This is a genomic window from Aurantimonas endophytica (assembly GCF_014196845.1).
GTDB lineage: Bacteria > Pseudomonadota > Alphaproteobacteria > Rhizobiales > Rhizobiaceae > Aurantimonas > Aurantimonas endophytica.
In genome coordinates, this window is sequence record NZ_JACIEM010000003.1 from 395,331 (window position 1) to 451,469 (window position 56,139).

General features: G+C 67.6%; 52 protein-coding genes and 1 pseudogene (2 of these 53 running past the window's edge). 26 read left to right on the forward strand and 27 right to left on the reverse strand.

Features of this window, described 5'->3' with window-relative positions; genetic code table 11:
* Window positions 1-550, forward strand: partial view of a GntR family transcriptional regulator gene (locus GGR03_RS12970; RefSeq protein ID WP_183208667.1) — the 3' portion only. The gene continues 176 nt to the left of window position 1, outside the view; the window shows 550 of its 726 coding nt (coding positions 177-726); the start codon falls outside the window, past its left edge; it ends in the stop codon at window positions 548-550.
* 3 nt (window positions 551-553) lie between these two features.
* Here the strand turns inward: GGR03_RS12970 and GGR03_RS12975 are convergent, their stop codons facing one another.
* The gene (locus tag GGR03_RS12975; RefSeq protein ID WP_183208669.1) at window positions 554-955 is read right to left on the reverse strand and encodes a globin domain-containing protein; all 402 of its coding nucleotides are present in this window, start codon (window positions 953-955) and stop codon (window positions 554-556) included.
* Between the two features lie 89 nt (window positions 956-1,044).
* Between GGR03_RS12975 and GGR03_RS24985 the strand changes: the two are divergent.
* A pseudogene (locus GGR03_RS24985) lies at window positions 1,045-1,428 on the forward strand (Rrf2 family transcriptional regulator); the annotation flags it as partial.
* A gap of 129 nt (window positions 1,429-1,557) precedes the next feature.
* Window positions 1,558-1,833, forward strand: a complete 276-nt coding sequence (locus GGR03_RS24990) for a DUF6522 family protein (RefSeq protein WP_252920264.1) — start codon at window positions 1,558-1,560, stop codon at window positions 1,831-1,833.
* Between the two features lie 236 nt (window positions 1,834-2,069).
* Here GGR03_RS24990 and rirA read toward each other — a convergent pair whose 3' ends face one another.
* Entirely contained in the window at window positions 2,070-2,534 is a 465-nt protein-coding gene (rirA, locus tag GGR03_RS12985; protein ID WP_183208671.1) for an iron-responsive transcriptional regulator RirA, read from the reverse strand.
* A gap of 161 nt (window positions 2,535-2,695) precedes the next feature.
* A complete protein-coding gene (locus GGR03_RS12990) occupies window positions 2,696-4,861 on the reverse strand; it encodes a TonB-dependent siderophore receptor (protein WP_183208672.1) in 2,166 nt (721 codons plus the stop codon).
* A gap of 449 nt (window positions 4,862-5,310) precedes the next feature.
* Here GGR03_RS12990 and exbB point away from each other — a divergent pair, with 449 nt between their 5' ends.
* The 3 genes from exbB to GGR03_RS13005 are packed head-to-tail and all read left to right on the forward strand — an operon-like array spanning window position 5,311 to window position 7,863.
* Complete coding sequence (gene exbB / locus GGR03_RS12995) at window positions 5,311-6,444, forward strand: tonB-system energizer ExbB (protein ID WP_183208673.1); 1,134 nt, start codon at window positions 5,311-5,313, stop codon at window positions 6,442-6,444.
* Window positions 6,445-6,448: 4 nt separating this feature from the next.
* Window positions 6,449-6,889, forward strand: a complete 441-nt coding sequence (exbD, locus tag GGR03_RS13000; protein ID WP_183208674.1) for a TonB system transport protein ExbD — start codon at window positions 6,449-6,451, stop codon at window positions 6,887-6,889.
* Window positions 6,890-6,891: 2 nt separating this feature from the next.
* Window positions 6,892-7,863 carry an energy transducer TonB gene (locus GGR03_RS13005; RefSeq protein ID WP_183208675.1) on the forward strand — a complete coding sequence of 324 codons (972 nt, stop codon included), beginning with the start codon at window positions 6,892-6,894 and terminating at the stop codon, window positions 7,861-7,863.
* 59 nt (window positions 7,864-7,922) lie between these two features.
* On the opposite strand, the gene GGR03_RS13010 is transcribed toward GGR03_RS13005, so the two are convergent.
* Entirely contained in the window at window positions 7,923-9,044 is a 1,122-nt protein-coding gene (locus tag GGR03_RS13010; RefSeq protein WP_183208676.1) for a siderophore-interacting protein, read from the reverse strand.
* A gap of 284 nt (window positions 9,045-9,328) precedes the next feature.
* On the opposite strand from GGR03_RS13010, the gene GGR03_RS13015 reads away from it, so the two are divergent.
* The 3 genes from GGR03_RS13015 to GGR03_RS13025 all read left to right on the forward strand — a co-directional run bounded on the left by GGR03_RS13015 (window position 9,329) and on the right by GGR03_RS13025 (window position 13,836).
* Window positions 9,329-9,652, forward strand: a complete 324-nt coding sequence (locus tag GGR03_RS13015) for a c-type cytochrome (protein WP_183208678.1) — start codon at window positions 9,329-9,331, stop codon at window positions 9,650-9,652.
* Window positions 9,653-9,784: 132 nt separating this feature from the next.
* Window positions 9,785-11,500 carry an ABC transporter transmembrane domain-containing protein gene (locus GGR03_RS13020; protein WP_183208679.1) on the forward strand — a complete coding sequence of 572 codons (1,716 nt, stop codon included), beginning with the start codon at window positions 9,785-9,787 and terminating at the stop codon, window positions 11,498-11,500.
* 146 nt (window positions 11,501-11,646) lie between these two features.
* Window positions 11,647-13,836 carry a TonB-dependent siderophore receptor gene (locus GGR03_RS13025; protein WP_183208681.1) on the forward strand — a complete coding sequence of 730 codons (2,190 nt, stop codon included), beginning with the start codon at window positions 11,647-11,649 and terminating at the stop codon, window positions 13,834-13,836.
* Window positions 13,837-13,974: 138 nt separating this feature from the next.
* Here the strand turns inward: GGR03_RS13025 and GGR03_RS13030 are convergent, their stop codons facing one another.
* From GGR03_RS13030 to GGR03_RS13055, 6 genes are all read right to left on the reverse strand, one after another.
* Window positions 13,975-14,304 carry a hypothetical protein gene (locus GGR03_RS13030; protein ID WP_183208683.1) on the reverse strand — a complete coding sequence of 110 codons (330 nt, stop codon included), beginning with the start codon at window positions 14,302-14,304 and terminating at the stop codon, window positions 13,975-13,977.
* A gap of 192 nt (window positions 14,305-14,496) precedes the next feature.
* Window positions 14,497-15,516, reverse strand: a complete 1,020-nt coding sequence (locus GGR03_RS13035; protein ID WP_183208685.1) for an ABC transporter substrate-binding protein — start codon at window positions 15,514-15,516, stop codon at window positions 14,497-14,499.
* A gap of 54 nt (window positions 15,517-15,570) precedes the next feature.
* A complete protein-coding gene (locus GGR03_RS13040; RefSeq protein ID WP_183208688.1) occupies window positions 15,571-16,311 on the reverse strand; it encodes a GntR family transcriptional regulator in 741 nt (246 codons plus the stop codon).
* A 25-nt stretch (window positions 16,312-16,336) separates the two neighbouring features.
* Window positions 16,337-17,194 carry an ABC transporter permease gene (locus GGR03_RS13045; protein WP_183208690.1) on the reverse strand — a complete coding sequence of 286 codons (858 nt, stop codon included), beginning with the start codon at window positions 17,192-17,194 and terminating at the stop codon, window positions 16,337-16,339.
* On the reverse strand, window positions 17,191-18,006 hold the full coding sequence (locus GGR03_RS13050) for an ABC transporter ATP-binding protein (protein ID WP_183208691.1): 816 nt from the start codon (window positions 18,004-18,006) through the stop codon (window positions 17,191-17,193). The genes GGR03_RS13045 and GGR03_RS13050 overlap by 4 nt, the downstream gene beginning before the upstream one ends.
* Window positions 18,003-19,031 (reverse strand): ABC transporter substrate-binding protein, encoded by a 1,029-nt coding sequence (locus tag GGR03_RS13055; RefSeq protein ID WP_183208694.1) that lies wholly within the window; start codon window positions 19,029-19,031, stop codon window positions 18,003-18,005. Before GGR03_RS13055 ends, GGR03_RS13050 begins: the two co-directional genes overlap by 4 nt.
* A gap of 295 nt (window positions 19,032-19,326) precedes the next feature.
* On the opposite strand from GGR03_RS13055, the gene GGR03_RS13060 reads away from it, so the two are divergent.
* A complete protein-coding gene (locus GGR03_RS13060) occupies window positions 19,327-20,016 on the forward strand; it encodes a fumarylacetoacetate hydrolase family protein (RefSeq protein WP_183208696.1) in 690 nt (229 codons plus the stop codon).
* 83 nt (window positions 20,017-20,099) lie between these two features.
* Window positions 20,100-20,774 carry an RraA family protein gene (locus GGR03_RS13065; RefSeq protein WP_183208698.1) on the forward strand — a complete coding sequence of 225 codons (675 nt, stop codon included), beginning with the start codon at window positions 20,100-20,102 and terminating at the stop codon, window positions 20,772-20,774.
* 79 nt (window positions 20,775-20,853) lie between these two features.
* On the opposite strand, the gene GGR03_RS13070 is transcribed toward GGR03_RS13065, so the two are convergent.
* Window positions 20,854-21,333, reverse strand: coding sequence for a hypothetical protein (locus GGR03_RS13070; protein WP_183208700.1), 480 nt, complete (start codon window positions 21,331-21,333; stop codon window positions 20,854-20,856).
* A 426-nt stretch (window positions 21,334-21,759) separates the two neighbouring features.
* Between GGR03_RS13070 and GGR03_RS13075 the strand changes: the two genes are divergently transcribed.
* The 3 genes from GGR03_RS13075 to GGR03_RS13085 all read left to right on the forward strand — a co-directional run bounded on the left by GGR03_RS13075 (window position 21,760) and on the right by GGR03_RS13085 (window position 24,177).
* Window positions 21,760-22,488 (forward strand): pentapeptide repeat-containing protein, encoded by a 729-nt coding sequence (locus GGR03_RS13075; protein WP_183208702.1) that lies wholly within the window; start codon window positions 21,760-21,762, stop codon window positions 22,486-22,488.
* Window positions 22,489-22,670: 182 nt separating this feature from the next.
* On the forward strand, window positions 22,671-23,897 hold the full coding sequence (locus GGR03_RS13080) for an MFS transporter (RefSeq protein WP_183208704.1): 1,227 nt from the start codon (window positions 22,671-22,673) through the stop codon (window positions 23,895-23,897).
* 124 nt (window positions 23,898-24,021) lie between these two features.
* Window positions 24,022-24,177, forward strand: a complete 156-nt coding sequence (locus GGR03_RS13085; RefSeq protein ID WP_163044369.1) for a hypothetical protein — start codon at window positions 24,022-24,024, stop codon at window positions 24,175-24,177.
* 109 nt (window positions 24,178-24,286) lie between these two features.
* On the opposite strand, the gene GGR03_RS13090 is transcribed toward GGR03_RS13085, so the two are convergent.
* The 5 genes from GGR03_RS13090 to GGR03_RS13110 all read right to left on the reverse strand — a co-directional run bounded on the left by GGR03_RS13090 (window position 24,287) and on the right by GGR03_RS13110 (window position 31,419).
* Window positions 24,287-25,333, reverse strand: a complete 1,047-nt coding sequence (locus tag GGR03_RS13090; RefSeq protein ID WP_183208706.1) for a siderophore-interacting protein — start codon at window positions 25,331-25,333, stop codon at window positions 24,287-24,289.
* A 30-nt stretch (window positions 25,334-25,363) separates the two neighbouring features.
* Entirely contained in the window at window positions 25,364-26,176 is an 813-nt protein-coding gene (locus tag GGR03_RS13095; protein WP_183208708.1) for an ABC transporter ATP-binding protein, read from the reverse strand.
* Window positions 26,173-28,179 carry a Fe(3+)-hydroxamate ABC transporter permease FhuB gene (gene fhuB, locus GGR03_RS13100; RefSeq protein WP_252920240.1) on the reverse strand — a complete coding sequence of 669 codons (2,007 nt, stop codon included), beginning with the start codon at window positions 28,177-28,179 and terminating at the stop codon, window positions 26,173-26,175. The genes GGR03_RS13095 and fhuB overlap by 4 nt, the downstream gene beginning before the upstream one ends.
* A complete protein-coding gene (locus GGR03_RS13105; RefSeq protein WP_183208710.1) occupies window positions 28,176-29,048 on the reverse strand; it encodes an ABC transporter substrate-binding protein in 873 nt (290 codons plus the stop codon). Before GGR03_RS13105 ends, fhuB begins: the two co-directional genes overlap by 4 nt.
* 157 nt (window positions 29,049-29,205) lie before the next feature.
* A complete protein-coding gene (locus tag GGR03_RS13110) occupies window positions 29,206-31,419 on the reverse strand; it encodes a TonB-dependent siderophore receptor (RefSeq protein WP_246367937.1) in 2,214 nt (737 codons plus the stop codon).
* 352 nt (window positions 31,420-31,771) lie between these two features.
* Here GGR03_RS13110 and GGR03_RS13115 point away from each other — a divergent pair, with 352 nt between their 5' ends.
* From GGR03_RS13115 to GGR03_RS13155, 9 genes are all read left to right on the forward strand, one after another.
* The gene (locus GGR03_RS13115; RefSeq protein WP_183208712.1) at window positions 31,772-32,692 is read left to right on the forward strand and encodes a calcium/sodium antiporter; all 921 of its coding nucleotides are present in this window, start codon (window positions 31,772-31,774) and stop codon (window positions 32,690-32,692) included.
* Window positions 32,693-32,807: 115 nt separating this feature from the next.
* The gene (locus tag GGR03_RS13120; protein ID WP_183208713.1) at window positions 32,808-33,761 is read left to right on the forward strand and encodes a sugar-binding transcriptional regulator; all 954 of its coding nucleotides are present in this window, start codon (window positions 32,808-32,810) and stop codon (window positions 33,759-33,761) included.
* 157 nt (window positions 33,762-33,918) lie between these two features.
* Window positions 33,919-35,235, forward strand: a complete 1,317-nt coding sequence (locus GGR03_RS13125) for an ABC transporter substrate-binding protein (RefSeq protein ID WP_246367939.1) — start codon at window positions 33,919-33,921, stop codon at window positions 35,233-35,235.
* A 174-nt stretch (window positions 35,236-35,409) separates the two neighbouring features.
* Window positions 35,410-36,282 carry a carbohydrate ABC transporter permease gene (locus tag GGR03_RS13130; RefSeq protein WP_183208715.1) on the forward strand — a complete coding sequence of 291 codons (873 nt, stop codon included), beginning with the start codon at window positions 35,410-35,412 and terminating at the stop codon, window positions 36,280-36,282.
* 13 nt (window positions 36,283-36,295) lie between these two features.
* Window positions 36,296-37,126, forward strand: a complete 831-nt coding sequence (locus GGR03_RS13135) for a carbohydrate ABC transporter permease (protein ID WP_183208716.1) — start codon at window positions 36,296-36,298, stop codon at window positions 37,124-37,126.
* A 10-nt stretch (window positions 37,127-37,136) separates the two neighbouring features.
* Window positions 37,137-38,138 carry an ABC transporter ATP-binding protein gene (locus GGR03_RS13140; RefSeq protein ID WP_183208717.1) on the forward strand — a complete coding sequence of 334 codons (1,002 nt, stop codon included), beginning with the start codon at window positions 37,137-37,139 and terminating at the stop codon, window positions 38,136-38,138.
* Between the two features lie 72 nt (window positions 38,139-38,210).
* Complete coding sequence (locus GGR03_RS13145; RefSeq protein WP_183208718.1) at window positions 38,211-38,987, forward strand: SDR family NAD(P)-dependent oxidoreductase; 777 nt, start codon at window positions 38,211-38,213, stop codon at window positions 38,985-38,987.
* A gap of 95 nt (window positions 38,988-39,082) precedes the next feature.
* Window positions 39,083-40,762 (forward strand): FGGY-family carbohydrate kinase, encoded by a 1,680-nt coding sequence (locus GGR03_RS13150; RefSeq protein ID WP_183208719.1) that lies wholly within the window; start codon window positions 39,083-39,085, stop codon window positions 40,760-40,762.
* 389 nt (window positions 40,763-41,151) lie between these two features.
* Entirely contained in the window at window positions 41,152-41,658 is a 507-nt protein-coding gene (locus GGR03_RS13155) for a hypothetical protein (RefSeq protein WP_183208720.1), read from the forward strand.
* A 220-nt stretch (window positions 41,659-41,878) separates the two neighbouring features.
* Here the strand turns inward: GGR03_RS13155 and GGR03_RS13160 are convergent, their stop codons facing one another.
* Window positions 41,879-42,127 carry a DUF6894 family protein gene (locus GGR03_RS13160; RefSeq protein ID WP_183208722.1) on the reverse strand — a complete coding sequence of 83 codons (249 nt, stop codon included), beginning with the start codon at window positions 42,125-42,127 and terminating at the stop codon, window positions 41,879-41,881.
* Between the two features lie 203 nt (window positions 42,128-42,330).
* On the reverse strand, window positions 42,331-42,705 hold the full coding sequence (locus GGR03_RS13165; protein WP_281379013.1) for a DUF427 domain-containing protein: 375 nt from the start codon (window positions 42,703-42,705) through the stop codon (window positions 42,331-42,333).
* A gap of 274 nt (window positions 42,706-42,979) precedes the next feature.
* Between GGR03_RS13165 and GGR03_RS13170 the strand changes: the two genes are divergently transcribed.
* Window positions 42,980-43,426, forward strand: coding sequence for a DUF2383 domain-containing protein (locus tag GGR03_RS13170; protein WP_183208726.1), 447 nt, complete (start codon window positions 42,980-42,982; stop codon window positions 43,424-43,426).
* A 62-nt stretch (window positions 43,427-43,488) separates the two neighbouring features.
* Here the strand turns inward: GGR03_RS13170 and GGR03_RS13175 are convergent, their stop codons facing one another.
* Complete coding sequence (locus tag GGR03_RS13175) at window positions 43,489-43,668, reverse strand: hypothetical protein (protein ID WP_183208728.1); 180 nt, start codon at window positions 43,666-43,668, stop codon at window positions 43,489-43,491.
* Window positions 43,669-44,046: 378 nt separating this feature from the next.
* Here GGR03_RS13175 and GGR03_RS13180 point away from each other — a divergent pair, with 378 nt between their 5' ends.
* Window positions 44,047-45,057, forward strand: a complete 1,011-nt coding sequence (locus tag GGR03_RS13180; RefSeq protein ID WP_183208730.1) for a YeiH family protein — start codon at window positions 44,047-44,049, stop codon at window positions 45,055-45,057.
* Window positions 45,058-45,203: 146 nt separating this feature from the next.
* Here GGR03_RS13180 and GGR03_RS13185 read toward each other — a convergent pair whose 3' ends face one another.
* The 8 genes from GGR03_RS13185 to GGR03_RS13220 all read right to left on the reverse strand — a co-directional run bounded on the left by GGR03_RS13185 (window position 45,204) and on the right by GGR03_RS13220 (window position 55,006).
* Window positions 45,204-46,463: a benzoate/H(+) symporter BenE family transporter gene (locus GGR03_RS13185; RefSeq protein ID WP_183208732.1), complete on the reverse strand. Its 1,260-nt coding sequence runs from the start codon at window positions 46,461-46,463 to the stop codon at window positions 45,204-45,206.
* A gap of 25 nt (window positions 46,464-46,488) precedes the next feature.
* A complete protein-coding gene (locus GGR03_RS13190) occupies window positions 46,489-47,295 on the reverse strand; it encodes an enoyl-CoA hydratase/isomerase family protein (RefSeq protein ID WP_183208734.1) in 807 nt (268 codons plus the stop codon).
* 49 nt (window positions 47,296-47,344) lie between these two features.
* A complete protein-coding gene (locus GGR03_RS13195) occupies window positions 47,345-48,868 on the reverse strand; it encodes an AMP-binding protein (protein WP_183208736.1) in 1,524 nt (507 codons plus the stop codon).
* A complete protein-coding gene (locus GGR03_RS13200; protein ID WP_183208738.1) occupies window positions 48,861-49,370 on the reverse strand; it encodes a (2Fe-2S)-binding protein in 510 nt (169 codons plus the stop codon). Before GGR03_RS13200 ends, GGR03_RS13195 begins: the two co-directional genes overlap by 8 nt.
* On the reverse strand, window positions 49,358-50,188 hold the full coding sequence (locus tag GGR03_RS13205; RefSeq protein WP_183208740.1) for an FAD binding domain-containing protein: 831 nt from the start codon (window positions 50,186-50,188) through the stop codon (window positions 49,358-49,360). Before GGR03_RS13205 ends, GGR03_RS13200 begins: the two co-directional genes overlap by 13 nt.
* A complete protein-coding gene (locus GGR03_RS13210; RefSeq protein WP_183208742.1) occupies window positions 50,185-53,151 on the reverse strand; it encodes a xanthine dehydrogenase family protein molybdopterin-binding subunit in 2,967 nt (988 codons plus the stop codon). The genes GGR03_RS13205 and GGR03_RS13210 overlap by 4 nt, the downstream gene beginning before the upstream one ends.
* An 85-nt stretch (window positions 53,152-53,236) precedes the next feature.
* Window positions 53,237-54,103 carry a helix-turn-helix transcriptional regulator gene (locus GGR03_RS13215; RefSeq protein WP_183208743.1) on the reverse strand — a complete coding sequence of 289 codons (867 nt, stop codon included), beginning with the start codon at window positions 54,101-54,103 and terminating at the stop codon, window positions 53,237-53,239.
* A gap of 141 nt (window positions 54,104-54,244) precedes the next feature.
* Entirely contained in the window at window positions 54,245-55,006 is a 762-nt protein-coding gene (locus GGR03_RS13220; protein ID WP_183208745.1) for an FCD domain-containing protein, read from the reverse strand.
* A gap of 315 nt (window positions 55,007-55,321) precedes the next feature.
* Between GGR03_RS13220 and GGR03_RS13225 the strand changes: the two genes are divergently transcribed.
* On the forward strand, window positions 55,322-56,139 hold the 5' portion of the coding sequence (locus GGR03_RS13225) for a branched-chain amino acid ABC transporter substrate-binding protein (RefSeq protein WP_183208747.1). It continues 415 nt past the right edge of the window; only the first 818 of its 1,233 coding nucleotides appear in the window; it begins with the start codon at window positions 55,322-55,324; its stop codon lies beyond the right edge, outside the window.

Consider the following 56,139-nt stretch of genomic DNA (forward strand, 5'->3'; position numbering starts at 1 on the left):
CATGGCGGCGGAGCACCTTCTGGTGCGCCGGCAAGGGCGCGGCACCTTCGTGGCGCTGCCCGAGGAGGGCCGGATCCTGTTCCAGTTCTTCCGGCTCGCCGCCGATGACGGGACCCGGCTGTTTCCGGAAAGCCAGGTGATCGAGCGGCGCCGGGAAGCCGCCGGGGCCGCGGCGGAGATGCTGCAGATCGAGGCGTCGGCCGAAGTCTGGCGGATCGGACGCATCCGGCGCCTGGGCGGCCGTCCGGTGATCGCCGAGGAGATCATGCTGCCGCTCGCGCGCTTTGCCAGCCTCGCCGAATTTCCCGACCTGCCGAACAATGTCTACGCGCTCTATTCCGAACACTTCTCCATCACCATCGGGCGGGCGGTGGAGCGGCTGAAGGCGACCGCCGCGGACGAGCAGACCGCGGCGCAGCTTGGCTGTCCGGTCGGTCATCCGATCCTGTCGATCGAGCGCGTCGCCTTCGCGCTCGATGGCACCCCCGTCGAATGGCGCGTGTCCCGCTGCCTCACCGACGGCTTCCACTACCAGGCCGACCTGCGCTGAGCTTCAGCCGCGAAGCGCACCCGCCGCTCCGCAGGCAAGTGCCGGGCGGAAGAACAGCCCGGCCTTCAGGCTCTCGGCGATCCGGTCGGCCTTGAGCTGGAAGATCGCGGCGATCTCGGCCGGAAACCGGTCACGGGTCGTCTCCCGCCATATCCCCAGCCAGCGGTCGAAGAGCTCGGGATGAAGCTCCTCGGCGTGACGCTGGTGGGCGGCGAACGGGTTGCCCTTGTAGCGGCCGGAGCCGAGCATGACCGACGACCAGAATGCCGTCAGCCGGTCGAGATGCAGCGGCCAGTCTCCGATCGCCCCTTCGAAGATCGGGGCCAACTCGCTGTCACGGCGGACGCGGCCGTAGAAATCCTCCACAAGACCCCGCAGATCGACTTCGCTGACAACCGCTTGCACGTTCCGCTCCTCGTCCTTCCGATCCGACTCTCCTAGCAGCTTGCCAAAAACATGCAAACCAAATACCTCTTTTGCAGAGAGGATCGCGCATGCGACTGACCCGCTATTCCGACTACGCCCTTCGCGTCCTGATCTATCTGTCGTCGCGCCCGGAGCGGCTTTGCTCGATCGCCGAGATCTCGCGCGCCTACGACATCTCGAACAACCACCTGATGAAGGTGGTGCAGGAACTCGGGCGGGCCGGTTACGTGACCACGCTGCGGGGACGCTGCGGCGGGATCCGGCTGGCGCGGCCGGCGAGCGAGATCATCGTCGGCCATGTCATCCGCACCACCGAGGAGGGCTTCGACCTCGCCGACTGCCGCAACTGCGGCCTTGCGCCGGCCTGCGGCATGACCAGTGTGCTCGGCGAGGCGGTCGAGGCGTTCCTGGCGGTGCTCGATCGCTACAGCTTCGCCGACCTGCCGAAACGGGAGATCGACGTGCTGGCGCTGTTCCCGCTCGCCTCCCCGACCAGGGCCACTGCGATCGCCGCGTTGGCGGGCCAGGACCCCGACGAGGTCGAGGCGACGGCGCGATGCGGGAGGCGGGAGGCGGTGACCGTGGCCTGTGAACAACCGCCGCTGCAGGAGGATTTCGAGATCGATGCGGAACGAATCGCCGCCGCCCTCGACCTGCCGGCCGCGCATTTCCTCGTCGAGATGCGTCGCGGCAACGTCCACGGCACGGTCGAGCGCGGTGTCGGGGCGGATGCCGGCCGCAGCCGGCTGACCATCCGCCACCGCGGGCGACGCCTCGTCATGGTTCTCGACGAGGACGGCAGGCTACTCGAACAGCAAGTCGAAGCCGCTCCCGCCTACCGCCGCGCCCCGGCCTGAGCGGACCTCGGCCGCAGGCTTTCAGCCGATGATCAGGTTGGGGACCAGCAGGACGAGGGACGGCTCGACACGGACCGAACCCGCGTCGCCGGCGCTCAGGCACCATCGCGGCGTATCGGTCGCGCGGGCCATCGCCCGCGTCGACCTGATCAGACGCGAATTCAACGCCGATGACCTGCCCTATCTGGAGCGGCGGGCAGCAGACCGAGTATGAGAATTGCAGGGCGCCGGCGCGATCAGCTGGCGGCGGCCATCGGCTCGTCGAAATCGGCAAGGCCCAGGCGGCGGCGCATGAAACCGTTGTCGCCGATGAGGTCGCCGATCGTGTACTCGTCGAGCACCGACAAGAATGCCTCCAGCGCCTTCCGCAGGGCGGAATTGAGCCGGCAATTGTCGATCAGCGGGCAGTCGACCGAGCCGCTTTCGAAGCATTCCGCCAAGATGAAATTGTCTTCCGTCAGCTCGACCACACGCCGCAGGCTGATCGCCGCGGCCGGCTGGCCGAGGCGGATGCCGCCATTGCGCCCGCGCACGGTCTCGATCATGCCCGCCTCGACCAGCGGCTGCAGGATCTTGAACATGAACAGTTCCGACGCCTGGTTGGCGGCGGCGATGTCCTTGATCCGGCTGAGGCGACCGCGATTGGTGGCGCAGTACATCAAGATCCGGATGGCGTAGTTGGTCTGGCGTGTCAGCCGCATGGTGTCAGGTCCTTCTCCGCGCCAGGAAGCGGAAGATGGAACCTTTTTAGAAGAATTCCAAGTCTTTTTGAAGGTCACCCGGCGAGCCGGCGTCAAACCCCCCGGAAACGCGCGGCCAGAGCCCGCGGCACAGGGGCCGTGGGCGTTGGGCAAGGCCCAAATCAGAACCGGTAGCGGACGCTGCCGATGACGTTTCGGCCCGGCTCGCGGTAGCAGAAGCCGGACGAACAGATCTGCGAATCCTCGTCGAAGAGGTTGGTGGCGTTGACCTGCAGCCGCGCGCCTTCGAGCTGCGGAATATCGTAATGAAGCGCCGCGTCGATGAAGAACCGCTCGGAATTCTCGAAGCTGTTCTCGTCGTCGCCGTAGCTCTTGCCGACATAGCGGACGCCGGCGCCGAAGCCGAGCCCGTCCGCGACACCGCCCTCGATCGTGTAGTCGCCCCAGACCGAGGCCGTGTGGTAGGGCGTCGAGGACAGCGTCCGGCCGGTCGTCGTCTCGGTGCCCTCGACGATCTCCATGTCCGTATAGGCATAGGAAGCGATCAGGCTGAGACCGTTGCCGAGCGAGGCCGTTCCCTCGAGCTCGAAGCCGCGCGAGCGCAGCTCGCCCCGCTGCACCTCCTCGTTGACCCCGGTCTCGGTGTTGACGTCGAAGAAGACGCCGTTCTCCTGGGTGATGTCGAAGACCGCCGCGGTTATGAATGCATTGGCACCTTGGATCTCGTACTTGACGCCCGCTTCGTACTGCTCGGCTTCCGTCGGCACGAAGGCAGCCCCGTCGGCTGCCGTGCCGATATTCGGCGTGAAGGCAGTGGAATAGCTGACATACGGCGCGATACCGGAGTCGAACAGGTAGGAGAGGCCGACGCGGCCGGAGAACGCCTCGTCCTTCTGCTCGTTCCAGTCCCCGAGGTCGCCGGGCACACCCGCCGCGGTCTCGGTACGGATCCAGTCGTAGCGGCCGCCGAGCGTCACCAGCAGCCGGTCGATGGCGATTTCATCCTGCACATAGAGGCCGACCTGGCGCTGCTGCTGCTCGGACGCGACGCTGTAGTCCGGCTTCGCCACCGCCGCGTCGTAGCGCGGGGCGGCGAAGACCAGCGACGAGGCCGTGCCGTATCCCTCCTTGTTGGTGAACTCGGCGTAGGAGGCGTCGACGCCGGCCAGCAGCGTGTGGCCGACGACGCCGGTGTCGAATTCGGCCTGCAGCTGGCTGTCCGAGACGATTCCGCCGAGCGTCTGGTCGAGAACGCCGGAACCGCGATCGACGATCCCGTTCACCGGGCCGCCGAAGGCATAGACATACTCCGAATAGATATCGAGATCCTGGTAGCGCGCCTTCTGGCGGAAGGTGAAGACGTCGTCGAGGCGGTGCTCGAACTCCAGCCCGATCCGGCCCTGCGTCTGGTCGAGATCGTTGAAGCTCGGATCACCGCCGGCGACGTGGGTCACGCTGTTGTCGACATTCACGTAGGCGGCGGTGCCGCCCGAGCGGGAGCGTTGTAGTTCGCCGAGTATGGTCAGCGAGGTGTCGCCGTCGGGCGCCCAGGTGAAGGCAGGTGCGATGCTCAGCCGGTCGTCCGGCGTGAACGGATAATCTGTGTCGGAGTCGCGGGCGACGCCGGTGAGGCGATACGACGCCGTGCCGTCGGCGTTCATCGGGCCGGCGGCATCGAAATTCGCCTGGTAGCGATCGTTGGTGCCGATCTGCGTCTCGACCTCGCGGAACACCTCCGTTGTCGGGCGCTTGGAGCGCAGGTCGACGATGCCGCCGGCATTCGACGATCCGTAGAGGCCGGCCGACGGTCCCTTGAGGATCGACAGCCCGCCGAGCCCGTAGGGCTCGATGTCGAAGGTGGCGAAGCCGTTGCCGAACTGGCGCAGGCCGTCGCGGAAGATGCCGGTGTAGGTCGCCGGGAAGCCGCGGATGAAGAAGGCGTCGAAGCGCGGATCGAAGCCATAGGCGCCGATCCGTACGCCGGGCGTGTAGGAAAGCGTTTCGAGAAGGGACTGCGGATTGCGGTCCTCCAGCTGCTGCTCGGTGATCACCGAGACCGATTGCGGCACCCGGACCAAAGGCGTGTCGGTCTTCGTCGCGGAAACCGTCGCCTGTGGCACGTAGCCATCGGCGGCGAAGCCATCCTCGGAGGTGCCGGACGCGGTGCCGGCGCCCTCGATTGTCACCGTCTCCAGCTGGATCGTCGTCTCCTGCGCATCGGCAGCAGCCGATGTCCAGAAGAGGCCAAGCGCCGTCGTGGCGGCCAGCCTTTGGAGCCATGCAGCAGTGGCAAGGCTGCTTCGGGAAATCGACGCCGTGTTACGCATGAGAGAACCGCCTTCGCTGGATCGGGAGCCCCTCGCCCCCGTCTGCATGGCAGCGCTAAAAAAACATGATTGTGTGAGTCAACTTATCTGACATTCGCCAGCGGCTTCGCCGTAACGTCGGCAGGCATAGGCAAGTCGTTGTCACGACTGCGCCTTCGGCGATCCTCCGCAGGATTTTCTGGCGCCAATCGGTCGAGACTTCCAACGAAGTGTTACAGGCAAGACACGCTGATTGGAATTATTCGAGTTCTACTTGGAACCCGAGTTTGTCCGCCTGAGGATCTTGTTCAAGCGAGCGCCTCCCGAATGCAAAGGCGAGGGAACCGTGGGCGGGCTCTTTAAGTTGACTGGACCAATCATATTAACATATGGGTTCCGCCGAAAGGCCGGGCGGACCCGCTTCCAGCGTCCGCCCGCCTCCCGTGCAACAGACCATCACGATCGGCCTCATGACCACGATCCGCACCGTCCGGCAGCGTGCCGCCCTGATCGCCGCACTCGTCCTGCTTCCCGCGCTGATCGCGCACCCGGCCCTTGCCCAGGACACCGCACCCGCCGCGCCGGATCCGTCCTCGGCAGCGACACCTTCCGAGAGTGCCGCGCCTGCGACCGGCCCGGCGCCATCGGTCTCCGATCCGGGCTCGCCTGCGGCCGAGCCCGCCGGAGTTCCGGCGTCGACAGGAGAAGATCCGGTCGCTCCGGCGCCAGAGGCCACAGCGCCGGCGGCCGGGGAGGCCGCGCCGGCTGCTCCCATGCCCGCCACTCCGGCGACCGATACCCCTGAACCCGCCGTATCTCCCGCGGACGCGCCCGCTGCCGCGACGGGACCACGCGTCACGGAAGTGGCCGCGCCGGGGCGCAGCGAGACGCTGCCGCACGACCTCTCGCCGCTGGGCATGTTCCTTGCCGCCGACTGGGTGGTGAAGGCGGTGATGATCGGGCTTGCCTTCGCGTCGCTGGTCACCTGGACGATCTTCGTCGCCAAGGGCATCGAGATCGCCTTCGCCAAGCGCCGCGCCAGCGCCGACGTCCGGCGGCTGGAGCGCGCCCCTGACCTGGTGGGTGCGATCGGCGACGAACGCTCCGCCCGTCGCTGGCGCAGCCCCGTGGCATTGCTCGCCAAGTCGGCGGAAGCCGAGCGCGCCCGCTCCGCCGGCCTCTCCGACGACGGCGTCAAGGAGCGCGCCCAGGTGGCGCTGTCGCGCATCGAGTCGCGCGGCGCCCGCAGCATCAACCGCGGCACCGGCGTCCTCGCGACGATCGGTTCGACGGCGCCCTTCGTCGGCCTGTTCGGCACGGTCTGGGGCATCATGAACTCGTTCATCGGCATCAGCGAGGCGAACACCACCAATCTCGCGGTCGTGGCGCCGGGCATTGCCGAGGCACTGCTGGCGACGGCGATCGGCCTCGTCGCGGCGATCCCCGCCGTCATCATCTACAACGTCTTCGCGCGCTCGATCGCCGGCTACCGCGCCATCCTGTCGGACGGCTCGGCCGTCGTTCTGCAGCATCTGTCGCGCGAGCTCGACCAGGACCGCGCCGGCACCCGCCGCGCCGCTCGCCTCGCCGAAGCCGCGGAGTAATCCCATGGCCTTCAAGCTCGAGCAGGAAGACGACGGCGTCGGCGAGGTTTCGGAAATCAACGTCACGCCGTTCATCGACGTGGTGCTCGTCCTCCTGATCATCTTCATGGTGGCCGCGCCGCTCTCGACCGTCGACGTGCCGGTGGACCTGCCGACCTCCAACGCCGTGCCGCAGGAGCGGCCGGACGAGCCGGTCTACCTGACGGTGCAGAGCGATCTGTCGCTGGTGCTCGGCGAAGCACCGATCGGGTCGGAGACGCTAGCCGCAGCGCTTGACGAGCGCACCGGCGGCAACCGCGAGGAGCGGATCTTCCTGCGCGCCGACGGCGCCGTCTCCTACGCCTCGCTGATGGACGTGATGAACACGTTGCGCGACGCCGGCTATGTCCGCATCGGTCTGGTCGGCGTCGAGGACACGGCGGCAGCCCCGCCGCCCGCACGCTGATCATGGCGGCGGCACTGCTCACGACGACCGAAACGGGCGGTAGGCGCGCGTCGCTGGCGCGATGGACGCTGGCCGCGACCGTCGTCCTCGCCGTTCACGCGGTCGGCGCCTGGGCGTTGGTCACGCAGGCCCCGCCGGCCGAGCCGCAGGGCACGCCCCAGGCGGCGGTGCTGATCGAGCTGGCGCCGCCGGCCGCCGCGCCGGAGGTCGCCGCACTGGAGGCTGCCGAACCGGCGGCCGAACCGGTCGACACCCCCTCCGAGGAACCCGCGCCGCCGGAGCCCGTCGAGCCGGAGACCGAACCGACGCCGGCCGAAGTGCCGCCGGAGCCGGTGATCCCGCCCGAGCCGGTCGTGCCCGAGCCGGTCGTGCCGGAACCCGAACCAGACCAGCCGGAGGCCGCGCTTCCCGAACCGGAGCCGGAGACGCCGGAACCGCCCGAGCCCGAAATCGCCGAGCCGGTGCCGGAAGAACCGGAGCCCGCCACCATCGCCGACGTGCCGCTGCCGACGGCGCGGCCGACCCCGCCGCGTCCCGTCCGTGAGGCCGCACGCCAGGAAGAGACCCGCGAGAAGCCGCGCCAGAAGAAGGCGGAGCCCGCGCCCCGCAAGCGCGAGGCGGCGGCGCCGCAGCGCCGGTCGCCGGCGCCTTCGACCGCCTCGCAGGGGCGGCGCCAGCAGCAGGCGTCGCAAGGCGCGAACGTCTCGCGCGCCGCCCTCGCCTCGTGGCAGAGCCAGGTCCAGGCCAAGCTCAACCGCAACAAGCGCACGCCGCGCGGCAGCGGCTCCGGCACCGTCCGGGTGGCCTTCGCGATGGACGGCAATGGCCGGGTCGTCTCGGTGCGGATAGCGGGGTCGAGCGGCGTCGCCGCGCTCGACCAGGCGGCCGTGGCGCTGGTGCAGCGGGCCAGCCCGTTTCCCGCCCCGCCGAGCGGCCGTCAGGTCTCGCTGACCGTCCCGGTGGCATTCCGCTAGCAAGCGCTACCGGGCTCCGAACTATTGCCTCAGGAGCAGGACCACCCGTCCAGCGCCGGTCAGCCGGCATCCCCGGACGCCGCGGGATCATCGTCCCGCCGGCCGCGGCGCCAATAGGCGCCGACGAGATGGGCGCTGCGCTTCAGCCGCCAGACCTTGCGGCAATGATCGCGGATCGCCTTGAAGGCGGCCAGTTCGCCGGCGACGTAGACGAAACTTCCGGGCTCGCCCGGCCAGGCGAGCGACGTCACCGCCGCCTGCAGAAGGTCAGTCGTCCCGGCGGCGCGGCCGCCCCGGTCGAGCCAGACGATCTCGAAGCCGGCGGGGTGGGCAAGCGCCTGGATCTCGGCGGCGTCCTGCACCTCGATCATCGCGGTACCGGCTGCATCCACCGGCAGGCTCTCGAGCATCCGGGCGATCGCCGGCAGCGCCGTCTCGTCGCCGGCGAGGAGATAACGTTCGGCCGGCGCCAGTTCGCCGCCGCCCGGGCCCATCATGCCGACGATGCTGCCCGGCTCGGCCGTCCGTGCCCAGTCGGAGCCGGGGCTTGAGCCTTCATGCAGGACGACGTCGATGTCGACCGTTGCCGCGCCGAGGTCGATGCTGCGGATCGTATAGGTGCGGGCGGTGAGCCGATCCTCGCCCTCCGGCCAGGCCGGAATGCCGGAGCGGTCGGCGCAGGGCCATACGGGCCGGCGCCCTTGCGGCGGAAACAGCAGCCGTACGTGCAGCCCGCCGGCGGCGAAGCGCCCGAGGTCGCTTCCGGTCAGCCGGACGCGGCGCATGCGGGGCGTCAAGTCGACGGCCGAAACCACCCGCATCTCACGAAACTGCGGCAGCTCGCCCGTCTCGCAGCCATCGCCCTGCCAGGTGATGTCGGCCGCGTCCCCGAGGAAGGCGCGGATATTGTAGGCAACGAGATGCTTGAGGCTCGCCAGGGCGCCGAGATCGTCGGCCGCAGCGGTCGCCGTCACCAGGGTCTCGCGATAGGCCAGCCGCGCCACGCCCCCATAATAGGCGATGCGCAGTTCCGCGCCCGGCGCGACCGGACGGGACACCTCGTCCGGCAACTGCTCGGCGACGCTGTCGACGAACCTCGCCGCTTCGTCCATGGTCATCGACAGGAATGCCACGAAGCGGGCCGGCGCAGCCTCGCCGTCGGCGGCGGCAAGCGCTACCATCGGCCGGCCCGTCCCGGCACCAAGCCGGCGCGCCGCAAGCCATGGGGAATATCCATCGCCTGTCCCTCTTCGATGGCCGAATGCTATGGCACCGGTAGCGAAACATGATAAGCGAAGTCAAGTTTGCGGGAGCGGGTGGCGGTGCGGCGGCGTTGCCGCGATCCGTTCGGGCGCCGGGTGGGCGTCACCCGTCCGCTGCTGCTTCACATCGGTGACTTGCGGCGCGCCCGATTGCGGCGCTAGCTGATCTCGTCGCCTTCCGGAAACGACATTGCGAGGTCGTCATGCGAATCGCCCTGCTTGCACTCGCCTTCACCGCCGGCGTTGCCGAGGCGCAGGTCGTCGACTCGACGACCGATCCGGTGGAGCGCGGCCGCATCCTCGTGGTCGCGAACTGCTCCGGCTGCCACGAGGTGGGGCTCGACGGCGACAGTCCGAACCCGCAGGCGCCGCCCTTCCGCACCCTGTCGGAGCGATTCCCGATCGACGCGCTGGAGGAGACGTTCATCGGCACGATCGACACCGGCCATCCGGGCATGCCGGTCTTCAAGGCGTCGCAGGACCAGATCGACGACGTCATCGCCTACATCGCCGCCGTCATGGAGTAGGCGCGTCGCCAGGCCGGATGCGGCGACCGCTCCGAAGCCGCGGCGCAATCCAATTGCCTTCCGCCTACCGGGCATCGATAAGCGCCGCCGCCGATCGCCCGGCCTTGCCCCGTCATCCTAGTGAGTATTGCCGTGCTGGCCCGCTTCTTTGCCTATTACCGGCCGTATCGCGGCCTCTTCGCGCTGGATTTCGGCTGCGCCGTCCTCGCCGGGCTCCTTGAGCTCGGCTTCCCGATGGCGGTCGCCGCCTTCATCGACCGGCTGCTGCCGAGCGGCGACTGGAACCTGATCCTGCTCGCCTCGGCCGGGCTGCTCGCCATCTACGTTCTCAACACCGGGCTCCTGGCGATCGTGAACTACTGGGGCCACATGCTGGGGATCAACATCGAGACGGACATGCGCCGCAAGGCGTTCGACCATCTCCAGACCCTCTCCTTCAGCTTCTTCGACAACCGCAAGACCGGCCATATCGTCGGTCGGCTGACCAAGGATCTCGAGGAGATCGGCGAAGTCGCCCATCATGGTCCGGAAGACCTGTTCATCGCCCTGATGACCTTCGTCGGCGCCTTCCTGCTGATGCTGTCGATCAACGTGCCGCTGGCGCTGATCACCGCCGCCATCGTGCCGGTCGGCACCTATCTCACTGCCCGCTACGGCGGCGCGATGACCCGCACCTGGCACGCGATCTACGGCAGCGTCGGCGAGTTCAACGCGCGGATCGAGGAGAATGTCGGCGGCATCCGCGTGGTGAAGGCCTTTGCCAACGAGGACCACGAGCGCAAGCTGTTCGCCCGCAACAACGAGCTCTATCGCAGCCGCAAGCTCGACGCCTACCGCATCATCTCGGCGACGCTGTCGCTGAACTATCTGTCGCTACGGCTGATGCAGATGATCGTCATGGTCGCCGGCACCTATTACGTGCTGACCGGCAGCCTGACCAATGGCGGCTTCATCGCCTTTCTGCTGCTCGTCGGCGTGTTCTTCCGGCCGGTCGAGAAGATTGCCGCGGTGATCGAATCCTATCCCAAGGGCATCGCCGGGTTCCGCCGCTATACCGAGCTTCTGGATACGAAGCCGGAGATCAGCGACGCGCCGGACGCGGTGGACGTCCAGAACCTGCGCGGCGACATACGCTACGACCGGGTGACCTTCGGCTACCAGCCGGGCAAGCCGATCCTGACCGAGCTGGACCTGTCGATCCGGGCCGGCGAGACCGTCGCCTTCGTCGGCCCCTCTGGCGCCGGCAAGACGACGCTCTGCTCGCTGCTGCCGCGCTTCTACGAGATCCAGGGCGGGTCGATCAGCATCGACGGGATCGATATCAGGCAGATGACGCTGCGCTCGTTGCGCCGCCATATCGGCGTGGTGCAGCAGGACGTCTTCCTGTTCGGCGGCAGCATCCGCGACAACATCGCCTATGGCCGTCTCGACGCGTCCGAAGCGGACATCCGTCAGGCGGTGCGTCGGGCGCATCTGGAGGACACGATCGCGCGCCTGCCGGAAGGGCTCGACACGATCATCGGCGAACGCGGCGTCAAGCTCTCCGGCGGACAGAAGCAGCGCCTGTCGATCGCCCGGATGTTCCTGAAGAATCCGCCGATCCTAATCCTCGACGAGGCGACCTCGGCGCTCGACATGGAGACCGAGCAGGCGATCCAGGCATCGCTCGCCGAGCTGTCCGAGGGCCGCACGACTCTCGTCGTCGCACATCGCCTGTCCACCATCCGCCAGGCCGACCGGATCGTCGTGGTCGACCAGTCGGGCGTTGTCGAGGAGGGGCCGCATGCCGACCTGCTCGGCCGCCGCGGTGCCTATCGCCGGCTGCACGACGCGCAGTTCGTCGCCTGACAGGGTCGACCGGCCGCGGTGCGGCGAAATTGTGGCACGACGGCAACAGGTCGGCTCGCTGACATGCGCGGCTAAAACTTGATACTTGGACTCAAGATATGTTCGTGCGAGGGCTCGCTGACAGAGTCTCCAACCGGATGAGCCCCATGTATCTGCGTGCCCGCCTGCTCGTTTCCGTTTCCGCGATCGGCCTCGCGACGCTGTCGCAGGCGTCGGCGCAGACCGACGGCCAGATCGTGCTGGACACGATCGTGGTCGAGACCGACGGCGGGACGGGCGGCGCGACGGGCGGGACAGGCACCGGGCCGGTGGACGGCTATGTCGCGCGGGACACCACGACCGGCTCGAAGACCGACACGCCGCTGATCGAAGTGCCGCAGTCGGTCTCGGTACTCGGCCGCGAGGAACTCGACGACCGCGGCGTCCAGAAGGTCGACGAGGCGCTGCGCTACACGCCCGGCGTGTTCACGCAGCCCTACGGCTCCGACACCGATACCGACTGGTTCTACATCCGCGGCTTCAACGCCACGCAGACCGGCGTCTATCTCGACTCGCTGAACCTTTATTCCTACGCCTTCGGCGGCTTCATCATCGACCCGTTCCAGCTCGAGCGGATCGAGGTCATGCGCGGCCCGGCCTCGGTGCTCTACGGCGGCTCCAATCCGGGTGGCCTCGTCAACTCGATCTCTAAGCGCGCCACCGGCGAGCGCATCCGCTACATCGAGGGCGGCATCAACGACGATCCGAACGGTTACGGCGCCTTCGACATCGGCGACCGGCTGACCGAGGACGGCGTCTGGAGCTATCGCCTGCTCGGCAAGCTGCAGGGCGGCGACACCGACACCCACTATGCCGACAATTTCCGCGGCTTCATCGCCCCGAACCTGACCTGGTCGCCGGATGCCGATACGCGGCTCAACCTGTATGCGACCTACCAGTATGACGACCAGCGCCACGTCAACGGCTTCCTGCCCTATGTCGGCAGCGTCGTCGGCGCGCCGTTCGGCAGGATCGACCGCGACCTGTTCTATTCGGAGCCGGATCTCGACAAGTTCGAGAACAAGCAGGTGACGGTCGGCTACGAGTTCGACACGGAAGTGGCCGACGGCATCACGCTCACCTCCAACACCCGCTACGGCCATGTCGAGCGCGAGGAATACGGGCCGTATTTCTACGGCTATTACGACCCGGCGACCGGCTTCGGCGGCCTCGAGGAGCCGGTGGGCCCGGACTATCTCCTGAACCGTCTCAACTTCGCGCACGACACGACGGTCGATACCTTCACCACCGACAATCGCGCGACCTTCGAGTTCGCCACCGGTGCCGTCGCGCACACGCTGATGACCGGCATCGACTACAAATATTTCCGCATCGACCAGGTGCAGTCGTCGGGCGCGGCCGGCCCCCTCAGCCCGACCAACCCGAACTACACCAACGACTTGCCGGCGCTTTACGCGCCCTATCTCGACGAGACGATCGACCTCAACCAGCTCGGCGTCTACGTCCAGGACCAGGCGAAGTTCGGCGACGGATTCATCCTGACGCTCAACGGCCGCTACGACGAGGTCTGGATCGACCGCGACGACCGCAGCACCTTCGACGCCGACTACGACAGCCAGGAAGGCTCGTTCAGCGGCCGCGCCGGCCTTGGCTACGAGTTCGCCAACGGACTCGTGCCCTATGTCAGCGTGTCGCGCTTCTTCAATCCGCAGATCGGCACGGATGCCAATGGCGAGGGCGTCGTGCCGGAAGAGGGCGAGCAGTACGAGGTCGGCGTGAAATACGAGCCGAGCTTCCTCGACGGCGTCTTCACCGCCTCGCTCTTCGACCTGACCCGCCGCAACACGCTGCAGTCGATCGCGCCGCTCTACATCCCGCAGACGATCGGCGAGATCAATTCGCGCGGCGTCGAGTTGGAAGCCAAGGTCAATCTCGACGAGAGCTGGCGGGTGACCGGTGCCTTCACCGCCTACGATCTGACGATCGAGAAGGACGCCAATCCCGACATCGTCGGCAACCGCCCGTATCTCTTGCCGGAAGTGCTCGCCTCGGCCTGGCTCGACTACACCGTCCAGCACGGCACGCTGAAGGGCCTCGGCCTCGGCGGCGGCATCCGCTACATCGGCGACAGCTATGCCGACAACGAGAACCAGCTGAAGGTCCCGGACGCGACCGTCTTCGACGCCGCCATCCGCTACGACCGCGACGACTGGGGGGTCTCGCTGAACGTCAACAATGTCTTCGACAAGAAATATGTCGCGGGCTGCCAGACCAGCGCATCCTGCGGTTATGGCGAGGGTCGCGACGTGCTGCTCAAGGCGCACATGACCTGGTGAGGCGCAGGGCCGCGAGCCTTGCTCGCGGCGCGGGATCCGGCAGGGCCATCAGGCGGGCCTGCCGGTCGATCCGGGGGTGAACCCCCAGGCCGGGACATTGCCGGGGCGCGGCGCGAGACGCCGGCCCCGGCCGTCCAATCAGTTCATGGCCACCGCGCTGGGAGCGATCCGGACGGTCGTGCCGTCGCGGCTGATGTCGACGGCCTGCGGCGCATTGCCGACGGATTCGGGCACCATCAGCGTCAGCGACTGGCCGTCCGAAAGACGGGTCGAGACGCGCACCGGGGAACCGGCACTGCCGACAAGGGTCGCCACAACGTCATAGCCGTCGTCGGCGACGGTGTAGTAGGCGACGCCGTTGAGGCCGCCGAGCTCGATGCTGCGTCCCTGCAGCGGCTTGAAATCATCTGCCGAAGCGGCAGCAGTCGTGGCGACGATGATCGCCACGGCTCCGAGGAGCCTGTTCATGGTCTTCTCCATAGGGGTGCTGTCCACGTGCTCGTTCACGCGAAGAGCCGGCCTTGCCGGGAGACCGCTCTATGCACCCTCAGGGGCATCAGTGAAACTGAGAAATGTTGCGATGCAACGTAAGAATTATTTAGGCCTCGGAGCCCGCCTTGACCCGGACGCGGGCGGGACGGATCCCGCCCGCGTCGATGATCAGCGCTCCTGCGACCAGGCGTCGACGAAGTCGTTGTTGTAGGCCGCCTCGAGGTCCGGCAGCGGCTCGGCGAGATCGCCGGAGGCGAGCAGGCTGTCGTGCCAAGCCTTCCAGGCAGCCGGGTCGTTCTCGCCCAGCCGCTTGCCTTCCGGTGGCGTCTGGCGGGCGATGATCGCTTCCGTCAGGGCGCGGGCGAAATCCTGATCCTCGCCCTCCTGCGGATTGCCGGCCGCCGTGTGCTTCAGCACCGTCTCGATGTTGGCAGGATCCATCGCGAAGGTCGAGCCGCGCGCCACCGCTCGCCCGAACCCCTCGATGACGTCCGGATTCTCGGCAATGAACGGCGCGAGCGCCACAAAGCCGTTGCCGAAATAGGTCCGGAACTTGTCCGGCGTGATGTTGGTCATCGCCAGCCCCCGCTGGTTGAGGATGGCGCCGTCGCTGGTCGCCGCCGCATAGGCGTCGATGTCACCGCGGGTGAAGCCGGCCACCGCGAGGCCGCCGTCGCCGACGACCAGGAACTCATAGTCGTCGCCTTCCTCCATGCCGGCGTCGGTCATGATCGTCCGCGCGAAGGCGGTCTCGGCCCCGTCCGCGGTGCCGACGCCGATCACCTTCCCGCGCAGGTCCTCCGGCGAGGCGACGCCCGAATCCGCCGGCACCAGCACGCCGAAGGCGCTCTGCGGATTGAGATTGTAGAAGAACTGCACGTCGAGCCCGCCCGCACGGGCATTGATGGTGGGCCCCGCGCCGGGCTGGCCGATCTCGGCCTGGCCTGCGGCGACCGCCTGCAGCACGGCAGCCGAGCCATTCACCGCCTGGATCGTGACCTTGAGCCCCTCGTCGGCGAAATAGCCCTCGCCGATGGCCGTCCAGACCGGCGTGATGTTGATCGCCGACGGATTGGCCAGCACCACGGTGATGTCGCGTGGGGCCGGCGCGTCCTGGGCGGGAGCCGGGCCCGCCCCCATGAGCCCGATCAGTGCCGCCGCGGCGGTGAGCGTCCAGATTGGTCGCATGTCGTTTCCTCCCGATTGTCCGTTGCTGCCGCCGTTCCTCCCGAGAACGGCGTGTCAGTCCGTGGTCGCGGCTGATGCCTCCGCCTCGCCGGGCACCGGCGCGCTGGTCTGTTCCTCCAGTCGCTGCAGGGTCAGCCGGTAATGCGACGTCAGCAGCTCGGTCGCCCGAGCGATGTCGCCGTCGATCGTCGCTTCCATGATAGCCCGGTGCTCCTCGCGGGAATCGCGGCGCGGATAGGTGCCGGACATCGAGGCAAAGCGGTAGCGCTCGGCATGGTCCATCATGTCGTGGCAGAAGCCGGTGACCCAGGACGAGCCACTGTTGCCGATCAGCGCGTTGTGGAAGGCGCGGTGGCGCTCCTCCCAGGCCGAGTTGTCGCCACCCTTCTCGCCGGCGAGCCGCACCGGTTCGCGGTCGAGCCGGTAATGGGTGGTGATGAGCTCGTCTTCCCAGGCCTGCGTCCGGTTCAGGATCGACTGTTCGAGCGCCAGCGCCTCGATCCAGCACCGTGACTGCACCAGCTCGCGGAACGCCTTCAGCGTCAGCGGCGGGACGAAGAAGCCCCGCTGGTCGCGCCGGTCGACCAGGCGCTCGGCCGACAGCCGGTTCAGCGCCTCCCGGACCGGATTGATGCCGGAATCGTAGCGCTGCGCCACCTGGTCGATCTGCAGCTTCTGGCCCGGCTTCATCGTGCCGTTGAGGATGTCGCGCCTGAGCTTCTGGTAGACGAGCGTCGCCGACGTCGTCTTGTCCGACGGCTTCTGCAGCGGCGGCTCGGGTACCAGCAGGATCATGACGCGCCTTCTCCCTTGGCGACCCTCAGAGACCGGGGCCGCCTGCGACCGACGACTTATGCCAGAAGACGAAGCGGCGCTCGACCCACACGACCGTCCAGAAGAGGGCGAGGCCCATGATCGACAGGAAGACGATCAGCGAGAAGATGCGCGGCGTGTTGAGCTGCGACGCCGCGACCCGGATAAGCTCGCCGAAGCCCTTGCCGCCGCCGAGGAACTCGCCGGTGATGGCACCTGCCATGACCCCGACCGAGGCGATCTTCAGCCCGGTGAAGATCTGCGGCAGGCCGGTCGGCAGCTTCATGCGGAACAGCGTCTGCCAGCGGCTGGCGCCGAGCGTCTTGAACAACATGCGGGCATTGTCGTTGGCCACATGCAGCCCGGCGGCCGTGGCGACGACGATCGGGAAGGTGGCGATGAAGGCGGCCAGCGCCACCTTCGAGGATATGCCGAAGCCGAGCCAGGCGACGAAGAGCGGCGCGAAGGCGACCTTCGGCATGGTGTCGATGGCAACCAGATAGGGCAGCACCACCCGCTCGCCGAAGCTGGTCTCGCCGACGAGAATGCCGAGCGAGAAGCCGATCGTCATGGCGATGAGGAAGCCGTAGATCACCTCCTTGAAGGTGATCCAGTAGGCGACGAGCATGTAGCCGCCGGAGAACAGGTTCTTGCCGACGAAGACGATGTCCTCCGCCACCTCGATCGGCGACGGCAGGATGATCGGCGACACCAGGCCGAACACGTGGACGAGCTGCCAGATCCCGATGAAGGCGGCGAACAGCAGCGCCATGGCGATCGGCCGCGGCACGCGGTCGATATAGGAGGCGCGCTCCGTCCAGACGGTATCGGGCTCGGCGGCCTCGACGGCGGAATACTCGCTCATTGGAAGGCTCCTTCGTCGAGAAGCGACCTTATGCGGCGGACATAGGTGGCAAGGCGCGGATCGGTGAGCATGTCGAGGGAGCGCGGTCGGGGCAGGTCGATCTCGATGATCTCGACGAAGCGGCCCGGCCGCGGCGACATGACATAGACAACGTCCGACAGGATCACCGCCTCGGGGATCGAGTGGGTGACGAGGAAGGTGGTGGCGTTCTTCTCCAGGCAGATACGCTGCAGCTCCATGTTCATGAAGTCGCGCGACAGCTCGTCGAGCGCGCTGAAGGGCTCGTCGAGCAGCAGCATCGACGGGTCGGTGACCAGCATGCGGCAGATCGCGGCGCGCTGCGCCATGCCGCCGGACAGCTTGTCCGGATAGACGTTCTCGAAGCCGGACAGGCCGACGAGTTCGAGCAGGGCGCGGGCGCTCGCATGGCTCGCCTTGGCGGCCGCGGAACCGTCCCGGATTTCGATCGGCAGGACGACGTTCTCCAGCGTCGTGCGCCACGGAAACAGCGTCGCCTGCTGGAACATCATGCCGATGTCGCGGCGCGGCCCCATGACTGGCGTGCCGTTGAGCACGACACGGCCGCTGGTCGGCGGGACCAGTCCCGCCATGATCTTCAGGAGCGTGGACTTGCCGCAGCCCGATGGCCCGATGATCGCCGAGAAGCTGCCGCGCTTCAGCGTCAGATCGACGGGGTCGAGCGCGTGGATCGCGCCTCGCCCGTAGGTCTTGGTGACGCGCGACAGCTCGTAGACGACGGGGCGGCCAGCGTCGCCGACCACGCGATCGATTTCGCCGGCCGTTGCGCTCATTCGGCGTTCCAGGCTTCGACGAACTGGTTCGTGTAGGCCGCCTCGAGGTCAGGAAGCGGCGCCTTCAGCGCGCCGGTCTCGACCTGCGCCTCGTGCCACAGCTGCCAATGCTCGGGCGGCTGGTAGCCGAAACCTTCGCCGCGGAACTGTTCCTGCGGGTTGATCCGGGTCTGCGCAGCCTCGAGAAGCAGCGCCGCAAGCGCGGTGTCCTCGCCTTCCTGCGGGTTCGCCGCAGCGGCGTTTGCGAGCGTCTTCTCGTTGTTGGCCGGGTCGAGGCCGAAGCGCGTTCCCTTCACCAGCGCGCGGCCGAAGCGCTCGATGACGTCCGCGTTCTCGTCGAGATAGGCCTGGGTGACGGCCCAGCCATTGCCGAAATAGCTGAGGAACCCGTCCGGCGTGATCTCGCGGAGCGGAATGCCGCGCGCCTCGATGATCGCCGCGTCGCTGGCGGCGGCGGCATAGGCTGCGACCTCGTCGCCGAGGATGGCGGCCGCCGCCGTGCCGCCGTCACCGATGGCCAGGAACTCGTAGCCCTCGTTCTCCATCAGGCCGGATTCCGCCATGATCGCGCGGGTGAAGCCCACTTCGGCGCCGTCGGCCGTCCCGACGCCGATGACCTTGTCCTTGAGCGCGGAGGGATCCTGCACGTCGGACTCCTCCGGCACGACGAGGCCGAAGATCGAGTTCGGATACTGGTTGTAGATGAAGACGACCTCCTCGCCGCGCTCGCGCGCCGAAAGGACCGGCCCGGGGCCCGGGTTGCCGATCTGCGCCTGGCCCGACGCCAGAGCCTGCAGCACGGAGGCCGAGCCATTGACCGCCTCGACCGTGATCGTCAGGCCTTCCTCCTCGAAATAGCCCTCGCCGATCGCGTTGTGCAGCGGGAAATTGTTCAGTGCCGACGGGTTCGGAACGACGATCGTCAGCGCCGTGGGCTCCTGCGCAAGCGCCGCCGTGCTGGAAAGCGCAAGCGCGGCGAGGCCCGCCAGAATGCCGATGCGGGTCGATGACGTGCGATATGCCATGCTGTTTCCTCCCTGGTAGCGCACCCTCGCTCTTGGTCGGCGTATGTGCGTAACCGGAAGATAACATCATAAAAAACGTTTTCGGAAGGGCGAACCGATGTTGCGCCTGCGAACGGATACTGGAGAATCATCGGTTTGCGGCACTTAGACCCGCTAAATTAGTTGAATAGGCAGCTTCTGAAGCGAGACTTCGGGCCGCCAGGCGGATTTTCCTTTTGCGCTGCAAAATACTTTTTTGTTGTTTTATGCCGTTTTCATGTGCTTCCTCTGCCGATCCAACGATGGGAGGAAAGCCATGAACCAGTATGTCGTCGATGCTCCGGAAATCCCCGCGATCCCGGTCCAGGGATCGGATGCTCGTTTCCCGGTCCGACGGGTCTATTGCGTCGGCCGCAACTACGTCGCCCACGTCCGGGAGATGGGCGGCAACGAGGATCGCGACCCGCCGCTGTTCTTCCAGAAGCCGGCGGACTCGCTGGTGCTGGACGGGGGGACCATCCCGTATCCGACCATGACCAAGGACTTCCATTTCGAGGTCGAGCTGGTTCTCGCCATGAAGGGCGGCGGGCTGAACATTCCGCAGGACAAGGCCCTCGACCAGATCTACGGCTACGCCGTCGGCATCGACATGACCCGCCGCGACATCCAGGGCGGCGGCCGCCCGTGGGAGATCGCCAAGTCCTTCGACCACTCTTTCCCGTGCGGCGCGATCGTGCCTGCGTCGGAGGTCGGCCACATCCAGTCGGGCCGCATCGAACTGACGGTGAACGGCGAGACCCGCCAGGAATCGGACGTCGAACTGCTGATCTGGAAGATCCCCGAGATCATCGCGAACCTGTCGACCTATTTCGAGCTGATGCCGGGCGACGTCATCCTGACCGGAACGCCGCATGGAGTCGGACCGGTCAAGCCGGGCGACCGGATCGAGGCGCGGGTGGACAAGCTTCCGGAACTCCACGTCACGGTGGGCGAGCCGCTCGCCTGATGGAACGCGGCCGCGGCGCAACGGGAGTTCCCGGCCAGCGCCGCGGCCGGCAATGACCGGTACCTGGAAGCGGAGCGACAACGATGGGCTTCACGATTCATCCCCGCCGTGGCGGCATCGATCCCGTGTGGATCGAGCGCTTCAAGGTGCTCCCGGTCTCCACGATCAGCGATTCCATGGAGCGCTTGCACGGTGTGGGCATGCCGCTGCGCGCCATGCATGGCGGCGGCCGGATGGTGGGCACCGCCTTTACGGTGAAGACCCGGCCGGGCGACAACCTCATCGTCCACAAGGCGCTGGACCTCGCCGCGCCGGGCGAAGTCGTCGTCGTCGATGCCGGCGGCGAGCAGGAGAACGCCATCATCGGCGAACTGATGGCCGCCTATGCCGAGCAGCGGGGCCTCGCCGGCATCGTGATCTTCGGAGCGATCCGCGACAGCGCCGAGTTGGCGCGCGGCACCTTCCCCGTCTTCGCCACCGGCGTCACCCATCGCGGCCCCTACAAGGACGGCCCGGGCGTGATCAATATCCCGATTGCGGTGGCCGGCCTGCCTGTCTCGCCCGGCGATCTCGTCTGCGGCGATTCCGATGGGCTGCTGGCGATCACCCCCGCCGCGCTGGAAGACGTGCATGATCGCGCGGCGCAGAAACTCGCGGCGGAACAGCAGATGATGTTGGCGATCCGCGCGGGGACGGACGACCGGTCCTGGATCGACCGGGCGCTCGAAGCCGCCGGCTGCGATTATCGCGACGCCTGACGAAGCTTCAAAGGCACCGGCCGGTCAGGCCGTGTGTTTCACCCCGCGGACGACCTCGCGAAGGCGCTTGTGGTGCTGCTCAGGCCAGGCCCTGCTTCTGGCAATCGCCATAGACCTCGATCGTGGCAGCGTTCGCGCCGGAAATCTGCCGGACCGAAAAGGTGCCGGGCGCCGGCTGCCGTACCAGATCGCCCCGAAACAGCCTGTCGTCCGCTGCACCATCGGCGCCGCGCGTCAGGACCATGCCACACACCGACACCCTGCCGTCTGCGGTAAGTCCCGAGCGGAGCGGATAGAAGCTGAGCGCTGCCGTTCCCGGAAAGCTACTGGTGACGGCAGATCGCACCACGTCCCTCTCAGCGGACGAGAGCTGGTACGGCGTCGTCGCCGTGAGCGGCACGCTCGGCTTCTCGCCGTAGAGTGGCACCCCCATCAGATGGATATCCGGTATCGTTACGCGCGGCAGCTTGGGAAAGGCGAAATTCGAAACCGGGGCGCCGAAACTGCACCCCGCGAGCACGCCGCAACTCGCCAGCACGATGATATGTCGTCGAGCCATCCAGAAGCTCCCCCTCCGACATCGCATAGCATCTTGTGCGGGGAAAAATGTCCAAAACCGGGCACGCCTTGCGTCAAGCTGACCGGTGTTGCTCGAAGGCCGCTACGGCACCCGCCGGATACCTCGCCTCATGCCTCGCCCCTCGCCTGGCGAAGGCGGAACGGTTCTTGCGTCAGGCGACGAAGCGGCAGTGCCGCCGCAAAGCGCAAGGAAACTGCGTCACGGGGAATTGCGTGACGCTGCCCTCCCGTCTGCCCTATGTCATGTTGCGCGGCACGCAAATGGGCACGCACGCGCCTCGGTATGCCGTCTTGCGTGCATCGAGGCAGACTGGCGACGGACGAACGAGCGGTCATGGCGAGGAAACGACGGACTTCCTGCATCGAAACAGCGGGCAGAGCTTCCAGCGGGCGAGGGACCCCTGCCATGCACCCTGCCCCTGCCGGCGTTAAGGCGACAATCCGCTGGCCAGTGCCGGTGCTGCTTGCTTCCCTGTTGATCACCGGCGCCGTGACGGTCCTGCCTGCCGCAGCGGCCGATTGTGCCGATGCCGCACGGCCCGGCATCGACTGGAGCGGCTGCAGCCGGAAGAACCTCAGTCTCGAAGGCGCCAATCTCGAAGGCGCGAATCTGCGGGATGCCGACCTCGGCCTCACCAATCTGCGCAACGCCCGGCTGGCATCGACCGATCTGGAAGAGGCCGAGCTCATGCGCACGTCGCTCGCCGGCGCCAATGCGGACGCTGCGAACCTCACCAAGGCCATGGCCTATCGCACCGATTTTTCCGGGATCTCGGCAAAGGGCGCGTCCTTCCAAAGCGCCGAGCTCCAGCGGGCGAACTTCGCAGGCGCCGTCCTTACCGGCAGCAATTTCGCCAAGGCCGAACTCGCCCGCGCCAACTTCAAGGGCGCGACGCTGGCGGACAACATGTTCGGCTTCGCCAATCTGGCTCGCGCCAATTTCTCGGGCGTTGCGATCGGCGGGCAAGCCGATTTCACCGGAGCCTACATGTTCCTCACCCGGATCGAAGGCACCGATCTCTCAGGCGCGAAGGGGCTCGCCCAGGCGCAGATCGATCTCGCCTGCGGCGATGGCGCAACCGCCCTTCCCACAGGTCTCGTCACGCCTCCGACCTGGCCCTGCGGCGCGGAGTGACGGTCGGCACCGGACCCATTGACAGGGTGGGTGCAATTGATCAGGTGAACGAAGCATTTTCTGCGACCCGCGCGGCGGGACCATGATCTTCAGCGCACGGTGGCGGTGACATCGTGCCGGACCTCCGTGCCGGAGGTCTGCAGAGCACTGTCCGCCCCGCGCCAGCCTGCCGAGCATAGCCCATGCACACCTATGGCCGTTTCCTGGCGACCAACGCACGCTGGCTCGCCGGCGGCTTCCTGCTGACCTTCTTTTCGGCCTTCGGGCAGACCTTCTTCATCGCCCTGTCGAACGGCGAGATCCGCCGGACCTTCGACCTCAGCCATGGCGATTTCGGCGGCATCTACATGCTGGCGACGCTGCTCAGCGCGCTGACCCTGCCGTTTCTCGGCCGCTTGCTGGACCGCTATTCGATCGCCACGGTCGCCACCGGCACGATGCTCCTGCTGGCGGCGGCCATCGTGATGTTCGGGCTGGTGTGGTCGCTGCCGACGCTGGTCTTTGCGATCTACATGCTCCGCCTGTTCGGCCAGGGCATGATGTCCCAGACCGCGCTGACCGCCACCGGCCGCTGGTTCGCGGCCAATCGGGGACGGGCGATCTCGATCACCACGATCGGCTTCAGAGTCGGCGAAGGGTGCTTTCCCTTCCTGTTCGTGTTGGCCGCCGGCTATTTCGGATGGCGCGGAGCCTGGTTCGCGGCCGCAGTCCTGGTTCTCCTCGCCCTGCCACTGATCGTCGCGCTGGTCCGCGTCGAGCGCGATCCGCAGAGCGAACCGGTGTCTCGGGCGCAGGCGGAAATGCGCAACTGGACCCGCGGCGAGGTGCTGCGGGACTGGCGCTTCTACGTGATCAGTCTCGGCGTGTTCGCCCCACCCTTCATCGGCACGACGATCTTCTTTCACCAGGTCTACCTGACCGAGATCAAGGCCTGGCCGCTGCATCTCTTCGCCAGCGGCTTCGCCGTCATGTCGGTCACCACGATCGTGTTCACGCTGGCGGCGGGCTGGCTGGTCGACCGCTTTTCGGCCGTCCGGCTCCTGCCGGCGTTTCTTCTGCCCCTCGCCCTCTCCTGTTTTGCGATCGCGTGGCTGACGCCGGAATGGTCGATCTTCGTCTTCATGGGCCTGCTCGGCGTCAGTTTCGGGTTTTCCGGAACCATCGAAGGCGCGATGTGGCCGGAACTCTACGGCACCAGGCACCTGGGAGCGATCCGTTCGATGGTGGTCGCCGCCATGGTGCTCGCCACGGCGATCGGGCCGGGACTGACCGGGCTGCTGATCGATGCCGGCATAGACCTGCCGGTCCAGTTCGCGGTGATGGGCGGATACAGCCTCGTCGCGGCGCTGGCGATGTGGCTGGTGGCGCGGAAGATGCGGGAACCCGTCACGGTCTCCGCTCCGGTCTAGTCACAGCGAGAGCCTCGAAACCGCCGCTCTGGCGGAAGATAGCGCGGCACTTTGACGTTCCGCCTTCTTTCGCCGGCATTTGTGCGCTATTGCACGGCACAATCCTCCCATCATCGAGATCATCATGTCCAGCACGAAGCCGTCTTTGCTCACGCGCGACCAGACCGTATGGCGCGAAGGCCGCGAAGCCGCCCGCAAGCGCCTGACCAAGAAAGACAACCCGTACGCCTCCGGGACCGCCGACCACCGCGCCTGGAACAAGGGCTTCAAGGGCGAGTAGCAGGAGTTCTAAGGCGCCGCTCTACCGAGCTGACCTACGCTAGATTTGCCGGCAATCTTCCGTCAGCCGAACCCTGCAGGTCTTCGCTCCAGCCAGCGGGGGACGGCTTCTACTCGCCCTTCACGCCCTTGCGCCAATAGGCGGCGACGCGATGGCGCTCGCGCGGCAGGCCGAGCACGGCCCGGCAATGGCGGCGGATGGCGACGAAGTCGGCATGTTCGCAGCCGGCCCAGACGAAGCCGTCCGGCCCGAGCGTGTCGGCGGTCAGTTCCGTCGCGACATCGGCGAGGCGTCGGCCGCCCCCGCGATGAAGCCACGTCACGTCGAAGGCGGCCGCGCTGGTCAGCTTCTGCTCCTCGGCAGGCCCGCCGACCTCGATCACCACATGGGCCCTCACCGATGCCGGCAGGCGCCGCAGGATGCGGTCGATGGCCGGGATCGCCGTCTCGTCGCCGAAGAAGAACAGGCGCTGGCCCGGCGGCACGCCGGCATCGCCCAGGGGACCCGCCATGCCGACGACGTCGCCGGGCGCGGCATTGACGGCGAAGGACGAGCCGGGCGTCGCGTCGCCGTCGTGGCGCAATATGTCGATCGAGAGCTGCCCGCTCGCCGGGTCGATCGCCCGGATCGTGTAGACCCGCGGCGTCAGCATGTCCTCGCCCTGCGGCCAGACCGGGCAGCCGTCCTCCGCCAGCACCGGCCCGCGCAGCGGACGCCCCGCGGGCGGGAAGAACAGCCGCACATGCAGCCCGCCCGCATCGAAGCGTTCGAGATCGTTGCCCGCCAGCACCACGCGGCGCATGCAGGGGGTCACGTCGCTCGTGGAGATGACGCGCAGTTCGCGCCAGAAGGCCGGCGTGCCTTCGGACGCGCCGTCGCCGGTCCAGCGCACCGAAGGCGCCGCCTCGCCGAGGAATTCCTGCAGATGGCTGACGATGCCCCACTTGACGTAGGTCAGGTTGGTCTCGTCGTCGGCGCGGGCCCGCACCGAAAGCCCCGTCGCCGAGGCGAGGATCGCGAAACGGCCGTAGGGGATAACGATCCGCCCCGCCGCGCCGCGGCGCTGCACGGCGCCGTGCTCCACGTAATGCTCGCAGAAAAGCCCGAGCAGCTTTTCCGGCTCCGGGGCAGGAAGGTCGCAGGTGGCGGTCAGCATGCTGGCCTCATCGGTTGGGCGGGGCGGCGGTCAATTGGCAACGGCCACCCCCGCGGGATGCAGGGGATGCGCCAGGATCTGCATGTCGAGCCGGTAGACCCGGTGCAGGCACTCCGGCGTCATGAAGCGGTGCACGGTCTCGCTGGCTACGAGATGGCCCTCGCGCAGCGCCAGCACGTGGTCGCAGAAGCGCGAGGCCATGTTGACGTCGTGGAGCACGACGACGACGCAGCGCCGGCCCTCGTGGGCCAGCCGGCGAACCAGCGACAGGACCTCGATCTGGTGGCTGACGTCGAGCGCCGAGGTCGGCTCGTCGAGCAGCAGGCAGCCGGCGTCCTGCGCCACCAGCATCCCCAGCCAGACGCGCTGGCGCTCGCCGCCCGACAGCGTGTCGAGGTCGCGGTCGGCGAGCTCGCGCGTGCCGGTCAGCGCCATCGCCTCCTCGGTCGCCGCCTCGTCGGCGCGCGTGAAGCGGCCAAACGGCCCGTGCCAGGGATAGCGGCCGAGCGCCACCACCTCCCGGCTGGTCAGGCCGGTGCCGGCCTGCGGATATTGCGGCAGATAGGCGATGCGCCGGGCGAACTCGCGCGCCGGCCAGTTCGCCAGCGGCCTGCCGTCGAAGGTGAGGCTCCCGGCGCTGGGGGTGGTCTGGCGGGCCAGGAGTTTGAGCAGGGTCGACTTGCCGGAGCCGTTCGGCCCGACGAGACCGAGGACCTGCCCCCCGGCGATCCGCGCCGAGAGCGGATGCAGGATTGTCGTCCCGCCGATGTCGAAGCGCACGTCCGCCAGGACGAAACCGCTGTCCTGGGCCGTGGCGCTGCCCGCGCGATTGTCCGTTGTCATGCGTTGCGTCTCTGCAGAAGCCAAAGAAGGATGGGCGCGCCGACGAGCGAGGCGACGAGTCCGGTCGGCAGCTGGAACGGGAAGGCGATGCTGCGCGCCAGCCAGTCCGCGACGACGAGGATGGCCGCGCCGGCGAGCGCCGAGAGGACCATCGCGCTCCCCGCCTGCCGCACGCCGAGGAACCGCACCAGATGCGGCGCGATCAGGCCAACGAAGGTGAGCGGGCCGACCAGCGGCGTCGCGATCGCGGTGGTCACCGCGGCCAATACCAGCAGCAGGGCCCGCGCCGTCGCCAGCGGCACGCCGAGACCCACCGCCGCGGCCTGGCCGAGCGGCAGGATCGCCAGCCAGCGCATGAACAGCAGGCCGGCGATGAGGCCGAGACCCGCGAGCGCGAAGGAAATGATCGCCGAGGCAGGCGCGATGGTCTGGGCTGCCCCGGTCATCCAGGAGAGAAGCTGGAAGGCGCGCGGGTCGCCGGCGGCGGACAGGACGCCGACGACGGCATCGAGGAGTGCCGCGAGCGCAATGCCGGCGAGCAGCATGCGCTCCGGCTGGAAGCCGCTGCGGCGGGCCAGCAGCAGGATCAGCACCAGCACGAGCCCGGCCCCGATCGTCGCCGCGACGGTGGCGCCCAGCGCCGTCTGCGCCAGCCCGGCAAACAGCGCGACGGCCATGGCGAAGGTCGCGCCGGCGCTGACGCCGAGGATTTCGGGGCTTGCCATCTCGTTGCCGGACAGGCGCTGCAGGAGGAATCCGGCGGTGCCGAGAAGCAGCCCCGCCGTCGCCATGGCGAGGACCCGCGGCCACCGGAACGGCAGGATGTCGGCCATGCCGGCGGTCGAGAGGATTTCCCAGCCGCCGCTCGGGGTGCGCCCCACGAACAGGGCGACCACCACCAGCGCCAGGACGGCGCCCGCCAATATGAGCGGCGCGGCATAGGTGACGGCGGGCGAGCCTCGGATCCCCCGCGGCGAAGCCATCGCCTCGACCCGCCGCATCCGCGCGGTGACCCGCGGCAACAGCCAGAGCAGGATCGGCGAGCCGAGCAGCGCCGTCACGGCGCCGGTCGGCAGGAAGTCGGCGGCGGCGCCGGCCAGAAGCTGCACGGCAAGGTCGGTGATCAACAGCAGCAGCGCGCCGACGGCGGTGGCGCTGGCAAAGCGGCTGGCAAAGCTGCGCGCCCCGGCGAGCCGCACCAGGATCGGCGCGACGAGACCGATGAAGCCGATCGATCCGACCGCGCTGGTGACGAACGCCGCGAGCAGCACCGCGAGCCCGACGGCGCGGAGGCGCAGCGTCGAGACGTTGAGGCCGAGCCCGCGCGCCGCCGCCTCGCCGAGATCGAGCACCGCCAACGGCCGCACGAGCAGCAGCGCGAAGGGCGCGACGATGGCGAGGCGCAGCGCGAGATCCATCGTCGGGTCCCAGCTCTGCTGGCTGAGCGAGCCGGCGCCCCAGACGAAGAGGCTGGCGAGATAGCGGCTTTCGACAAGCGTCAGGCTGGCCGCCAGCGCCCCGCAATAGAGGCTGACGAGCAGACCGGAGAGGATCAGCGAAACCGGCGAAAAGTCCTGCCGCCGGCTGAGCGCGAAGACCAGGGCGGCGGCAAGGCCCGACCCGGCCAGCGCCACGACGTCGCGACCCCAGCCGAACATCGCCGGAAAGAACAGCGTGACGATCACCAGCGCCAGCCGCGCGCCGGCATCGATGCCGAGCGTCGTCGGCGAGGCGAGCGGGTTGCGCAGCGCCTGCTGCAGCAGCGCGCCGGAGGCGCCGAGCGCCGCGCCGCAGAGTAGCGCCATCGCCAGCCGCGGCAGGGTGGCATAGACGAGGACCATCCATTCGGCGTCGTAGCCGGCCATCTTCCCGCGCCAGAGAACCGGGAGGCTAGGGCCGAGGAAGACGGCGCCGAGCCCCAGCGCCAGCAGCGCCATGACGAGGACGAGCCCCTCGGCTCCCCCCAGCCGGCCCGTGCGCGACGCTGCGGCGAGCGACGTCACGCCGCCTGCCTTTCCAGTTCGTCGAGCAGCAGTGTGGCGAGGCGCCGGGCGGTAGCGACGCCGCCGAAGGCCGCGACGGTCGGCAGGATCGGCACCGGGCCGCCGTCACGCCGCAGCGGCAGCGAGCGCCACAGCGGGCTGTTTTCCAGGACCCGCCGGACGTCGTCCGGCATGTAGTCGGCGACCGCCGTCGCCTCGCCGATCTCGGCAAGCCGCTCGACGCCGATCGTCGCAAAGCCCCAGAAGATCCCCTCCCCCTGCCAGGCATTGCGCAGCCCCAGCCGGTCCATCACGTCCTGCTGCATGCCCGGCCGCGCATAGACCCGCACGTGCCGCGGATCCATGAAGGACAGCATCACGATCGGCTTGTCCCGGAACCGCCTTGCCCGCTCGACGCAAGCCGCGAAGAAGGCCTCGGTGTCGGCGAGATACGCCTCGGCCTCCGCTTCGCGCCCGAGCAGCGTTCCGAGGCGGCGCATCGCCTCCAGGGCCTTCGGCAGCGGCGAGCCGCCCTGCGAATAGATCGCGAAGCGCTCGACCGGGGCGATGCGGCTCACCTGCGGCTCGGTCATCGCGGTGAATTCGGTGGTGACGATCAGGTCCGGCTTGAGCGCGGCGAGGAGCTCGATATTGGGCGCGAGCCCGGTGCCGATGTCGACCGTGCCGGCCGGCAGCGGCGGCGCGCCGACCCATTTCAGCCATTCGTTCGCGTCGGCGAGCGCGATCGGCGGCACGCCGAGCACGATCATCTGCTCGGCCAGAGCGAAATCCAGCGACGCGACGCGCAGCGGGGCGGCGAGCGCCGACCCCGAACGCAGAACGAAGGGCGCCGCGAGGAGACCGCCGAGTACCGTTCGCCGGCTCGCCATCATCGAAACGCCGCAACCGGTTCGGGGCGAGCTGGAAGGAGACTGATGATCGGACAAAGGCGGTACCCGTCACGAGATTCCGGCAAGGCGCTGCGCGCGGAGAATGGGCTCGCTGCGGCTGACGCGGGGAGCCGTCGGCTGCCCGCTCGGCCGTCCCCTACCAGCGGATCGTCGCCTTGCCGGTGATGCGGCGTCCCTCGCCGTAGAAGCAGTAGAAGTCGGCATTGCCGCAGGAGGCGACGTATTCCTTGTCGAAGAGGTTGCTGGCGTTGACCGAGACCTCGTAATTGTCCCGCTCGTAGCTGAGGACCGCGTCGACCACTGTCGCGCTCGGCACCTTGAAGCTGTTGGCGTCGTCACCGTAGCTCGAGCCGACATAGCGAACGCCGAGGCCGGCACCGAGCCCGTCGAACATCGAGCCGTTGCGGATCGTGTAGTCGGCCCAGCCGGCGACCGTGTGGCGGGGGATCGTCGTCGGCGTCATGCCTTCGAGGCCGCCATCAGGGTCCTCGGTGATCTCGGCGTCGAGATATGTGTAGGCAAGCCGCAGGTTGAGGCTGTCGGTGAGGCTGGTGACGCCCTCGAGCTCGAAGCCCTGCGAGGTGATCTGCCCGGTCTGGCGCGCCTGGAAGCTGCCGCCCACCGCATCGAAGCGGATCGCGTTGTCGCGTACGATCTCGAAGACCGAGGCGGTCAGAAGCGTGTTCCAGCCCGGCGGTTCGTACTTGATGCCGGCCTCGTACTGATGGGATTCTTCCGGCTCGAAGAGCGTGCCCGACGCGCTGACGTCGAGGGGCGGCAGGAACGATTCCGAATAGGTGACGTAGGGCGCGATGCCGTTGTCGAAATTGTAGATCAGGCCGACGCGGCCGGTGAAGGCTTCGGCGTCCTTTTCGGCATCGACGGCGCTGAGGAAGTCGCTGTCGGGCCGCTCCAGTCCGGTCGTCGCCCAGTCGTAGCGCCCGCTCAGGACCAGCGAGAGCCGGTCGAGCTTGATCTGGTCCTGCAGATAGAGGCCGGTCTGGGTCTGGTCGACCGTGTTGTCGTAGTAGTTGCCGAAGCGGGTGACCGGGCTGCCATAGACCGGATCGAAGACGTTGATCGGGTCGGCGCCGTAGAGGTCGACGGTGTCCGTGTAGCGGGTCTTGCGGTAGTCGAGACCGCCCAGCACCGTGTGGCCGAGGATGCCCGTGTCGAATTCCGCCTGGACCTGATTGTCGATCGAGAACGTATCCAGGCTGACGTCGCCGGTGCCGCCGGAGCGGGCCAGCAGGCCGGCCGCCTCGTCGATATAGCCGCCGCCATAGATGCTGGCCTCGTCATGGCTGAGGCCGGCATAGCGAGCATTCTGGCGGAAGGTGAAGGTCTCGTTGAACTGATGGCTGAACTGATAGCCGATCGAGCCCATGTCGGTATCGTAATAGTCGAAGTCGGGCTCGCCGAGGAAGCGGCTGTTCGGGATCCGCCGCCCGTCGTTGTCGGTGAGCGTTCCGGAGGCCGGCATGAACTGCAGGCCCCAGCCGGCGCGGTCCTGCTGGTAGTTGGCGGAGACGGTCAGGTTGGTTTGCGCATCCGGCTCCCACGACAGCACCGGCGCGATGAAGAAGCGGTCGTCGTCGACCGTGTCGACCTGGTTGTCGGAGTTGCGGGCAACGCCGGTGATGCGGAATCCGAACGGGCTGTTCTCGGCGGCGGGACCTCCTAGGTCGAAGCGCCCTTCGAGCAGGCCGAAGCTGCCGCCGGAAATCTGGACCTCGCGCAGCGGCGCGTCGGTGGGCTTCTTGCTGACATAGTTGATCAGGCCGCCCGGGCCGTTCTGGCCGTAGAGCACCGAGGACGGACCCTTGAGGATCTCGATGCGCTCGGCGCCGTAGGGATCGAGGCAGAGGAAGTTGATGATCGACGACGACGGCAGCCGCAGCCCGTCGAAGAAGGTGGCGTTGGCGGTGGAATCGAAGCCGCGAATATTGAAGCCGCCGCAGCGCGTGTCGGCGCCACCGGTGATTTCGGGCGTCACGCCGGCCGTGTAGCGGGTCGCCGCGCGGATGCTGCGCGCGTCCTGGCGCTCGATCTGGTCGCTGGTGACGACGGAGATGGACTGCGGCGTCTCGATGATCGGCGTGTTCGTCTTCGTCGCGCCGGCGCTGCGCGTCGCGAGGAAACCCTCCTGCTCGTTCGCCTCGCCGGGCCCCGTCCCCTGCCCGATCGGATTGCCGTTCTCGTCCAGGGTCACGGTCACCGTGTCCAGTTCGATCACCTCCTGGGCGATCGCCGTCTGAAGCGACGGAACGCCGAACAGGACGGTCGAGGAAAGCATCACGCCGCCAAGGCGGCGAACAAGTTGGCCGTTGATCCGGGTGCCGAGCGACATGGGAAATCCGCTTACAAGAGTTAATATGAGTGCGATAGTCCACTTATCGGAAGCGGGGAAGCGGTCGTGGCGCAGGAGTGGCTCCCCTGCGGCCGACTGTGTTGCAATTGCCACATGCGATTGCGGATAGACGGACGGGCATCCCCGACTGCGACACGCGGAGCGGGCGCATTTGCACTGGCGCGCCCCGGGAGACCCCAAGCCGCGCCGAATTCGCCGATAGCAGGCAGTGATCGCCCCAGCTCGACGTCCGCTCGGCATCACATCCAGTTTAGGTGGCAGCCATCTTGCAGGCGTTGCTGCCCGTGCACATCTGGCGCCGGGGCCGGATCAACCGCCCGGGGGCGACGACGTGGATTATCTTCTTCTACTGGCCGGACTGGTCGGCCTGTTTCTGGGTGGCGAAGCGCTGGTGCGCGGCAGCGTCGGCATTGCCCGCCGCATGGCGATCCCGCCGCTGCTGATCGGCCTCACAGTCGTCGGCTTCGGCACCTCGACGCCGGAGCTGCTGGTGTCGGTCGATGCCGCCTGGCGCGGTTCGCCCGACATTGCCCTCGGCAACATCGTCGGCTCGAACATCGCCAACATCCTCCTGATCATCGGCCTGTCGGCACTGGTCTGGCCGATCAAGGTCATGGGCGCGACGCTCAAGCGGGACACCGCCGTCATGACGCTGGCGGCGCTGGCGCTGGTGCCGATCTTCGCGCTCGGCGATATGGGCCGCCTGTCGGGCTTCATCCTGTTTGCCGGCCTCGTGGCCTATCTCGTCTGGGCCTATGTCCAGCCGGGCGAGATCGTCGTGGAGGAAGAGGGCATCAAGCCGCCGGCCTCCGCCCTGATCTCGGTCCTCTGGGTGATCGGCGGGCTGGTCGCGCTGATGGCCGGGGCGCGCTTCCTGGTGGACGGCGCGGTCTCTATCGCCCGCGACTACGGCATCTCGGAAGCCTTCATCGGCCTCACCATCGTCGCCGTCGGCACCTCGCTGCCGGAACTCGCGACCTCGCTGATCGCCGCCTTCCGGCGCCAGTCGGAGATCGCCATCGGCAACATCGTCGGCTCGAACATCTTCAACATCCTCGGCATCCTCGGCGTCACCGCGATGATCGCGCCGATCCCGGTGGCCTCCCGCTTCCTCACCTTCGACCTGCCGATCATGATCGCGCTGTCGCTGGTGCTGACCGGCCTGCTGCTCACCCAGAAGGTGATCGGACGCGGCGTCGGCGTGGCGATGCTGGCGGGTTACGGCGCCTATGTGTGGGCCGCGCAGGGCTGACCGGGGCTCTCGGGCGCGGCGGCGCCCGGATCGGCGGGCCGATGTCTGTCCGTAGCGTCGGCGCCGGGAACGACTTATGTTCCCGGCCCATGGCATGGCAGGGAACAGTCTGAGGATGGCGCGAAGGGCCGATGACGACAGCCGGCTCGACGACGCGGCCCGCGCGGGCTGGCTGTATTACGTCGCGGGCAAGACGCAGGACGAGATCGCCCGGACGCTGAGCATCTCGCGCCAGAGCGCTCAGCGGCTCGTCTCGCTGTCGGTCACCGCCGGCCTCGTCAAGGTGCGCATCGACCACCCCATCGCGGCGTGCCTCGACCTCGCCGCCCGGCTGCGGGAGCGCTATTCCATCGGCTTCGCCGAGGTGGTTCCTTCAGATCCCGCCTCGGCCTCGACCACGCTCGGCATCGCTCTTGCCGGCGCTGCCGAAATGGAGACCCGGCTGCGGCAGGCGGACCCGCTGGTCATCGCCATGGGCACCGGCCGGACGCTCAAATCCGCCGTCGAACACCTGCCTCGCATGGACTGCCCGCAGCACCGCATCGTTTCGCTGACGGCGAACATCACGCTCGACGGCTCGGCGGCGATCTACAACGTCATCTTCTCGATGGCCGACCGGATCCGCGCGGCGCACTACCCGATGCCGCTGCCCGCGGTCGCATCGTCGAGAGAGGAGCGCCTGCTGCTGCACGAACAGAAGGTGGTGAAGTCGACCCTGGCTTTGGCCGCGCAGGCCGACGTCACCTTCGTCGGCGTCGGCGACGTCGGGCCGGATGCGCCGTTGGTGAAGGACGGCTACGTCACGTCGGACGAGATAGCCTCGCTCCTGCGCGATGGCGGAATCGGCGAGATCGTCGGCTGGGTGTTCGATCGCGACGGCCAACTGCTCGACTGCTCCTTCAACCAGCGTGTCGCGAGCGCGCCGCTGCCGCCGACATCGAAGGGTGAGGTGATCATGCTCGGCATGGGGCCGATAAAGACCCCGCCGATGCGCGCGGCGCTCAAGGGCCGCCTCGTCAACGGCATCGTCACCGACCAGGCGACGGCGATCGCCCTTCTCGACGACTGAAACCACCCTTCCCGCATGATCGCATCACTGCCGGCACGCGCCTCCCGCGTGACGGGATGGTGCGCTGCGGCATGCAATTCGTTTGACAGCGCGGGCATCGAATGGGAATTTGCTCGCGTAATGAAGAATTGCTCACGTGGAGCTGGGAGGCTTTATGATGTTCCGCCGTGCTTTAGCCACAGGTGCCATTTCCCTATTCGCGTTCGCCGGCGCGGCCGGGGCGCAGACGACGCTGACCATCGCCACGGTCAACAATGGCGACATGATCCGCATGCAGGGTCTGACGCAGGACTTCACCGACAAGCATCCCGACATCGCCCTGAACTGGGTGACGCTCGAGGAGAACGTGCTGCGCCAGCGCGTCACGACCGACATCGCCACCTCGGGCGGCCAGTTCGACGTGATGACGATCGGCACCTACGAGGTCCCGATCTGGGCCGGCAACGACTGGCTGCTGCCGCTGGAAAATCTCGGCGACGACTATGACGTCGACGACATCCTGCCGCCGATCCGCGAGGCTCTGTCGTCCGATGGCAAGCTCTTCGCCGCGCCGTTCTACGCCGAGAGCGCGATGACGCTCTACCGCACCGATTTGTTCGAGGCGGCCGGGCTGGAAATGCCGGAGGCGCCGACCTGGGAGTTCATCGAACAGGCCGCCAAGACGATCTCCGAGGCCAATGACGACGTCTACGGCATCTGCCTGCGCGGCAAGCCGGGCTGGGGCGAGAACATGGCCTTCCTCGGCTCGATGGCCCGCTCCTACGGCGCCAACTATTTCGATGCTGCCTGGCAGCCGCAATTCGATGGCGAAGGATGGAAGACGGCAGTCGCCCAGTATGTGCGGATGCTGACGGAATACGGCCCTCCGGGTGCTGCCTCCAACGGCTTCAACGAGAATCTGTCGCTGTTCAACCAGGGCCGCTGCGCCATGTGGATGGATGCCACCGTCGCGGCCTCCTTCGTGACCGATCCCGACGAAAGCCAGGTGGCCGAGAATGTCGGCTTCGCGCCGTTCCCCTGCGGCATCGAGAACTGCCCGAACAGCGGCGCCAACTGGCTGTGGGCATGGTCGCTGGCGATCCCGGCGGGCTCGCAGAAGACCGAGGCCGCCGAGACCTTCATCGGCTGGGCAACGTCGAAGGCCTATCTCGAGCTCGTCGCCGAGAAGGAAGGCTGGGCCAGCGTGCCCCCCGGCACCCGTACCTCGCTCTACGAGAACGAGGCTTACACCAGCGCGGCACCCTTCGCCGAAGCGACGCTCAACGCCATCGACAACGCCGATCCCTCGATCAAGGACGACAAGCCCTATGTCGGCCTGCAGTTCGCGGCGATCCCGGAGTTCCAGGGGCTGGGCACCTCGGTCGGCCAGCAGATGGCGGCAGCCGTCTCGGGCAACATGAGCGTCGAGCAGGCGCTCTCGGCGGCCCAGCAGGCTGCTACCCGCGAGATGACCCGCGCCGGCTACATCAAGTAATTGCCTCCCGAGCAATTACCGAGGGGCGTCCCCTTTCGAGGGGGCGCCTCGCCCAATCTCCCGAGCTGATGCTTTCGACGACGTAGACCGCCGCGCCCCCTGATGCCGCCGCCCGTTCCGGGCGCGTGCCGGGGAACGCATCTCGAACGCCAGTCCCAGGCAGGGAACACGCCGATGGCGACACTCCAGACGAAGTCGGCCGCGCGCCTGATGATGGCGCCCTCCGTGATCGCGCTGCTGATCTGGATGATCGTGCCGCTGTCGCTGACGCTGTATTTCTCGACGCTGAACTACAATCTGTTCAATCCCGCCGAGACGCCGTTCATCGGCCTGATGAACTACCGCTTCTTCCTGTCGGACCCAGCCTTCCTCACCGCCCTGCAGAACACCCTGACGCTGGTGGTCGGCGTGCTGATCATCACGGTCGGCGGCGGTATCCTGCTCGCCCTGCTGCTCGACCAGGCCTTCTACGGCGTCTCGGTCGTCCGCCTGCTGGTGATCGCGCCGTTCTTCGTCATGCCGACCGTCGCGGCGCTGGTCTGGAAGAACATGATGATGAACCCCGTCTACGGGGTGATCGGGCAGTTCCTGGAATTCGTCGGTATCGGCGCGATCGACTGGTTTTCGAACGCGCCGCTGACGGCCGTGATCATCATCGTCGCCTGGCAGTGGCTGCCCTTCTCGACGCTGATCCTGCTCACCGCCCTGCAGTCTCTGTCGGAAGACCAGAAGGAAGCCGCCGAGATGGACGGCGCCAAGGCGCTGTCGATCTTCTGGTACATCACGCTGCCGCACATGGCCCGCGCGATCACCGTGGTGATCCTGATCCAGACGATCTTCCTCCTGTCGATCTTCGCCGAGATCTACGTGACGACGAGCGGCGGGCCGGGCCTTCAGACCACCAACATCCCGTATCTCGTCTACAGCCAGGCGCTGCTGCAGTTCGACGTCGGCGGCGCATCCGCGGGCGGCATCGTCGCCGTGGTGCTGGCCAACATCGTCGCCTTCTTCCTCGTCCGCCTCATCGGCAAGAACCTCGACGCGTAAGGGAGACAGGATCATGGCCCGCGCAGTCTCCACCCGCCGCAAGATCGGCTTCACCGTCCTCGGCTGGACGGTCGGCCTCCTGATCTTCTTCCCGGTTCTCTGGACCGTCCTCACCTCGTTCAAGACCGAGCTCGCGGCGATCTCGATCCCGCCGCAATGGGTCTTCTTCGACTGGACGCTGGAGAACTACGTCGAGGTGCAGGAGCGCTCGAACTATTTCCGTTTCATGATGAACTCGGTCTATCTGGCGCTCGGGTCGACGCTGGTCGGGCTGATCTTCGCCGTCCCGGCGGCCTGGGCCATGGCCTTCTCGCCGACCAAGTCGACCAAGAACATCCTTTTGTGGATGCTCTCGACCAAGATGCTGCCGGCCGTCGGCGTGCTGGTGCCGATCTACCTGATCTTCCGCGACATGGGCCTGCTCGACACGCGGACCGGCCTGATCGTCGTCCTGTTCCTGATCAACCTGCCGATCATGGTCTGGATGCTCTACACCTATTTCCGCGAGATCCCGGTCGAGATCCTCGAGGCGGCGCGCATGGACGGCGCGACGCTGATGAAGGAGATCACCCAGGTGCTGGCGCCGATGGCGGTTCCCGGCATCGCCTCCACCGTTCTCCTGTCGGTCATCCTTGCCTGGAACGAGGCGTTCTGGACGCTGAACCTGACGACGACCAACGCCGCCCCGCTGACCGCCTTCATCGCCTCCTTCTCCAGTCCGCAGGGCAATTTCTACGCCAAGCTCTCGGCGGCCTCGACCATGGCCATCGCGCCGATCCTCATCATCGGATGGTTCTCGCAGCGCCAGCTCGTGCGCGGCCTGACCTTCGGCGCCGTCAAGTAGGAACCTCGCCATGAGCGCCATCACCCTTCGCAACGTCAGCAAGAGCTTCGGCGACGTCGTCATCATCCCGGGCCTCGACCTCGACATCGCCGACGGCGAGTTCGTCGTCTTCGTCGGCCCCTCCGGCTGCGGCAAGTCGACCCTGCTGCGGCTGATCGCCGGGCTCGAGGACGTCTCCGGCGGCGAGATCCGGATCGACGGCCAGGACGTCACCGCCGTCTCGCCCGCCAAGCGCCAGCTGGCGATGGTGTTCCAGTCCTACGCGCTCTATCCGCACATGAGCGTGCGCGCCAATATCGGCTTTCCCCTGAAGATGGCCGGCCAGTCCAAGGCCGAGATCGCCAAGCGCGTCGAGGAAGCGGCGGCGACGCTCAACCTCACCGACTATCTCGAACGCCGCCCGCGCGACCTCTCCGGCGGCCAGCGCCAGCGTGTCGCCATCGGCCGCGCCATCGTGCGTCAGCCGAAAGGCTTCCTTTTCGACGAGCCGCTGTCCAACCTCGATGCCGCGCTGCGCGTCAACATGCGGCTGGAACTCTCCGAACTGCACCAGCAGCTGCAGACGACGATGATCTATGTCACCCACGACCAGGTCGAGGCGATGACCATGGCCGACAAGATTGTGGTGCTCAATCGCGGCCGGGTCGAACAGGTCGGCTCGCCGCTGGAACTCTATGCCCGCCCCGCCAACCGTTTCGTCGCCGGCTTCATCGGCTCGCCGCGGATGAACTTCCTCACCGGTGCCTATGCCAGCCAGTTCGGCGCCCCGACGGTTGGCGTGCGGCCGGAGCACCTGGCGATCTCCAGCACGAGCGGCCTGCTGAAGGGCACGGCGGGCGTCTCGGAGCATCTCGGCTCCGACACCTTCGTCCACGTCAAGCTCGACAGCGGCGAGCAGGTGAACGCCCGCTCGCCCGGCGACTACCGGGTACGCCATGGCGACCCGGTCTGGCTGACGCCCGAGGAAGCCCACATCCACCGCTTCGACGAGCAGGGGCTCGGCATCCGCTGACACCCGCAATTGCCGGCTCATGACTCCGCCGGCAGTAGCGGGATGAATCGAACTGCAACAGGATCGCAGGAAATGTATCTCGAAAAATTCGATCTGACCGGCCGGATCGCGGTCGTCACCGGCGCCGGACAGGGCATCGGCGAGGCCTGCGCCACGGCTTTGGCCGAGGCCGGCGCGACGGTGGTCGTCGCCGACATGGACGCTGCGCGGGTCGAAGCCTGCGTCGCCCGCCTCAAGGAAAAGGGCTATGCGGCCCACGGCGCGACGATGGACGTGACCCGCTCGGCCGAGGTTGCGGCACTCGCCGACAAGGTCGTCGCCGATCACGGCCGCGTCGACATCCTCGTCAACAACGCCGGCGTCGCCAAGTCCGACGTGCGGGCCGAGGACACCAGCGACGAACACTGGCGCTTCCACATGGACGTCAATCTCGACGGGCTGTTCTGGTGCTGCCGCGAGTTCGGTCGGAAGATGCTCGAGGCCGGCTCCGGCTCGATCGTCAATATCGGCTCGATGTCCGGCTTCATCGTCAACAAGCCGCAGCCGCAGAGCTTCTACAACGCCTCCAAGGCGGCCGTGCACCATTTGACCAAGTCGCTCGCGGCCGAATGGGGCCAGCGCGGCGTGCGCGTCAACGCCGTGGCGCCGACCTATATCGAGACGCCGCTGACCAAGTTCGGGATCGAGGAAGACCCCGACATGTACAAGGTCTGGCTGGAGATGACGCCGATGGGCCGCGTCGGCCAGCCCGACGAGATCGCCTCGGTCGTGCATTTCCTGGCCAGCGACGCTTCCAGCCTGATGACCGGCTCGATCGTCTTGGCCGACGGCGGCTACACCTGCTGGTGATTTGATCCGCCGGCCCTTCGCCGCTCCTCCCGAGCTGTGCTACCCCGTCCCTCGCGCCCGCAAAGCGCGGGGGATTTTTCGTCGGGAGACTGGGCATGGGCGAGGCATTCATCGGCGTGGACGTCGGCACCGGCAGCGCGCGCGCCGGAATCTTCGACCGCGAAGGCCGGCTGCTCGGCACGGCGAAACGCGATATCCGCCTCTGGCGCGACGATCACGGCCTCGTCGAACAGTCCTCGGCCGACATCTGGGCCGCGGTGGTCGCCTCGGTGCGCGAAGCAATGGAGAAGGCCGGGACAGATCCGGCTTCGGTCATGGGTCTCGGCTTCGACGCCACCTGCTCGCTGGTGGTCGTCGGTGTCGACGGCGAGGGCCTGCCGGTCGGCCCGTCCGAAGACCCCGAGCGCGACATCATCGTCTGGATGGATCATCGCGCGCTCGACCAGACGCGCCGGATCAACGAAACCAGGCATCCGGTGCTGCGCTATGTCGGCGGCGTCATCTCGCCCGAGATGGAAACGCCCAAGCTGCTCTGGCTGAAAGAGAAGCGACCGGAGGTCTTCGCCAAGGCGGCGCATTTCTTCGATCTTGCCGACTATCTCTCCTGGCGCGCCACGGGGAGCCTTGCCCGTTCGGTCTGCACCCTCACCTGCAAGTGGACCTATCTGGCCCATGAGGCACGCTGGGACCCCGACTATTTCCGCACCGTCGGGCTCGGGGAGCTGGCCGAGGAGGACTTCGCCCGCATCGGCGCCGAGGTGGTCGACATCGCGACGCCGCTCGGCAGCGGGATCACCCCTGCGGCAGCCGCCGAACTCGGGCTGCCGGCGGGAACGCCGGTCGGCGCACCGGTCATCGACGCGCATTCCGGCGGTATCGGCACGTTGGGCGGGCGTCGGCCGGACGGCAGCGCCGCCGAGCCCTCGGCCGAGCTGGCGCTGATCATGGGCACCTCGTCCTGCGCCATGGCGGTGACGCGCGATGTCGCCTTCGTCGACGGCGTCTGGGGTCCGTACAAGGACTCCCTGCTGCCCGGCTACTGGCTGCTCGAAGGCGGCCAGTCTGCCTATGGCGCGGCGCTGGATTATCTCGTGGCATTGCATCCGGCCTTCGCCGCTGCCAAGGCGGCCGCGGCCGGCGAAGGCCGTTCGGTGCTCGACCATCTGGAGCGGCGGGCGATCGAGACCGCCGGGTCGATCGAGGCGGCGGCCCGGCTGGCCGGCACGCTGAACATCGTTCCGGAATTCCTCGGCAACCGCTCGCCGGAGGCCGACCCCAACGCCACCGCCGTCATCGCCGGCCTCGGCCTCGAGACCAGCGAGGCGAGCCTCGTTCGCCTTTTCGTCGCCGGGCTTTGCGGCCTGTCCTACGGCACCGGCCAGATCGTCGAGGCAATGCGCGACAAGGGCGTCGGCCTCGGCACCATCGTCGTTTCCGGCGGGGCGGCTCGGTCGCCGCTGCTGCGCCGCATCCTCGCCGACGCGACGGGGCTCAAGGTGGCCCTGCCGCAGACTCCCGAGCCGGTCCTGCTCGGCGGCGCCATCATCGGGGCGGTGGCCGCCGGCGCGTTTCCCGACATCACCCATGCCGCCGCGCAGATGTGCCGGGTGGGCGACGAGATCGCGCCCAATCCCGATCTTGCCGCCTTCCACGCCCGCAAGCGCCGCGCCTACGAGATCCTGCAGCGCGCCGAGCGCAAGATCCGCGCGATCAACGTCGCGGCGGCTGGCGAGGACGGGGTTCGGTCATCGGCGGCGACGGCGGCGAGAGGCTGATCGGCCCGGCGGAACAGTCAGCGGCAGACAGGAAAGGCTGCTCCGCCTGAGGCCGGCGGGGTTCGGCAGCTCGGTGCGGCCGGTGCTTTCCTCGACCGCGCTCGCACCCGCCTCCCCATCCGTCTCCAGTCGGCCGCCGCCGTCTGGTGGGCATCGGGATCGGGCGCCCGGATCGATCTTGATCAGGGTGCCTGGCGGCGAATGAAAGGATCCTGGTCCGCGCCTTCGCCATCGTCGAAATCGGCACGGCAGGCGCAGATACTCGGGAGCGAAGTTGGCGTCTGCGCATTTGTGGCTGACGATGCACGGTGAGCCCCTGCTGTTGAGGAACCTTAAAGCCCTCTATCGCAGATCCCGGAGCGGAAGCCGGACATGAGCCCTGTTGGCTCATGCGGCAGGAACGCCTGGAGCAGCAGGACTCACCGCACCCGCACAGCCTGAGCATGACGCGCGGCTGGCACAGCAGAGGCAGACGAATGACGGCCAAGCGACTGTTGCTGAAGAATCTGCGCCTCAGCGTCATGGACAACTCGTCAGCCTATGCTTTCTCCATAACCATCACCGGCACCTACGCGCTCCTCGCCACGATCGCAGCGCCGGGTCCGCTCGAGATCTTTGCCGGAGCCGGAGGCGCGGTATGCGCGTTCATGGTCGCAGAACTGCTGACGCTGCTGCTGCTCCGCGAAGACCCGCAGCGGTCCGACACGGTCAAGCTGCTCGGGCGGATGCTCAACCTGCTGTCGGTGGGCTGCGCGATGGGTGCGGCGTATCTGTGCGGCCTTCTGATGGACGGGCCGCTCGGCTGGCTGGTGGCCGGCTTCGTCGCAAGCCTGATCTTCATCTTGCTGGAAGGGCTGGAACTCGCTCTGGCCGAGGCGAAGGAGAAGGGCGCCTGACGCAGGCTTGAGCGCAGACGGGCACGGGCGGATCTGCGGCCAGCGCATCGTGAGCGAGTGGTTGCAAGTCAGCCACGCAGATGATCGAAGCACCGCTGCCGGTGGCACGGCTGACCGGAACGGCCCCTTGCCGATGGAGCATCGACGTCCGGCATCGGCTTCGACGACCACATCCGGCCGCACGGATCGGAGCGCCGCGGGAAGCCGGTCGCACGAGTGGCTAACGCTCGGGTCCGTCCAGCCAAGCTGCGTCGACCGTGAGAGAGGCTCGGTAGATCTTCCTCCCGGTCTCGTCCCGGACCAACACGACGATCGTGTGGTGCTCGTCTCCCAGGATCAGATCCCTGGCGAGATCCGGAAGTGCATCCACCGCGGCGTTCCGGATGGCGTCGCGCGATGTGCATTCGATACCGGTGTCGTCCCGGCTCAGATCGTCCTGATCCTCAATGTCGAAATAATACCGCGGCATCAGGCCTCTCCGGATGCTCCAGGCATCTCGGGATGCAATTCCGGGGCACCGATCTTGCTCCCAGGAAACTCCAGTAAATCGTTCGCCGCCTATCGGCGCTGGTCGGGAATAAGGCGCGGCAAAGCGGCCGAACCCGGCAGTCCATCTCACTGGGAGATGTTCGCGAACGGTCCGGCCTCTGCTTCCTTCGCCTTCGGCGGCAGTCAGTCGACGGTGATGTTGAACGGGTTGGGGTCGAAGCCGAAATGATCGAGGAGCGGCTCAGTCTCCCCTTCCGGCATAAGGAACATCCAGACAGCATTCTCTAGTCCGCCGCCTGACGCGGTGACGGACCAGAATTTCATCTCCCGCCCGCCGAGACCCGGACCGGTACCGGTCTCGACCAGATGCTCCGTGTAGACGTCCCGGCGGGGCACGAAATAGACCGGCGTTTCGCCGAGTCCGTGAACGAGAAGCGCATCCCTGGTAGCGGCCAAGACGGCGTCGTGCCGTCGAACCACGACGGGACGTGGCTCGCGTTCGATGCGAAGCGACGTGGCTGTTGACCCGCCTCGGGTCTGTCCGGGTAGCTCGTCCATGAGAACCTCCAATGCTTCGACCGTAAGTCGATATTCAGCGGTTGGTTCCGGGGCCGGTGTCCGAGGGAAGGCCAAGGCGCGCCGCCGGATGACGGGGGCAACGGCAGGAGCACCGCGCAGCGGTCAAGCAGCGATCCGGCACCGTCTCCCGGATCGTTGCTCCGGTTCCGTCCGCCGGCAGATCGCGCTGCCCAGGGCGTAACGCCTCAGCCGCCTTCCGGAACAGATGGGTCCCTCCGGGCCTTTCCTGTCCACCAGACCCAAGGAGAACCTCATGGTCACGACAGTCGGTACCGAAAACACCTTCGAGAAACTCGTTCAGAACCTTCTCATCCTCGAGCACGACGCGATCGCGGCGTACGAATCCACGATCGAAAAGCTGGATGATCCCGCCTCGAAGGCGAAGATCGCCGAGTTCAAGGCGGATCACGAAAGCCACGTGGCCGAATTGACCCGCATGGCAGGCGCCATCGGCACGGCGGCGCCGCAGGAAGGCGACGCCAAGCAGTACCTCACCACGGGCAAGATCGCGCTTGCTTCCATCATCGGCGACAAGACCATTCTCAAGGCGATGTCGACGAACGAGATCGAGACCAAGATGGCTTACGATCACGCGGCCAAGAACGATGTCGCGACGCCGGAGGCGCGCACCTTCTTCCAGAAGGCCTACGCCGACGAATCCCGCCACAAGGAATGGATGGACGCGGCCGCGGCCGCCTGAGGCGCGGAGGAACCCGTCGGCCGACGCCGGCGGGTTCCTTCTTTATGGCGTCGCCCAGCGGGCTACGGGCCCCCTGCCACCGAATCCATAACGACCATCACGAGGTCATCGAGATTGACCGAGCCGTTGATCGTCACCTTGTCCTCACTCGCCTCGACCCTGAGCTTCGAGCCGCCGTTTTCCGCCTGACGCCGCAGCTCTTCGACGATCGCCTTGCGCACATGACGCGGGCCTTTACGCATCCTGAAACTCTTGTATAAGACATAATATGTGGTTGTCTGCGACAACCACGGCAAGAACGTTGCGCTGCTCCGCGGGCGGGGCGCATTCCGCGGTGAAACCATATGCCAGATCGTAGGAGATGCCGCGGAACGAGGCGAGAGGCGCGTCGATGGCCGGGACGCTGCGCTTGGGTCTTCGACCTGCTGCCGGACGGCCGGCTCACCAACGGACCAGGGAGCCCCGGATGAGGTTTCCGGTCGAGCTCCGGCCGGCGGAGGGCGTAAGCCTCGGTCACGCGAGAGTCAGATCCACCGCGAGGCCCTGAGCGCCCCGCATCTCCTCCGCCGCGGCCGAATCCCGGCCCCGCCTCCGCTCCCTCCAAGCCCACAGGCAAGCCGATGTCCGAACCCTCAATGTCTGCCGCTCAGGGCCGCTATCGACCGCTCTTTGCGGGCATCCTGCTGGCGCTGACGGTCGCGACCGCCGCACGCTTCGTCGCCGATCACTACGGCGCGCCGGTCATGCTGTTTGCCCTTCTGATCGGCATGGCGTTCAACTTCCTCGCCGTCGACCCGCGCTTCAAGCCGGGCCTGGAATTCTCCTCCAAGAACCTCCTGCGCATCGGCATCGTGCTGCTCGGGGCGCGCATCACCACCAGCGACATAGCCTCGCTCGGGCTTTCGACCTTCGCGACGGTCGTCGGCCTCATCGCCCTGACCATCGGCACCGGCTTCGTGTGCGGGCGCATCTTCAACAAGCAATGGCGCTTCTCGCTGCTCACCGGCGGCTCGGTGGCGATCTGCGGCGCGTCCGCCGCGCTGGCGATCGCTTCGGTCATTCCCCACAACGAGAAGACCGAACGCAATCTCCTCTTCACCGTGGTCTCGGTGACGACGCTGTCGACGATCGCGATGATCCTTTATCCGATCCTCTTCACGGTGCTGGGCCTGACGACCAGCCAGAGCGGCTTTCTCGTCGGCGCGACGATTCACGACGTCGCCCAGGTCGTCGGTGCCGGCTACTCGATTTCGACGGATGTCGGCGACGTCGCGACGATCATCAAGCTCCTGCGCGTCGCCATGCTGCCTGTCGTTCTCGTCATCATCGTGCTGGCCCTCGCCGGCCAGAGGCGCGGCGGGACGGGATCCGTGCGCCTGCCGCTCTTCGTCGTGGGTTTTGCCGCCCTGACCGCCATCAACAGCCTGGGGCTCCTGCCGGCCGTCGCCGCCAAAGCCGCCGTCGACCTGTCGGGCTGGCTGCTGGTCGTGGCGATATCGGCGCTCGGGGTGCGCACCAACATGAAGGACATGTTGCAGCTCGGCTGGCGGCATGTCGCCATGGTCGTCACGGAGACGCTGGTTCTGCTGATCCTGGCGATCGCCGCGGTGGAGATCGGCCTCGCCGGCTGATCTGGCCGGGTGCGCACCGGTACGGTGGCGGTCACGGCGCCCGCCGCGCGATTGGTTGCGCACGGCAAAGCGGAACCGAGTTGCCGCGCGTCGAGCCCGCCTCCGTCCGGAAGCGGGCTCTGCGTGTGGCGAGAGGGCAGCGTCGGTCAGGCCGGCCGGGGCGCGGCGCGCTCCTGGACGACGGAGGGACGCTCGACCAGCATCGAGACGGCAGCACCAGCCACCAACGCCCAGAACGGCGCGCTGATGCCGAGGATGGAGATGTTCGACATCGCGACCACCAGGGCAACGAAGGCCCCGATCTGATAGCCGGCGCCCTTCGTAAAGGCCGACTGGAAGGCCATCAGCAGGACGTTGATCATCGCAAGGCCCGCGACGGCGCCGATAAGCGGTGCGGGCAGCGCCAGGATCAGCGGAACCAGCAGGCCGGCGAAGATGCCGAAACCGGCGAACAGGATACCGTTGATCACGGTCGCCGCATAGCGGCCCTGCCTGTCCTCGCCCGCTTGGTCGGAGGAGCAGATAGCCGTCATCGGCCCGGCGATGTTGGCGTTATGGCCGCCGAGAAAGCCGGCCAAAATGCCGCCGACGCCGGAGATGATCGTCATCGCGTTGATCGGCGGACGATAGTCCTCGGCCAGGAGCACGCCGGTCGCCTGGGCATTCTCTGCGCCGACGACCAGGATCGCCAGAGGCAAGGCAATGGCGAGGAAGGCGTCGAGCGTGAACCGCGGTGCGGTGAATTCCGGCATGACGAAGCTGATGCCGGCCTCGGCCGTGCCGAAGGAGCCTGTCGCCCACACGGCGATCAGGCCGACGACCAGCGCCGAGAGCACCGGCGGAACGACCTTGGTGAGGCGCATCGACAGGAAGAACGCCAGCACCGCGGCGCCGACCACGATCGGCAAGGTCCCCACAGCCGTCACCGCGCCGGTGCCGAAGCGGATCAGCGCCCCGGCGATCATCGCCATGACGATCGGCATCGGCAGCCATCGCATGACTCGGCCAATCAGCCCGGTCACGCCCAGGAAGAGAACGATCACGCCGGCCATGATGAAGGCGCCGACGGCCTGATCGAAGCTGAACACCGCCAGCGACCCGGCGACGAGGGCGGCGCCGGGAATCGAATAGGCGCCGGTGATGGGCATCTTGTAGTGGAGGGCCATCAGCAGGCTGATCAGCCCGCCCAGCCCGTAGATGGCGAGAAGCCACGCCACGGTCTGGCCGTTGGTGAGGTTGCCCGCCCCTGCCGCCCCGATGACGATCAGGGCCGGTCCGGAGCAGCCGAAGATCGCCGCGACCAGGCCGGCGCTCGCCGTCTTGACGTTGATGCGGCTCGGCAGGTCGCGGAGCCCGGCGGCGATGCCGGGCCCGGGCTCGATCCAGTGTCGTTCTGTCTTTTCCATCCCGATTCCTCCCAGGGAACGATGCTCAGCGTCCGGCGAACGCCGGTTTGCGCTTTTCATGGAAGGCCTCCACGCCTTCCTTGAAGTCTTCCGATTGCCGCAGGCGGCTGTAGTTCAGCCCCTCCAGCTCGATGGCGGTGGTCAGCAGCGCGTCATCGGTGTCGTTGAGGAGCTTCTTGGCCGTGCGCTGGGCGAGCGGCGAGAAGCCGCGCAGTTCCTCGACGAGGGCGCTCACGACGGCCTCGAGCTCCGCGTCGGCGACGCATTCGGTGGCGATGCCCCAGTCGGCGGCCGTCTGCCCCGAGATCCGCTTGGAGCGCATGACGATCTGCTTGGTGCGGGTGATGCCGACGATCTTCTGCAGCCGTGCCGATCCGCCGGAGCCGGGGATCTGGCCAAGCTTCTGCTCAGGCAGGGCGTACTGGCAGGTCTCGGAGGCGATCCGGAAGTCGCAGGCGAGCGAGATCTCGAAGCCGACGCCGAACGTGTAGCCGCGGTTGGCGGCGATCACCGGCTTCGAGCAACGCGCCGGCGCCGCGATGTTCCACGCGAGCTTGGAGACGTGCTCCGGGCTCGCTTCCAGGAAACCCTTGATGTTGCCGCCCGAGGAGAAATGCTCGCCGGCGCCGGACAGGACGATGACGCGGACGCGCTCGTCCTCGTCGAGCGCCTCGAAGACCAGCCGCAACTGGTCGCGGGCGCCCATTGAGATGACGTTGTAGGGCGGGCGGTCGAGCACGATGTCGGCGCGCTCGGCCGCGGCGTCGATCGTGACGCTGAAGCCGTCGAGATCGGCGAGACGGGGATCGGAGAAGTGGGCGGTCTGGCTCATGATGTCCTCGAATTCGGGATGCGTTGATGGCGGCGCCGGTTAGCCGGCTTCAGGTCTCGCTGTCGTATTCGCCCGCCACGAGCTTGCGGCGCAGCAGCTTGCCGACAGGGGATTTCGGGATCGCGTCGACGAAGACGTAGGACCGGGGCCGGCGGAAATTCGCCAGGCCAGAGGTGCGGCAATGGTCGTCGAGCTCTTCGGCGGTGATCGTTCCGGCACGCTTGACGAAGGCGGTGACCACCTTGCCCCAGCGCTCGTCCGGCAGGCCCACCACCGCGACTTCCAGCACCTTTTCGTGCAGCGACAGGCAGCTTTCGACTTCCACCGGGGAGACGTTCTCGCCGCCCGTGATGATCATGTCGTCCACGCGCCCGGTGACGAAGAGGTCCCCGTCGGCATCGAAGAAGCCGGTGTCGCCGGTGAAGTACCAGCCGTCGCGGAGGGCCTTTTCGTTCGCCTCCGGCCGCTTCCAGTAGCCCTCGAAGCTCTCGTCGCCGTTCAGGAGCGCGATGATCTCGCCCTCCTCCCCCGGCTTCGCGGCCGTCTCGGTGCTTCTGGCGCCGAGCGGGACGACGCGGATCATCTGGTTGATGCCGGCGCGGCCGGCGGAACCCGGCTTCAGCGGCGCCTTCTGGTCGATGGTGAAGGTGTAGACCTCCGACGAGCCGTAATGATTGACGAACAGTGCCGGCTGAAATGCCTCGTCGAGCTTCTTCATCAGCCCGTCGGTCATAGAGGCGCCGGCAAAGCCGAGCTTCGTCACGCTCCTCACCCGATCCTTGGAGAAGGATTCGTGGTGGACGATGTCGTGATAGAGCGTCGGGACGAGGTAGAGGTTCGTGACGCGCTCAGCCTCGATTGCGCTGAGCGCCCCGGCGACGTCGAAGCGCGGCAGGCAGACGAAGGTCCCGCCGATCAGCGAGGTCGCCAGCAGCGAGCGCACCCCCATCGTGTGGTAGAGCGGCATGACCCCGAGCGTGCGCTCGCTGTGGTGGTAGAGGTTCTGCGCGACATGGGCGACGGCGGCGGCCCGCTCGGCCCGGTGACGGCGCGGCACGCCCTTCGGCCGGGACGTGGTGCCGGAGGTGTAGAGCATCAGCGACCAGTCTTCGGCCGCCGCGCGCGGGCGAGCGTCCGCCGCACCCGCCTCCAGCATCGACGACAGCGATGCCGCGCCGTCGGTCGGCTCGCCCGCCATGATCCGAGGCAGCGCGGCCGCCTCCGGTGCGGCCATGACTTCCGGCGCCGCCACTGCTTCGTAGAAGATCGCGCGTGCCTCGCTGTCGGTCACCGCATAGGCGACTTCGTCCGCCTTGGCGCGCCAGTTGAGCGGCGTGATGACCAGGCCCGCCAGCTGGCAGGCCCAGTGGAGCGTGGCATTCTCCCAGCGGTTCTGCATCAGGGTCAGGATGCGGTCGCCGCGCTGCAGCCCCATCGCGTCGAGTCCGGCGACGAGGCTGGAGATCCGCGTGTACCATTCGCGATAGGTCAGGCGCGTCTCGCCGTCGACGATCGCCAGTGCGCGCGGGTCGCGCTCGACGCTGGCGAGCAGGCTGGTTCCCAGATCAAGCATGACTGCGGTTCTCCTTCAGGATCTTTCGTGCCGCGAGCGCCGCCTTCACGATGGGGGCGTAGCCGGTACACCGGCACAGATGCCCCGAGAGCTGGTCGCGGATGGCTTCCTCCCCGGCATCCGGTTCGCGCGCGAACAGGGCGTCCAGCGACATCAGGATGCCGGCCGTGCAGAAGCCGCATTGCAGCGCGAAATGCTCGCGGAAGGCCTCCTGAAGCACCGACAGCCGGCCGGGCGACGGGGCAAGCGCCTCCACGGTCCGGATGTCCGCGCCCTCGATCTGGCCGGCGAGCGTCAGACAGGCGCGAACCGGCTCGCCGTCGATCTGCACCGTGCAGGCGCCGCAGACGCCGTGCTCGCAGCCGACATGCGTCCCGGTGGCGCCGACGACGTGTCGCAGGACATCGGAGAGCAGCATGCGGCTCTCCGCCCGCGCGGTGACGTCGCGGCCGTTCAGCCGAAAGCTGACCGGATGATGGCTCGTGGCGGTCAGCCTCGGCATCGTATGGCCTCCTCGATCGTGGCGCGGCCGATCCGGCGTACCAGCTCGCGCCGGTAGCGGGCGGTGGCATGGAGGTCCTCCCGGGCGTTGAGGCTCCAGGCGAACTCGTTGATGGCGTCGTCGAACTCCGGAGATTCCGGATCAGGCAGGTCGACCAGTTGCGGAACGTCCGCGACGCCGCCGACCGCCAGGCGGCACGTGCCGTCCGGTCCCGCGACGGCGGCGCAGGCAACGATGGCGAAGTCGCCATGCCGCCGCGCCACCTCCTGAAAGGCGACGCCGGTGCCGGGCGCATGGACCGGCAGCGAGACGGCCTGGATCATCTCGCCCGGCTCGACGGCGGTCGCCATCATGCCGAGGAAGAAATCCCGCGCCGCGACGGCGCGTTTCTTCTTGCGGCTGCGGAGGCGAACCTCGCCGCCGAGCACCAGCAGCGACAGGGGCAGTTCCGCGCTGGGGTCGGCATGGGCCAGTGACCCGCAGACCGTGCCGCGACTGCGGGTCTGCGCATGGCCGATCCAGGGCAGCGCCGCCGCGACGAGCGGCAGCTTCTCGGAGAGTCCCGCCCAGCGCGCGAGCGTCGCCTGGCGGACACCGGCGCCGATCTCGATGCGGCCCTTGGTTTCCACGATACGGTCGAGGTCGGCGAGACCCATGATGTCGACCAGCACCTTCGGCCGGGCGAGCCGCATGTTGAGCATCGGCACGAGCGACTGGCCGCCGGCGATGACACGTGCCTCGTCGCCCGCTTCCGCCAGCGCCGACAGCGCCTCTTCCAGCGTCTCGGCTCTCACGAAGTCGAATGGGGCGGGCTTCACTTGCGCCTCCCGAGCAGTGAACGGAGGCGAGCAAAGAGACCGGCCTTGGCGCTGCCGCCGCCGGCATGCGCGGCGAGCGACCGGAAGAACTGGCCGATGACCACCCGCGCGGCGCCGTCGAGCAGACGCCCGCCGACGGAGGCGACCTTGCCGCCGATACCGGCCTCGTAGCTGTAGGCGACGACGGTGCGGCCTGGGCCCGCCTCGCTCAGCGTGATCCGGCCGCTGCCCTCGCCGAAGCCGAGCGCGCCCTCGGTGCGACCGGAGAGCGTCACCGCGTTGGGCGCGTCGAGGTCGGACAGCCGGATCTCGGCGCGGTACCGGCCCTTGACCGGCCCGACGCCGAGCGTGACGTCGGCACGAAAATGCGTGTCGGAGACCTTCTCGACCCCGTGCGCACCGGGAATGACCGCTTCGAGCGTCTTGGGGTCGAGCAGCATCGACCAGATCGTCTCGCGGCTCGCCGCCACTTCCGCACGGCCTTCGCCGGTGAGCCGGCGCTGCCCGCCGGCCGGAGCGGCGGCCGCTGGTTTTGCGGGCGCCTTCGACGGCGTCTCCTCGCCCTGCAGGCGATCGGCCAGGCGGGACGGGGTGAGCGGCAGGACGAGGTCCGCAAGGCCAGTCGCGTCGGCGACGGCGTTGGCGATGCACACCGGGGTGGACATGCAGTTGCCCTCGCCGACGCCCTTGGCGCCCAGCGGGGTGAAGGGTGACGGGCTCTCGTAGTGGAGGATCACCGGCTCCGGCACCTCCATGACGGTCGGGATCAGGTAATCGGCGAGCGTGCCGGACAGGAAACTGCCGTCCGGCGCGTAGGCATATTCCTCGTAGAGGGCTGCGCCGACGGCCTGGGCGAAGCCGCCCCTCACCTGCCCCTCGACCATCGCCGGATGCAGGATCCGGCCGCAATCATGCATGGTGACGTAGCGGTCGATCCGCGCCGCGCCGGTGTCGCGATCGATCTCGACGCCGCAGAAATCGAAGATGAAGCCGTGGCAGAGCGAGGAATTGACCGCGTCGGCATCGTCCGGGGCGGTCAGCTGCTCCGGCGTCCAGAAGACGGTCTCCCGGATCGTCTGGTCGACGCCGTCCGGCAGGGTCCCGGGGGCCCAATGGGCTGCTGCCGCAACACGGGCAAAGGAGACGAAATTGTCGGGGTTCGAGCGCGCCGACACCCGCCCCCAGGCGAACATCACCTCGTCCTGGGTGACATTCAGCTGGGCGGCGGCGACCGCCGTCAGCTTGTCGCGGATCCTGCGCGCGGCAATCTGCGTGGCGCCCGCAACGGCCGGGGCGAAGCGGCTGGCATAGTTGCCGGAAGCGATCGACCAGGCATCGCGCGCCGTATCGACATCGGCGAGCACCTGCACGGCCGTCACGTCGAGCCCGAGTTCGTCGGCGACGACCTGCGCCAGCACCGTGCGGTGTCCCTGCCCCTGCGGCACCGAGGCGACCTTGACCGTCACCGCACCCAGCGGGTCGATGGCGATGGTCGCGGTCGCCTGGGCGCCGTTCTTCGGCCCGGCCTTGCGCCGCTCCCCGGGGGTCAGCACGGCGGTGATGTAGCCCATGTTCGAGACGCTCGGCTCGACCACGCAGGCGAGCCCGATGCCGTAAAGGCGCCCCTCGGCGCGCATTTCCTCGCGCCGGCGCAACAGGTCGGCGAAACCGCCATCCTCGACGGCGCGGGCCAGCGCCGCCGGATAATCGCCCGAATCCAGCAGGGCCCCCGTCGCGGTCCGGTAGGGAAAGGCGCCCCTCGGCACCAGGTTGCGCCGGATGACGTCGAGCGGATCGAGGCCGAGTTCCAGCGCGATCCGCTGCATCAGCCGCTCGAGCGCGAAGTAGACCTGGGGTCCGCCGAAGCCGCGATTGAGACCGGTCGGCGTCTTGTTGGTCAGGACGATCCGATTGCGGATGGCGACGTTTTCGATCGCATAGGCGCCGGTCATGTTGCCATGCATGCGGTAGAGCGTGGCCGGCTCGGGGGCCCGCAGATGCGCGCCGCAATCCTCGAGCTGGTCCCAGCGCAGCGCGGTGATCTTGCCGTCGGCCTCGACCGCCGCCTCGATCCGGGTGGCGCGGTTGGTGGCCGAAACCGAGGCCGCCAGATGCTCCAGGCGGTCCTCGATCCATTTGACCGGACGGCCGGCGACCTTGGCGGCGACCGCCATCAGGATGATGTAGGGGAAGACGCCCTGCTTGATGCCGAAGCTGCCGCCGGAATCCGGCGGCGTGCGCAGCCGCATGCGGTTGCCGGGCACGCCGAGGGCACGCGCGATCACCGCATGGATCGAGAAAGGCCCCTGGAAATTCGCCGTGACGTCGTAGGCATCTTCGCCCGGATCGTATTCGGCGACGACGCCATAGGTCTCGATCGGCGTGCAGGAATTGCGGGGATAGGCGACGTCGATGCCGATGGTGCGGGCCGCCCCGGCGAAGGCCGCGTCGGGGTCGCCGTAGGAAAAGCGACGCTCGTTGATGAGATTGCCGCCGAGCGAGGGATGCAGGATCGGCGCATCCTCGGCGAGCGCGGCCATCGGATCGACGACAGCGGGGAGGATCTCGTAGGACACCGCGACGAGGTCGGCCGCATCCTCGGCGAGATAGCGATCCTCGGCGATGACGAGGGCGACCGGCTCGCCGACATAGCGGACGCGGTCCCTTGCGATCGGCCAGCATTCGACATCGGCTTTCACGCCGACCGTCATGCTGCGGGAATGGGCGGCAATCTCCGCACCCGTCAGGACGGCGACGACACCGCGCGCGGCGCGTGCCTTGTCGACCTCGATGGCGCTGATCGTCGCATGGGCATGCGGCGAGCGCACGATAGCCGCGTGCAGCGTACCGACACGCGTCGCCAGATCGTCGATATATCGACCGCGCCCGGTCAAAAGGGCCGCGTCCTCGACGCGCGGCACCGATCGTCCGACCCAGCGGTCAGCCGGCGGATTCACTGTCATGGTTCCTCCCCGGTACCGTTGCAGGCACCTGAAGGAAGCCTAGCGGGGCATGGAACCGCAGCGCGATACCGCGCAGTCCGGCTACTTACCGAGGAGTCTCAAAATTACGGCTGGTGAGCCCGGAGGCCGCGCGGAAGGCGGTGGGGGTCGATCCGGCGTGATCATGGAAGAACCGCGAGAAATGGGCGGGCGCCGAGAACCCGAGCCGCTCGGAAATGCAGTGGAAGGATTCCTTGCCGTCCACGATGGACAGGACCGCCTGTTCGAGGCGCACGACGTTGAGATAGACCCGCGGGCTGACGTTCAACGTCGTTTCGAACAGGCGGAAGAAGTGTGCGCGTGACAGCCCCGCGTCACGAGCCAGGCTGTCCATGTCGGTCACTTCACCGGGCGACAGCCGGATCAGGTCGACGGCCCGCCGGATACGCGGATCGACCCCGGACCCCAGGGCGCGAAGGCGCAGCGACGGCAGCATCTCCTGCCAGGGCGTGAAGCGCTCGATGACCGCGATCATCAGATCGGCCAGCAAGAGTTCGTGGGTGGCGGCATTGCCCGGCTCCTGCACCATCGCTTCCGCGAGTTCGCGTGTCAGCCGCGTGATCTTGGGCGTCGTGCCGCCGACGCTGTCGGCGAAGAAGTCGGGACCACCGCTGGCCCGCCAGTTGGGACGAAACGACTGGAGCCATGTCGGCTCGATGTAGAGGGCAAGGATGATCGTCGCCGGCTGTCCCGGATAGTGCGCGTAAGCGTGGGGCTCCCAGGCATTGATCAGGACGGCGCTGTCGTCACGCAGCGGTACGATCCGGTCCCGCACCGAGAACTGCGTATCCGCACCCTCGACCTTCAGGAGGACGTGACAGTGGGGATGGGCATGGCGCACGAGCGGCCGATCCATGTCGAGAAGGGCGACACGGCCGAACGGTCCCTTTGCGACCCTCAGGGCGTTGGACATCGCGATATCATACGGAGCGAAGGGCAGGATTCCAATCGCTGTCCTGCGAGCAGTGCTGCAGCGGGGCGGATGTGCCGGATGCCGTGGACCGGCCGTCCGGCGAGGCTCAAGGAAACAGACCGTGACCCGCTGGCTGCAGCCTCACTCCGGCGCAGTGACGGGGCGTGCGGCTTCGCTCGCAGCGCCACCTGCCTCGCCCGAGGCCAGCTTGAAGAAGCGCCTGATCGCCAGGTGGGCGGAACGGATGTCCAGATTGACCGCCCAGCGCGCCGCCGCCTGGTCGCGCCGCGCCACGGCGTCGATGGCGTCGTCGTGGATGCGGATCCCGGTGTTGAACAACCGGTCGAACAACACCTCGTCCTTTCGCGCCGAGGCGACGATCGGGCCGGTGCGCAGCCAGAGCGTGGAGATGATGTCCAGCAGCTGCGGATAGCCCGCCGCCCGGTAGAGTTCGAAATGGAACGCCTGGTTCCCGGCAAGGGCTGCTTCGAAGTCGCCCGCCTGCAGCGCCTCGCCGATGCTGTCATTGTGGCGCTTGAGGGCGTCGATCAGCGCCGGGTTCTTCGGCGCGCTGGCCGCGCGCTCGGCCGCGTAGCCTTCGAGCTGCATGCGGATTCGGATGTAGTTCTCGTGGTCCGACGCCAGATACGGAAACACCCGCAGGCTGCGCGGCCCCGACTGCTCGAAGGCGCGCTCGGCGATCAGCCGCGCCACCGCGTCGCGCACCGGCATCGGGCTCGTCCCGAGCACCTCGGCAAGGCCGCGGATCGAGACCTGTTCGCCGGGGAGGAACTCGCCCTTGAGCAATCCCAGCCGAAGGCTCTGGTAGACGCGCTCCTGTATTGTCGTGACGTCGACCGGTTCGAGCGTGCGCTTTTTCCGCGGCGTATCGAAGATATTCACGTGCTCGGGGCCTCGCTGGGCTGCGTCGAAGGAAGATCGGGCACTCTGGGCGGTACGGCGCCGCCGGACCGCCAATCCCGCTGAACGGGAATGACCCACATCGCGGCAGTGTACGTTCTAGACATTGGGCAGGCAAAGGCCAGAGCCGGCCGGGATCATACCGCAGCAGGTGTGATCACACATCTAATATCTTTACGAGCTGAGGCGGATATGTTTAGCTCCCCTGCAGTGCCCGAGGAGGGCGTCGTTCGACCTGGATGGGCAGGATTCGAGCGGTGCCGGCACCCGACAGTCAACTCTGGGAGGAGTACCACCTTGAAGAACCTTGCTCTATTCGCGGCCACGTCCGCAGCGACCCTCTTCGCGACGGCGCTGCATGCCGAGCCCCTGAAGATCGGCATCATCGAGAGCCTGTCCGGCGCCCAGACCTCCACGGGGCGGCTTTACGCCAATGCCGTGAAGTACCAGGTCGACCGGATCAACGAGGCCGGCGGCTTCAACGGCGAGCCGATCACCGTCACCGAATACGACAACGCCGGCGGCGCCCCCGACGCCGCCAACAAGTTCCGCCAGGCGGTAGCCGACGGCGTCGACATCATCTTCCAGGGCGCTTCGTCGGCGATCGCCGGCCAGCTCACCGAGGACGTGCGCAAGCACAATCTGCGCAATCCCGGCGAGGAGGTGATGTTCATCAATCTCGGCGGCGAGGCGATGGAACTGACCGGCGACAAGTGCCAGTTCTACCATTTCCGCTTCACCACCACCGCGCCGATGCGGGTCAACGCGCTGGTCAGTGCGATGAAGGAGGCGGGCGACCTCGGCACCAAGGTCTACTCGATCAACCAGAACTATTCCTGGGGCCAGGACATGCAGGCGGCGACCGCCGCGGCGGCCGAGACCGGCGGCTACGAGGTCGTCGACGAGGTCCTGCACGACGTCAACAAGATCCAGGATTTCGCGCCCTTCGTCGCGCGCATCAAGGCAGCCGACCCCGACACGCTGTTCACCGGCAATTGGTCGAACGACCTGCTGCTCCTGATGAAGGCCGCCGGCGACGCCGGCCTCGACGTGACCTTCGCGACGGCGTTCATGGACCAGCCCGGTAACATCGCCAATGCCGGCAACACGGCGCT

Coding starts and splice junctions, on each gene's coding strand:
- GGR03_RS13050 (WP_183208691.1), bottom strand. CDS start 18,006: ATGAGCGCAACGGCCGGCGAAATCGATCGCGTGGTCGGCGACGCTGGC.
- GGR03_RS13170 (WP_183208726.1), top strand. CDS start 42,980: ATGGTCACGACAGTCGGTACCGAAAACACCTTCGAGAAACTCGTTCAG.
- GGR03_RS13110 (WP_246367937.1), bottom strand. CDS start 31,419: ATGTCGCTCGGCACCCGGATCAACGGCCAACTTGTTCGCCGCCTTGGC.
- GGR03_RS13120 (WP_183208713.1), top strand. CDS start 32,808: ATGGCGCGAAGGGCCGATGACGACAGCCGGCTCGACGACGCGGCCCGC.
- GGR03_RS13085 (WP_163044369.1), top strand. CDS start 24,022: ATGTCCAGCACGAAGCCGTCTTTGCTCACGCGCGACCAGACCGTATGG.
- GGR03_RS13090 (WP_183208706.1), bottom strand. CDS start 25,333: ATGCTGACCGCCACCTGCGACCTTCCTGCCCCGGAGCCGGAAAAGCTG.
- GGR03_RS13125 (WP_246367939.1), top strand. CDS start 33,919: ATGTTCCGCCGTGCTTTAGCCACAGGTGCCATTTCCCTATTCGCGTTC.
- GGR03_RS13145 (WP_183208718.1), top strand. CDS start 38,211: ATGTATCTCGAAAAATTCGATCTGACCGGCCGGATCGCGGTCGTCACC.
- GGR03_RS13105 (WP_183208710.1), bottom strand. CDS start 29,048: ATGGCGAGCCGGCGAACGGTACTCGGCGGTCTCCTCGCGGCGCCCTTC.
- GGR03_RS13075 (WP_183208702.1), top strand. CDS start 21,760: ATGCACCCTGCCCCTGCCGGCGTTAAGGCGACAATCCGCTGGCCAGTG.
- GGR03_RS13150 (WP_183208719.1), top strand. CDS start 39,083: ATGGGCGAGGCATTCATCGGCGTGGACGTCGGCACCGGCAGCGCGCGC.
- GGR03_RS13180 (WP_183208730.1), top strand. CDS start 44,047: ATGTCCGAACCCTCAATGTCTGCCGCTCAGGGCCGCTATCGACCGCTC.
- GGR03_RS13005 (WP_183208675.1), top strand. CDS start 6,892: ATGGCGGCGGCACTGCTCACGACGACCGAAACGGGCGGTAGGCGCGCG.
- GGR03_RS13040 (WP_183208688.1), bottom strand. CDS start 16,311: ATGATCCTGCTGGTACCCGAGCCGCCGCTGCAGAAGCCGTCGGACAAG.
- GGR03_RS13025 (WP_183208681.1), top strand. CDS start 11,647: ATGTATCTGCGTGCCCGCCTGCTCGTTTCCGTTTCCGCGATCGGCCTC.
- GGR03_RS13045 (WP_183208690.1), bottom strand. CDS start 17,194: ATGAGCGAGTATTCCGCCGTCGAGGCCGCCGAGCCCGATACCGTCTGG.
- GGR03_RS13070 (WP_183208700.1), bottom strand. CDS start 21,333: ATGGCTCGACGACATATCATCGTGCTGGCGAGTTGCGGCGTGCTCGCG.
- exbB (WP_183208673.1), top strand. CDS start 5,311: ATGACCACGATCCGCACCGTCCGGCAGCGTGCCGCCCTGATCGCCGCA.
- GGR03_RS13200 (WP_183208738.1), bottom strand. CDS start 49,370: ATGCCGAGGCTGACCGCCACGAGCCATCATCCGGTCAGCTTTCGGCTG.
- GGR03_RS13060 (WP_183208696.1), top strand. CDS start 19,327: ATGAACCAGTATGTCGTCGATGCTCCGGAAATCCCCGCGATCCCGGTC.
- GGR03_RS13160 (WP_183208722.1), bottom strand. CDS start 42,127: ATGCCGCGGTATTATTTCGACATTGAGGATCAGGACGATCTGAGCCGG.
- GGR03_RS13195 (WP_183208736.1), bottom strand. CDS start 48,868: ATGCTTGATCTGGGAACCAGCCTGCTCGCCAGCGTCGAGCGCGACCCG.
- GGR03_RS13135 (WP_183208716.1), top strand. CDS start 36,296: ATGGCCCGCGCAGTCTCCACCCGCCGCAAGATCGGCTTCACCGTCCTC.
- GGR03_RS13165 (WP_281379013.1), bottom strand. CDS start 42,705: ATGGACGAGCTACCCGGACAGACCCGAGGCGGGTCAACAGCCACGTCG.
- exbD (WP_183208674.1), top strand. CDS start 6,449: ATGGCCTTCAAGCTCGAGCAGGAAGACGACGGCGTCGGCGAGGTTTCG.
- GGR03_RS13175 (WP_183208728.1), bottom strand. CDS start 43,668: ATGCGTAAAGGCCCGCGTCATGTGCGCAAGGCGATCGTCGAAGAGCTG.
- GGR03_RS13065 (WP_183208698.1), top strand. CDS start 20,100: ATGGGCTTCACGATTCATCCCCGCCGTGGCGGCATCGATCCCGTGTGG.
- GGR03_RS12990 (WP_183208672.1), bottom strand. CDS start 4,861: ATGCGTAACACGGCGTCGATTTCCCGAAGCAGCCTTGCCACTGCTGCA.
- GGR03_RS13015 (WP_183208678.1), top strand. CDS start 9,329: ATGCGAATCGCCCTGCTTGCACTCGCCTTCACCGCCGGCGTTGCCGAG.
- GGR03_RS13035 (WP_183208685.1), bottom strand. CDS start 15,516: ATGCGACCAATCTGGACGCTCACCGCCGCGGCGGCACTGATCGGGCTC.
- GGR03_RS13095 (WP_183208708.1), bottom strand. CDS start 26,176: ATGACAACGGACAATCGCGCGGGCAGCGCCACGGCCCAGGACAGCGGT.
- rirA (WP_183208671.1), bottom strand. CDS start 2,534: ATGCGGCTGACACGCCAGACCAACTACGCCATCCGGATCTTGATGTAC.
- GGR03_RS13155 (WP_183208720.1), top strand. CDS start 41,152: ATGCGGCAGGAACGCCTGGAGCAGCAGGACTCACCGCACCCGCACAGC.
- GGR03_RS13010 (WP_183208676.1), bottom strand. CDS start 9,044: ATGGTAGCGCTTGCCGCCGCCGACGGCGAGGCTGCGCCGGCCCGCTTC.
- GGR03_RS13030 (WP_183208683.1), bottom strand. CDS start 14,304: ATGAACAGGCTCCTCGGAGCCGTGGCGATCATCGTCGCCACGACTGCT.
- GGR03_RS13185 (WP_183208732.1), bottom strand. CDS start 46,463: ATGGAAAAGACAGAACGACACTGGATCGAGCCCGGGCCCGGCATCGCC.
- GGR03_RS13190 (WP_183208734.1), bottom strand. CDS start 47,295: ATGAGCCAGACCGCCCACTTCTCCGATCCCCGTCTCGCCGATCTCGAC.
- GGR03_RS13055 (WP_183208694.1), bottom strand. CDS start 19,031: ATGGCATATCGCACGTCATCGACCCGCATCGGCATTCTGGCGGGCCTC.
- GGR03_RS13215 (WP_183208743.1), bottom strand. CDS start 54,103: ATGTCCAACGCCCTGAGGGTCGCAAAGGGACCGTTCGGCCGTGTCGCC.
- GGR03_RS13080 (WP_183208704.1), top strand. CDS start 22,671: ATGCACACCTATGGCCGTTTCCTGGCGACCAACGCACGCTGGCTCGCC.
- GGR03_RS13210 (WP_183208742.1), bottom strand. CDS start 53,151: ATGACAGTGAATCCGCCGGCTGACCGCTGGGTCGGACGATCGGTGCCG.
- GGR03_RS13130 (WP_183208715.1), top strand. CDS start 35,410: ATGGCGACACTCCAGACGAAGTCGGCCGCGCGCCTGATGATGGCGCCC.
- GGR03_RS13140 (WP_183208717.1), top strand. CDS start 37,137: ATGAGCGCCATCACCCTTCGCAACGTCAGCAAGAGCTTCGGCGACGTC.